This is a genomic window from Leifsonia sp. NPDC058194 (assembly GCF_042883605.1).
Classification (GTDB): Bacteria; Actinomycetota; Actinomycetes; order Actinomycetales; family Microbacteriaceae; genus Leifsonia.
On the sequence record NZ_JBHVVL010000001.1, the window covers coordinates 548,381 to 603,702 of the forward strand.

Here is a 55,322-nt window from a genome sequence, read left to right on the forward strand (position 1 = left end):
GCTGTTCGAGCCCGGGCTGCACATCCTGACCGGCGAGCAGTACAACCAGATGTTCACGATGCACGGCACGATCATGCTGCTGCTCTACGCGATGCCGTTCTTCACGGGCGCGGCCAACGTGATCATCCCCCTCCAGCTCGGCGCTCCGGATGTGGCGTTCCCGCGGCTGAACGCGTTCTCGTTCTGGTGCTTCCTGTTCGGCGGCCTGATCGCCGCGGGCGGCCTGCTCACGCCGCAGGGCGCCGCCGACTTCGGCTGGTTCGCGTATCAGCCGCTCGCCTCGCAGACCTTCTCCCCGGGGCTGGGCAACACGCTCTGGTTCGCCGGGGCGATCCTGCTCGGCTTCGCGACGATCTTCTCGTCGGTCAACTTCGTCACCACGATCATGACCATGCGGGCACCGGGCATGACCATGTTCCGGATGTCGATCTTCACCTGGAACACGCTGATCACGTCGATCCTGGCGCTCATGGCGTTCCCGGTCCTCGCCGCCGCTCTCGTCGCCGCGATGGCGGATCGCGTGTTCGGGGCGCACATCTTCGACGCGGCCAATGGAGGCGCACTGCTCTGGCAGCACCTGTTCTGGTTCTGGGGCCACCCCGAGGTCTACGTGATCGTGCTGCCGTTCTTCGGGATCGTGTCCGAGGTGTTCCCGGTCTTCAGCCGCAAGCCGATCTTCGGCTACAAGACCCTCGTGTACGCGACCGTCGCGATCGCCGCCCTGTCGATCACCGTCTGGGCGCACCACATGTACGTCACGGGCAGCGTCCTGCTGCCGTGGTTCTCGCTGATGACGATGCTCATCGCCGTGCCGACGGGCGTGAAGTTCTTCAACTGGGTCGGCACCATGTGGCGCGGCTCACTGACCTTCGAATCCCCGATGCTGTTCGCGATCGGGTTCCTGATCAACTTCACGTTCGGCGGTCTGACCGGCGTCATCCTCGCCTCCCCGCCGCTGGACTTCCACGTCTCGGACACGTACTTCGTCGTGGCGCACTTCCACTACGTACTGATCGGCGCCGTGATCTTCGCGACCTTCTCGGGTCTCTACTACTGGTGGCCCAAGTGGACCGGCCGGATGCTCAACGAGACGCTGGCGAAATGGAACTTCTGGCTGCTGTTCGTCGGGTTCCACCTGACGTTCCTCATCCAGCACTGGCTCGGCGTCATCGGCATGCCGCGCCGGTACGCGACGTACCTGCCCGAGGACGGCTTCACCTGGATGAACCAGCTCTCGACGGTCGGCTCCGCGGTGATGGCGGCCTCGATGATCCCGCTCCTGATCAACATCTACCTGACCTGGCGCCGCGCTCCCAAGGTGACCGTGGACGACCCGTGGGGCACCGGACGGTCGCTCGAGTGGGCGACGAGCTGCCCACCTCCGCGGCACAACTTCACCTCGATCCCGCGCATCCGGTCGGAGTCGCCGGCGTTCGACCTGCACCACGGCATGGTGAACGAGCCGGCTCCGCTGACCAGGGGACTCGAAGAGCCGGCCGATGGACGCGAAGAGCCGGAGGTCGTGCGATGAGCGGCGCGACGTCGATGACGGTCGAGGAGGCCGCCCTCATCCGGCAGCAGGTCCGCCGTGGCCTGCTCGACCTCGGCCTCCCGGGAACGGGCGAGATCGTGCGCGACGCCGAGCGCACCTGCGCGCGGGCCGAGCTCTGGGGATCCACGCCGAGGGCACGGCGGCACTCCGCCGCCGCCTCGCTGGCGATCACGGCGACCACCGCGCTCATCGTGGGCGTCTGCATGCTCCCCTGGCCGGTGTGAGCCGATGACCACCGCACCTCGACTCGACCCCCGTCCGCGCCTGCTCGCCGCCTGGTTCATCGTGGCGGGCGCGATCGGGCTCGCCGCCGCCTTCCTGCTGACGATCGACAAGCTCGACATGCTGCGCGACCCGAACGCGCAGCTGACCTGCAGCTTCAACGTGCTCATCGGCTGCGCGACGAACCTCGCCTCGTGGCAGGGCTCCCTGCTCGGATTCCCGAACCCGTTGCTCGGGCTGATCGGCTGGACGGCGACGATCGCGGCGGGGGTGGCCATCCTGGCGAGCCGCGGCCGCCTCGCCCGCTGGTTCTGGCTGGCCTTCAACGCCGGCGTGGTGCTCGCGATGGCGCTCGTGGTGTTCCTCATCACCGCCTCGCTGACCGTCCTGAACGTGCTGTGCCCGTGGTGCATGGTCACGTGGGCGGTCACCATCCCGACCTTCTGGGGAGCGACCCTCTACAACCTGAAGACCGGCACCATCCCGCTTCCCGAACGGACGCGGCGGGTCTGCGGGATCCTGTACGGCTGGGTGCCGGTGATCACGGTCGCGAGCTACGCGATCGTCGCCGTGCTGGCGCAGGTGCAACTCGACTGGATCCACCGGGCGTTCGTCTGACGACTTAGGCTGGCGGAGGGCCGTGTCGCGACGAGGCGCGCGGTCCGTGAGGAGCCACGATGACCGCCGCGTTCGTCTACGACGCCGTCCGCACGCCGTTCGGCCGCTACGGCAAGGCGCTGGCAGGAGTGCGACCGGACGACCTGGCCGCCGCCACGCTGCGCGCGCTGCTCGACCGGCATCCCGGGCTCGACCCGGCGCGCATCGACGACGTGCTGCTCGGCGACGCGAACCAGGCGGGCGAGGACAACCGGAACCTGGCGCGGATGGCGGTGCTCCTCGCGGGCCTGCCGGTCACGGTGCCCGGAGCGACGGTGAACCGATTATGCGGGTCGGGGGTCGAGGCCGTCGTCCAGGCGAGCCGGGCCGTCGAGACGGGGGACGCCTCCCTCGTGGTGGCAGGCGGAGTGGAGTCGATGACGCGGGCGCCCTGGGTGCTCCCGAAGACCGACCGGGCGTTCCCGGCGGCCGACCAGTCCTTGGTCTCGACGACGCTCGGCTGGCGACTCGTGAATCCGGCGATGCCCGCCGAATGGACGATCCCGCTCGGCGAGACGGCGGAGCTGCTCGCCGACCGGTTCGGCATCCCGCGTGAGGAGCAGGACGCGTTCGCGCTGGCTTCGCATCGCACGGCGGCCGCGGGCTGGGACGATGGCGCGTACGCCGCCGAGATCGTGCCGGTACCGGGGGTGGCGCTCGACCGCGACGAGGGCATCCGGTCCGACTCGACGCCGGAGGCTCTGGCGGCTCTCGCGCCGGCGTTCCGCCAGGAGGGCGGCACGGTGACGGCCGGCAACTCGTCCCCGCTCAACGACGGCGCGGGGATGCTGCTGCTCGGCGCCGAAGGCGCGCTCGACACCCCGCCGCTGGCGCGCATCGTGGCCCGGACCGTCGTGGGCAACGAACCGGACGCCTTCGGGATCGCCCCGGTCGCGGCGGCGGAGCGCGCACTCGCCCGCACAGGGCTCACCTGGGACGATGTCGACCTGGTGGAGCTCAACGAGGCCTTCGCCGCACAGTCGCTCGCCTGCCTGCGGCTCTGGCCGGGACTCGACCCGGCGAAGGTCAACGTGCACGGGGGCGCCATCGCGATCGGGCATCCCCTCGGCGCCTCCGGCGCGCGCATCGTCGGTCATCTCGCGCACGCCCTCGCCGCTCACGGCGGCGGCATCGGGGTCGCGGCGATCTGCATCGGCGTCGGCCAGGGCATGGCGGTCGTCCTGCAAGCCTGACTTAGGTAAGCCTTGCCTAACTACGCAGGCTCGGCTAGCGTCGGAAGCGTGCCCGCCCACTTCCTCCTCGTCGGCGACGAGACCGACCTCCCCGTGCTCCAGCCGCTCGTCACCCGCCTGCCGGTCGACGCCTACGGCCAGATCTTCCTCGAGGTCGGCGACGGGATGGACGCGATGATCTGGCCGGTCCCGCCCGGCATCCAGCTCACCTGGCTGCCGCGCGGAGACGGCCTCGCGGTGCGGGGCGACCTCGCGATGCGCGCGGTGTCCGCGTGGATCGACGAGTGGATGCCCGAGTCGATGGGCGAGGAGCAGGCGCCGTTCGTCATGTGGCTCGGCTGCCGCGGCAACGCGGGCGCAGACCGCGTGTTCAGCGACCTCGGCGCGCGCATCGAGGCGCGCCGCGCCCGCGGCTGACGGCGCGCCCACACGGCGAACTGTCCGCCTTCTCGCCGCGAAAGCGTGCAGAAATCGCCGCGTCGCCGGGCGCCGAGCGGGCCGCGCGGTGCGGGTCTACGGTCGCGAAGCGACGGCCGCGTGGCGGCGCGCGGTCGCCGGGGCCGCGAACGCGGCGAGGGCGACGAGGGCGAGCACCACGATGAGCGCGTGGCGCAGGCCGAAGTGGTCGCCGAGGAAGCCGAGGAGGGGAGGCCCGACGAGGAACGCCACGTAGCCGATCGTGGCGGCGAGGGCGACCCGCGCCTCCGGATGCTCGCCCGATTCGCCCGCTGCGGACAACGCGACGGGGAAGCCGAGGGAGGCTCCCAGGCCCCACAGGACGGCCGCGACGGCCGCGACGATCTGATCGTCGACGAAGATGACGAGCGCGAGCCCGATCGCGCCGACGATCGCGCTGGCGCACAGCACCGCCGCGCTGCCGAAGCGGTCGACGAAGCGGCCTCCGACGAACCGGCCCGCGGTCATCGCGGCGGCGAAGGCGGCGAAGACCGCCGAGCCGAGCGCCGCGTCGAAGCCGTGGCCGTCGACCATGACCAGCGGCAGCCAGTCGTTCGCCGACCCCTCCGCCATCGCGAGCGCCAGGATGAGGAAGCCGATGAGCAGGAGGCGCGGGTCCTTCCACACCTGCGGCCGGCGACGCGGGCCGTCGGCGGCGGAGGCCGCGACCCGCACGGCCCTCGGCAGCGGCGCGGGGATGAACCGGATCGCCACCACCAGCCCGGCGACGACGATCACGGCGACGACGACCAGGTGCACCACGACCGGGAACGCGATCGCGGTCAGCAGCATCCCGATCACGGCGCCGACCACCGTCCCGAGGCTGAAGCAGCCGTGCAGCGCCGGGAGGGTCGAGCGGCCGAGAGCGCGCTCGACCTCCGCACCCTCGATGTTCATCGCGATCTCGCCGCCGCCCATCCCGAGACCGAAGAGCCCCAGGCCGAGCGCGACCAGCGGCGCCGAGCCGAGCGCCGCCCCGATGCCGATGGTCGCCGATCCTGCGGCGATCAGGGACGTGCCGACCGCGATGACCGGCCGCGACCCGAAGCGCGACACGAGCGCACCGGAGCACAGGATGCCGATCATCGATCCGGCGGAGAGCCCGAACAGCACAAGCCCCATCTCGGCGGTGGAGGCGCCGAGCAGATCGCGCACGTCCGGCGTGCGCGTCACCCAGGAGGCGATGGTGATGCCGGGCAGGAAGAACAGCGCGAAGAGGGCGTTGCGGCGGGCGACGGAACTCATTGTACAAGCGTACACATCAGCTGGCCCTCTGGCCCACGCGTCGAGGCGGCTCGAAATCGCACGAATGGTGCCGAGGCGGCGCAACATGCGCCGCCTCGGCGAGCGTCAGTCGTCCTCGCGCACGCCCGCGGTCGCGCGCAGGCGCGCCACGATCGGGCCGAGGGCGAAGGCGACGAGCAGCAGCGCCACGATCCCGACGGCCAGCGGCACGCTGCCGCCGACCAGGGTCGGCAGGTTCTGCAGGATCAGCACGAGGAAGACCAGGAGCCCGAGCAGGCCGAGACCCGGCGCGATCGCCCGCCGCCACAGCGACGCGGCGGTCCGGTTCCGGGCGAAGAACACGAGCACGGCCACGCTGGTGATGCCCAGCAGCAGCACGATGCCGACGGACGAGAAGCCCGCGAGCCAGGTGTAGTACTGGTTGATCGGGTCGAGACCGGTGGCCGCCCCGACGACCAGCAGCACGCCGACCACGACGCCGGCGGCGATGGAGGCGCGGTGCGGCGACCCGAAGCGCGGGTGCGCGTGCCCCAGACGCTGCGGCAGGGCGGCACGGCCCGAGAGGGTGAACACGTAACGCGACACGATGTTGTGGAACGACAGGATGCACGCGAACAGGCTGGTGACGAACAGCACCTGGATGATGTGCTCGCCGACCGTCCCGAGGTACGTCTGCGTCACGTCGGAGAGCAGGGTGCCGCCGTGGTCCGTGGCCGTCTTCACGATCTTCGAGTCGCCGACGGCGCTGATCAGCGCCCAGCTGGAGAGCGCGTAGAACACGCCGATCAGCACGAGCGAGAGGTAGGTGGCGCGCGGGATGGTGCGGTCGGGGTCGCGCGCCTCGTCGCGGAAGACGGCGGTCGCCTCGAAGCCGATGAAGCTGAGGATGGCGAAGAGGATGCCGATGCCCGGGGCGCCCGAGAGGATCGCCGAGGGCGTCACGATGCCGGTGGAAAGCCCCTCCGGGCCGCCGCCGCTGAACACGATGACCGCATCCAGCACCAGCACGATCGCCACCTCGGCGATCAGCAGGACGGCGAGCACCCGGCCCGAGAGCTCGATGTTGCGGTAGCCGAGGAAGGCGACGACGGCGAACGCGACGAAGGCGTAGATCCACCAGGGGATGCTCGGCACCCCGTACGACCCGAGCAGGGAGTCGACGCCCGGCCCGATCAGGCCGAACACCGCGGCCTCCAGCGTCAGGTAGGACAGCAGGGCGGCGAAGCCGGTGCCGAGCCCGGCGCTGCGGCCGAGGCTCCGGTCGACGTACGAGTAGAACGCTCCGGCGGACTTCACGTGCGGGGTCATCGTCGTGAAGCCGACGGCGAACAGCAGGAGCACCACGGTCGCGATGATGAACGTCGCGGGGAAGCCGGCGCCGTTGCCGACGGCGATGCCGAGCGGCACCGGGCCGCCGATCACGCCGAGCGGCGACGCGGCCGCGACCACCATGAAGACGATGGAGGCGACGCCGAGGTTGCCTCGGAGCCGGGTGCGGGCGGGGGCTGCCGCCGGGGCGGATGTCGCGGTCTGGTCGTCGATGGCCATGGGGTCCTCGCGGTTCGGGTGGACGCTGTCGCGGCCGGGGGTTCGGGATGGGGGCTCGGGCTGGTGGTGCCGGGCTGGAGGGAATGTAGCGGCGCGAGGTGCCCGCTGTCTCGCTCGATTACCGAATGTTGCCTGCGGCGACCGCGCCCAGCGTCACCGCGGCCGCCGGATGCGTCGCGTCGACGCGTGGGCCGGCGCCCGAGAGCTTCTCGCGGAGCGTCCCCGGCCGGTAGGCCGTCTGGTAGCGACCACGGCGCTGCAGCTCGGGCACGAGGAGGTCGACCACGCCTTCGAAGGTCTCCGGCACCGCCGCCGCAGCGAGGTTGAACCCGTCGACGCCGGTCTCGTCCACCCACTCCTCGAGCGCGTCGGCGACGGTCTCCGCCGACCCGGCGATGACCGGCCCGTCGCCGCCGATGCGCGCGTACTCGGCGATCTCGCGCACGGTCCACTCGCGGTCGGGGTCGGCAGCGCTGAACGCACGCACGACCGACTGGATGGCGTTCGAGTCCTGGTCGCGCAGCACGGCGTCCGGATCGAGGCGTGAGAAGTCGATCCCCGTCCATCCCGACATCAGCGTCAGCGCGCCCTCGGCGGACGCGACCGACAGGTACTCCTCCAGCCGCCGCTGCGCCTCGGCATCCGTCTCGGCGACGATGACGGTCTGCTGGTTGACCACCGCGACGGCGCCCGGGTCGCGCCCGGCCTCGCCGACGGCCTCCCGGAGCGCCGCGACCTGCGCGCTCAGCACCTTCTTCGAGGGCGCGGCCACGAACACGTTCTCGGCGTGACGGGCCGCGAACGCGACTCCTCGCGGCGACGCGCCCGCCTGGAACAGGAACGGCGTGCGCTGCGGGCTCGGCTCGCTGAGGTGGATGCCGGGGACGCGGAAGAACTCGCCCTCGTGCTCGATGGGATGCACCCGGTCGGGATGCGCGTAGACGCCGGTCTCGGCGTCCGCGACCACCGCGTCGTCGTCCCAGCTGCGCTCCCACAGCTTGTAGGCGACCTCCAGGTACTCCTCCGCGATCTCGTAGCGGCGGTCGTGGGCCTCCTGCCCGCTCACGCCCAGGTTGAGGGCGCCGCTGTTCAAGTAGCTCGTCACGACGTTCCAGCCGATGCGGCCACGGGTCAGGTGGTCGAGTGTCGACATGCGCCGGGCGAACGGATACGGGTGCTCGAACGAGACGCTCGCCGTCACTCCGAAGCCCAGGTGCTCGGTCGCGGCCGCCATCGCCGGGATGAGCTGGAGGGGGTCGTTCACCGGCACCTGCACGCCGCCGCGGAGGGCCGCATCCCGGCTGCCGCCGTAGACGTCGTAGACGCCGAGCACATCGGCGAGGAAGACCGCGTCGATCAGGCCGCGCTCGAGGGTCTGGGCCAGATCGGTCCAGTAGTCCAGGTCGAGGTAGCGCCGCGATTCGTCGCGCGGGTGACGCCACAGGCCGGGCGAGAGGTGCCCGACGCTGTTCATGGTGAAGGCGTTGAGGCGGATCTGCTGCGCCATCCCGTCGCCGCCGCTCAGATCCAGGAGTGGCGGGCGGGCAGCGTGCCGTTGAGCACGTAGTCGCCGACGATGACCGACTTCCAGCGCACGGGGTCGTGCAGCGTGTGCACGCGTGCGTTGCGCCAGTACCGGTCGAGCGCCTTGGCGCCGAGGGTCGAGCGGGTGCCGCCGAGTTCGAGCAGACGTGTGGAGGCTTCGAGGGCGAGCTCGGTCGTCAGCACCTTGGCGCGGGCGACGGCGATGGAGGCCGCGGCCACGTTCTGCGCGTCGGCGGCGGGCTTCGCCGCATCCACGGCCTCCCCCGCCTTCTCGGTCAGGGCCTCCGCCGCGGCGAGGTCGATGTCGAGGCGCCCGACGCGCTCGAGGGTGAGCGGGTCCTTGCTGGCCGAGTCCACGCCACTGTCGATCCACGGGCGGGCGGAGCGCACGGCGTCGTGGGTCTCGCGGATGGCGCCGCGGGCGATGCCGAGGTCGATCGCCAGCGTCGTCAGCTGGGCGAACGGCCCGGCGATCGTCGGGTTCTCGTACTCAGTGTGCATCGGGAACACCCGGTCGGCCGGCACGCGCAGCCCCTCGAGCAGCACCGTGCCGCTGGAGGTCGCGCGCTGGCCGAACGCGGACCAGTCGTCGACGACGGTGAGCCCGTCGGCGTCGCGCTCGGCGAAGACGAGCTTCTCGAGGCCGCTCTCATCGACCGCGAGCACCGGGATCCAGTGCGCATAGGCGGAGCCGGTGGAGTAGAACTTGCGACCGGTGACCACGACCTCGTCGCCGTCGGTCACGAGGCGCGTCTGGATCTCGGCGACGTTCTTCCCGCCGGCCTCCGAGAACGCGTTGGCGAAGCGGGCGCCGGCCAGCACCAGGCCGAAGAAGAAGGACTTCTGCTCCGCGGTGCCCGAGAGACGGATGTCCTCGACCAGGCAGAAGTGGTTCTGCGGGATCTGCCCGAGCGACGGCTCCACCGCGGAGACCGTCGCGATCACGTCGGCGAGGGTCGCCTGCGAGACGTCGGCGCCGCCGTGGTCGCGCGGGATCGTGATGGCCCAGAGCCCGGTGGCGCTGAACGCGTCGACGACCTCGGCCGGGATGCGGCGCTCGGCGTCGATCTGTGCCGCGTACTCCCGGACGGACTCGGCGAAGTCGCGGGCGACGGCGCGGGCCTCCTCGTCGGAGGCGATCACGCGGGCGCGGGGAGGGGCGGTGGTCGTGACGACGGTGTCGGCGGTCATGGCTGACACGGTAGTGCGGCGACGGGCGGCGTCGCTCGGGTGCCGCAATGTGCGGTAACAACCGTTTGGGCGCTGCCTGTTGACAGTTAGAGTTCTAATGATTAGAGTTCTAACTATGACATCGAGGACCGAACGGCTGGCCGACCTCCTGCGCACGATCCTGTTCGCGCAGCGGGCCGCCGGGGAGGAGTGGATCCGCCAGAGCGGGCTCACCCGCTCGCAGTCGTTCACCCTCGCCTACCTCGACGAGAACCGGGACCGCGGAGTGATCGCCCGCGAACTGGCCGAGATGTCGGGCACCACGCCGGCCAGCGTCACCAGCCTCCTGCAGGGGCTGGAGGAGCGCGGCTACATCACCCGCGAGTCGTCGCCGACGGACTCTCGGGCGAAGCTCATCCGCATCACCCCGGAGGGCACCCAGGTCGTCACCGGATTCGACGACGTCATGACCGCCGCGCAGGAGCGCATCTTCGCGGTGCTCGACGACGCCGACCAGGACGCCCTCATCGCCCTCCTCCAGCCGCTCGCCGACTCCGTCGTGGAGGCGGGCGACGCCCCGCCGCCGAGCGCCACCGAGCTCAACCGCCGCCGCCGCTAGACCGGCCGCCGCCTTCGACGGCACCCTCCTCAGATCACCCCAGGCTTCCCAGCCGTTCACCGGAACGGAGACATCGTCATGTCCTCATCCAACCGCGCCACTCTTTCGTCCGCGCCCATCTGGCGGGCGCTCGTGCACCTCTGCGTGCCCATGATCGCCGCCTTCTCGGTCGGCGCCGTCTACAACATCATCAACGCCGGCTTCGTCGGCGCCCTCCACTCCACCCCGCTGCTCGCGGCCCTGACCTTCTCCCTCCCGGTCTTCGCGCTGGTGATGGCGGTCGGCGGCGTCTTCGGCGTCGGCGGCGGCACGTTCGTGTCGCGCCTCCTCGGCTCGCAGGAGGAGCCCGGCACCGACGTGGAGGCTGCGGCCACCCGGATCAAGCAGGTCTCGTCGTTCACCTTCTGGGGTGCGATCGCCGGCGGCGTCGTCATCGGCGTGCTCGGCGTGATCTTCGCGACCCCCATCGCGATGGCGGTCGGGGCATCGGGGGCATCGCTGGAGCCCACCGCGCTCTACATCGGTGCGATGTTCGCCTTCGCTCCTGTCTACGTCTCGGCCTTCGCGCTCGAACAGCTCGTCCGCGCCGAGGGGGCGGCCGTCGCCTCCATGACCGGCCTGATCGCCTCGACGATCGCCAACCTCGTGTTCGACGTGATCTTCATCCTCGGCCTCGGCTGGGGCGTCCTCGGCGCCGGCATCGCGCTCGGCCTCTCCAACATCGTGACCGTCGCCTACTACGTCTGGTGGCTCACCCGCCGCAGCGAGACCGTCTCGCTCGCCCCGCGCTTCTTCCGCGCCGATCGCGAGATGCTGAGCACGGTGTTCGGCGTCGGCGCGTCCGAGCTGCTGATGTCGTCGTTTCTCATCGTCACCACGCTCGTCATGAACTGGATCGCGATCGGCTACGGCGCGTCCCTGCTCGCCGCCATGGGTGTCGCCCTGCGCATCGCACAGCTGCCCGAGATGATCTGCATGGGCGTCTTCATGGGCGCCATCCCGCTGTTCGCCTACGCGTTCGGCGCCCGCAACGGCGCCCGGCTGCGCAAGGCCATCACCGGCAGCGCGGTCGCCATCGCGGGCATCGTGCTCGTCTTCTCCACGATCGTGTTCCTCTTCCGCGACCAGGTGTTCACCCTCTTCAGTGCCGACCCGTCGGTCATCGAGGACGGCACGCTCATCCTGACCGCGATGCTCGTCTCGACCCTGTTCAACGGCTTCACCGGCCTGATCATCGCCGTCTTCCAGGCCACGGAGCAGATGCGCAACGCGACGATCATGTCCGTCGCCCAGGGCATCCTCTTCATCCCCGTGGTGCTCATCGGCAACGCGGTGTTCGGGATCACCGGCGTGATCTGGGCGATGACGGTGACCGAGCTGCTCGTCCTCGCTCTCGGCGCCGCCCTGTTCGCCGCATCGCGCAAGGCCCTGGTCGCCACCCCCGAGCAGGCGGAGGCCGCGCTGGCCACTGCCGAGGAGGCGGTCGCCGCCTGAGGCGGTCACCCCTCGATCGCGACGAGCGATCCGAGGGGCAGGGCGTTCACGGCGGCGAGCGCGTCGGCGGACACGCGGATGCAGCCGTGCGAGACGGCGCCGCTGCTCTGCTCGAAGTAGTGGATGCCGATCAGGCCGCCGTCCGCTCCCCCGAACGGCTCGTCGGCCGCCGTGGCGTGCAACGTCGTGAGCTGGATGGGGTGGACGGCCTGGCCCTGGTCGGCATCCGTGTATCGCGCCTGCAGGTACCCGGTGACGCCGGTGGGGGTCGGGGTCTCGTCGGTGCCGACGCCCACCGGCCACGAGGCGGCGACGGATCCGGAGGCGTCGAGGATGCTCAGCGTCTGCTCCCCGACCGAGATCAGCACCGACTTCGCGAGGGTCGTCGAACCGGCCAGGCTCGCTGCGGGCATCCAAGCCACCGTCTGCGCCGGAGCCGAGGGTTCGCCCGCGGCGACCTGCGACGGCAGCACCTGCCGCGCGGGGGTGAGGACGAGGGCCCACGGTCCATCGAGCTCGAGGGGAACGACCACGGTGCGCTGGCCACGGAAATCGGTGGAGGGGATGCGGGCGACGGGCGTGACGCGGTCGGCGGCGAAGAGCGGGGTATCGAACATCACACGGTGCGCCGTCGACGCGGTGAGCTTTCCGGCCGGGGCGGGCTGGAGTCCGGGGATCGCGGCGTCGTACACCGCCGCGGGGAGATCGGCGATCTCGGATCGCGTCAGAGCCGGCACCGGGGGCGCGGTCGAGGCGGCCTCGGTCGGAACGGCCGTGCCGGTCGACGAGGGCTTGGGGGCCTGCACGGAGTCCGGTTGCGCGCACCCCGCCAGGCCGAGGACGGTCGCGACGCACGCGGCGACGATGAGGGCTCGGGGCTTCGGCATGGATGCTCTCCCTGTGATCCGGGCTGGTGGAACGGAGACGGCCGGCGGCACCAGGAGGTGCCGCCGGCCGGAGATGCCGAAGGTCAGCCGGCGACGCGCGGGCTGCTGGTCGCGACACCGGCCGGCGTCACGGCGGCCGGAGTGGTCTCGTCTTCGATGACGCCGCCCAGGTCGATGGTCGGGCCGGTCACCTCGATGCTGATCGACTGCGAGAGCCCCGAGTCCGCGCCGACGAGCGTGAACCCGATGGTCCCGGCGTCCACGGTCCCCGCGACGATCGTCCAGCTGAACGCGACGGAGCCGAAGCGGTCCGCGGGGTCGGTGTGCGTGAACGTGTGGCCGTTGTAGACGATCGTCGTGGTGACGTTCTCGCCAGGGGTGTAGCCGCCGGCCCACACGATGGCGCCCACGTTCTCGTCCGCGAGCTCGGCCGTCGTGATCGTGGACGCGTCCGTCCAGATGCCCGTGGGGGCGAGGAGAGTCAGCGGCACCTCGGCGGCGGTGTTGCCCGAGCCGTCGGTGGCGACGACCGCGAGGTAGCCGAGATCGATGTCCGCCGACTCGGGCAGCCACGCGCGGACGCCGGGCGTCCAGTCCGTCGTGATGGCGCCGGTGTCGTCGCTCGAGACGATCGCGCTGTCGAGCTCGGTCGTGCCGCCCGGCTCGACGTCCACGAGGGAGACGGTCACGTCTGCGCTCGGGTCGAAGCCGGAACCGGTGATCGCGAGGCCGGAGCCCCAGTCGTCGAACGTGAACGTCGTCGAGGCGATCGAGATCTCGGCGCCGGCCGCATTGGCGGGCACCGCCGTGAGGGACAGAGCACCGGCGACGGCGACAGCGCCGAGAATGGACGCGGCGCGCACCTTGGTGGTGGAAAGCATGGGACTCCCTGACTGGTGAGGTGGGATGGGCGAGGTCGCCCACAGGCGAATCTAGGAGAACCCCTGCTATGTGAATCGGCATCCCGCCTCGATTTACGTACCGTAAAGACTTCTTTCAGTAGAAGAGTTCCTGTCGTACGTACGCCAGCACACGGACTGTCTCTCCCCCGGACTGGGGAGGGCCGGATCTTGACACCGGCACCCCCGTTCTGATCACCGGCGGCTTGTTTATTTGCTCGCCGTAAACGTTGTGTTACCAGTCCGTTTCCGCACCCCCGACAGCCGGTGCGGTACCTCTAGCCTCCTTATCTGAGAGACCGTTCAGCCCGGCTCTCGTGCTCCTCCTCGCCGCCCTCGTCCACGACCTATGCGGACGTCCGCACCATGGCGAGCCAGCCCGCGTCCAAGACGTCCCTCGTCACCGACTTCACCGAGACCAGCTCGCTCGTGCGGGTCTCGGGAGGGGCGACGGCCGCGGTCTGCACCAACCTGACCGGGCGCACCGTTCCGCAGTCGCTGCCCTTCTGCGCGACCACGAAGGCGTCCGCCCAGGTGCCTCACTGGACCCCCGGCTCGTTCGCCCCGAACGTCCCCGAGTTCCCGGTGACCCGGTTCCTCTGGACCGGGGCGTCCACCACGGACCCGGCGGTCCCGAGCACCGGCGAGCTGCGGGTGACCGTGCCGGCGAAGTACCGTGACGTGTCGCGCCAGTCGCAGCTCACGCTGAAGACGGCTCCGGATGAAGCCGTGCAGAACGGCACCGACTTCCGCATCACGGTCGTCGACGGAGCGGGCAAGTCGTTCGCCGTCGCCGCCTCGGCGGTGAACCCGCTCGCGGTGAACCGGATGCCGGGCGGTACGAACACCACGCTCAACAAGGTCGTCCTGCAGCAGCTGACGATCCCGACCTCGACCATCACCGGCATCGATCTGACCGACGTGCGCGAGGTGCGCCTCACCGCGGCGGTCGGCGCCGACGGCACCGGCACGGGCGGCGTGTACCTGTCCGACCTGGCCTTCGACACCCCGTCCGTCGGCACCGCCGTCGTGCAGACCCGCACCACGGTGAACGTCGCACCGACGACGGTCGAGGAGGGCAACGGACCCGGCACCGCCGACGTCGCGGTCTACCTCAACCGCGCCGAGAAGTCCGCGGTCACCGCGTACGTCTCCGTCATCGGCACCGCGACCGGCCTGGTCGGGATCGGGATGGAGAAGGTGGCCTTCGCCCCCGGCGAGACCTGCAAGGCCGTCACCGTGCCCACCCTCGGCAACTCCGCCGCCTCGGCCTCGCCGAGCTCGGCATTCAAGGTCAGCGTGACGAACAGCACGAACGCCGTGATGGGTGCGAGCGCCTTCGCCAACCTCACCGTCCGCGAGGACGACGGGGTCACCGGAACCGTTCCCGCGCTCGCCCCGGTCGGGGTGCAGGGCGACGTGTGCGCCGAGCTGGCCGCCGCGACCACCGCGGTCCCGCTGGAGACCTTGGCCGGGGATGTCGCTCCCGGCGGCGTCTTCACCCTCCGCGCGACCGGCTACCGCGCCGGGGAGACGGTGTCGTTCCGGTACGGCACGACCGACCTCGGCACGAAGGTCGCCGACGCCGACGGCACCGCGTCGGTCGACGTCGCGATCGCGGAGGAGGCCGACCTCGGCCCCGCCGACGCGACGGCGACCGGCTCGGGCTCGGGCCGCGTCGCCACGGTGACGGTCTCGGTGCTCGCGCCGACGGAGACGACCCTCACCGCGTCGCCCGAGAAGCCGACGGCCGGTGAGAAGGTCACGTTCACCGCGACGGTCACCGGGCAGGACACCGCGGGGACTGTGACCTTCTTCGACGCCGGCGCACCGGTCGACGTGCTGACCCCCGCCCCGGCGCTCTCGGCGAAGGCCTCGACGTCGGCAGCGGTCGACGCCGATGCCCCGGTCGTCCTGGGCGAGGTCGAGATCGTCGACGGCGTCGCGACGCTGACGCTGGCCTCCGGGCTCTCGGCGGGTGACCACGCCGTCACGGCGTCGTTCGCCCGCACCGCGACGGCGAGTGCCTCCGTCTCGGACCCGATCACGGTGACCGTCGCTCCCGCGGCGTCCACCGGTGGCCCGGGGGCCGGCGGGGACGGCTCGTCGGGCTCCGGGAGCGGAACGGCCGCGACCGGTTCCGACGCGCTGGCCGCGACCGGATCGGCGATCGGGCTCTGGCTGCTGGCGGGTCTGACGGTCCTCCTCGCTGGCGGCGGCCTGGTGCTGGTCTCGCGCCGGCGCCGCACCGCCGAGTGACGCCGACCCCGGCGTGACGACAGGGCGCCGCATCCCTCGGGCGGGATGCGGCGCCCTCGCGCGTGATCGGAGCAGCGCGACCTTCGAGGTTCACGTTGTGGCGCCTTCCGGGAGTGGAATAGGCACCACGACGCGAACCTCGGTGGGGCCCGCCGAGCGGCGAGCGCCTCTCAGCGGGTGGCGAGGCGCAGGAGCTGCGCGGCAGGCGGCGTCGCCGGCTCGGCACCCGAACGCCAGACGGCGGTGAGGGGGCGGATGACACGCAGGTCGCGCACGCGCACCTGCACGAGCGCGACCCGCTCCAGCTGATCGCGGACGGCCAGGATGCTGAGCGCCGCCGGTCCCGCTCCCGCCGCCACGGCCGAGCGGATGGCGCTGGTCGTGGAGAGCTCCAGCGCCGGCTCGAGCGGGGTCAGCCCCTTCTCGGCGAGCGCGCGCTCGAGGGCCAGCCTGGTCCCGGACCCCGTCTCCCGCGCGACGAGGGGCGCTGCGGCCAGCTCTTCCGCCGTCACTCCGGAGCGGCGCCGTGACCACGGGTGCCCCGGCGCCACGACGACCACGAGCTCGTCGGACGCGATCGCGCGGTGCGCGAGCCCGGCCGGGAGGTCGGGAGTCTCGATGAAGCCGAGGTCGGCGTCGCCGCTGCGCACGGCCTCCACCACGGCCACGCTGTTCGCGGCCGTCAGCTCGATGCGGATGCCGGGCTCGGCGGCACGCAGCGCCGTGAGCCACGCGGGGGCGAGATGCTCGGCGACGGTCATGCTCGCCGCGACGCGCACACTCCCGGCGGAGGCGGGTCGCAGCGCCCGCGCCGCCGAGGCGAACCGCTCGACGGCGGCGAGCAGGTCGGTCGCCCATTCGACGACGAGCGCACCCTCGTCGGTGGTCCGCGTGCCGTGCGAGGTGCGCGCGAGGAGCGGGAGGCCGAGTTCGCGCTCGAGGGCGGCCATGCGGGCCGAGGCGGCCTGCTGCGAGACCCCTGCCGCGCGGGCCGCCGCGGAGAGACTCCCCGCCGACGCGACGCCGACGAGCAGCCGGAGGCTGTCGAGATCGGGTTCGCTCATACGGCTCCAGACACAAAGGACGGTTGTGGCGTCTCCACCGTAGACCCGCAGAGGCCACGAGCCGCCCGCGCGGCGCACATCCGTTCAAGACCCGGGTCGCCCGCGGGCGCGATCCTGAGACCATGCACGTGGACACCGCTTCCCCCGTCGGCTTCGCCGGCCTCGGGATCATGGGCCGGCCGATGGCGTCGAACCTGCTGGCCGCCGGCGTCGATCTGGTCGTCTGGAACCGCTCGCCCGGTCCCGCCGCCGAGCTCGCCGGGCTCGGCGCCACGGTCGCCCGGAATGTCGACGACCTGTTCGCGCGCTGCCGCACGATCATCCTGATGCTCGCGACGGAGGCGGCGATCGACGGGGTGCTCGACCGCGGCGGCTCCGGCTTCGGCATGCGCGTCGCAGGCCGCATCATCGTGCAGATGGGCACCGTCGCGCCCGACTACTCGCAGGCGCTGGCCGACGACATCGCCGCCGCAGGCGGGTCGTACGTCGAGGCCCCGGTCTCCGGCTCCCGCATCCCGGCGGAAGAGGGCACCCTCGTCGCGATGCTCGCCGGCCCGGACGACGCGGTGGCCGCGGTCGCACTACTCGTCGACGCGATGTGCGCCCAGCGCTTCGCGTGCGGCGCGGTGCCCGGGGCGATCACGATGAAGCTCGCGGTCAACACCTTCCTGATCACGATGGTGACCGGCCTCGCCGAGGCGTTCCACTTCGCCGAGTCGACCGGAGGGGATGTGCGCGTGCTGCGGGAGGTGCTCGACGCGGGCCCGATGGCCTCGGCGGTGTCACGCGGCAAGGCGGCCAAGCTCGTCGACGGCGATTTCTCGCCGCAGGCGGCGATCGCGGACGTGCTCAAGAACGCGACCCTGATCGAGGATGCCGCTCTCGCGGCCGGCTCGGCGCATCCGCTCATCGGAGCGTGCCGCGAGCTGTTCGCCGAGACCGCCGCCGAGCACGCCGATCAGGACATGGCCGCCGTGATCACCGCCCTGCGAGGACGGCGTCGCGCCAGCGGCCGGGAGACACCCCCTGGGTCTCCCGGAACACCCGCGTCAGGTGCGCCTGGTCGCTGAACCCTGCCGCGGCCGCGGTGTCGGCGAGCGCCCACCCGTCGGCGAGCATCCGGCGCGCTGCCCGGACGCGGCTGGCCGAGCGGTAGCGGCTCGGGCTCGTGCCGAGCGCGGTGGAGAACTGCCGGGCCAGTTCCCAGCGGCTGAGCCCCGAGAGCCCCTCCAGCTGCGCGGCGTTCCAGCCGGACTCCGGTTCGTCCCGGAGCGCTCGTGCGACCCGCATCACGGCGGGGAGGTCCACCCGCTTCGACCAGGACGGCGACGGCCCTCCCGCCGCCGTCACGAGCACGCGGGCCAGCGCTGCCACGATCTCCGCCTCCTGCAGATCGTCGCCCGCGGCCGACCAGCGCGCCACCGTGTCCGCGCCGGGGAGCGGGAGCCGATCGGGCCGGGCGATCGGATCCGTCACGAAGGGGAGCCCGCGCACTCCCCCCGCCTCCCGGATCGCCGCCGGGTCGACGTAGAAGATCCGGTAGGCGATGCCGTGCGCGTCGCCGGGCATCCCGTCGTGCAGCTCGCCCGGGTGCAGGATGTGCCACTGACCGGCGAGCCCCGCGTGGTGCTCGCCGCGATAGTAGAAGCGCTGCACGCCGGAGAGGGTCACGCCGATCCCGTAGGTCTCGTGGCGGTGCCGCGCGAATCCGACGCCGTCGAGCGTGACGTCCCACGTCTCCACGGCGTCGCCGGCCGACCGCTGACGGAAGCCGAAGCCCGCCGGCGCCGGCGCCCCGCTCGACGGCCCTTCGCTCATGGTGCAGCGAGCCTACGCGATGACCGGCCCGGGAGGGGCGTCAGCCGCCGATCACCCGCGCCCGGCCGGCGAGGTAGCCGAAGACGGCCAGCACCGCGAGGAGCCCGACGAGGACGGCCAGCGCGGGCGTCCACGAGCCCGTCGCGTCGTGCAGGGCGCCCGCCGCGATGGGGCCGGCCGCTGCCAGCACGTAGCCGACGCACTGCGCCATGCCCGACAGGGCCGCGGCCTGGTCGTGGTGGCGGGTGCGCAGCCCGAAGAACGAGAGCGCCAGCACGATGCTCGATCCGCCGGCGAGGCCGGCCATGCTCGCCCACACGCCGCCCAGCTGCGGGGCGAGCAGCACGCCGAGCGCGGCGAGCGCGAAGAGCGTCGGTCCCGCGACGGCCAAAAGTCGCTGATCGCGGAAGCGTGGGATGAGCGTCGATGCGAGCAGGCTGCCACCGATGCCGAAGGCGTTGAGCAGCAGTTGGTGCACTCCTGCCGCCGCGGCATCCACGCCGGCCGCGCCCTCGATCGACGGCAGCCAGGTGATGAAGACGTAGAAGCCGATCGACTGCAGCCCCATGAAGGCGGTCACCTGCCAGCCGATGGCCGTGCCCCAGGGCGACGGACCGGAGGGTGCGGGATGGTGCGGTTCGGGCAGCGCGACGTCGTCCTCCGCCGCCGCCGGAACGACAGTGCGACGGCGCAGCTGGGGCAGCATGACGGCGAGGGCGATGAGGGCGAGACCCGCCCACATCCCGAGCGGAAGGCGCCAGCCCCACGCGGTGAGGGCGGCGACCGGTACCGCGGCACCCGCCGCGAGCGCGGCGAAGGAGGCCTGCACGGCCGAGTACGCGCCGGTGACCTGCCCGATGCGGGTCGGGAAGTCGCGCTTCACGAGAGCGGGGAGCACGACGTTCAGGATCGCGATGGCGACACCGAGCAGTGCCGTCCCGATCCACAGCAGGGGCAGCCCGGGGAGCGATCGCACGACGAGCCCGACGGCGAGCCCGGCGAGTGCGACGCCGAGTGCGCGTTCGAGGCCGATGCGGCGGGCGAGCGCCGGGGCGAACGGCGACACGAACGCGAAGGCGAGCAGCGGGAGGCTGATCAGGATGGACGCCGTCAGCGACGACAGTCCCAGATCGTGCTGCAGCTCGGCGAGCACCGGACCGACGGTCGTGATTCCCGCGCGGAGGTTGCCTGCCACGAGCAGCAGGCCCGCGATGACGAGGGCGGGGCGGAGGGGGCGGGCGGCCGACGTGCGCACGGAGGGCTGAGCGGCGGTCGGACGGGTCTCGGTGCTCATCGGGCGGACTCCTCGTCCTGGTCGGGGGCGGGGAGGGAGCCGACCGGTTCCGTGGGCTCCATCTCCGTCGCTTCCGGCTCGAAGCCGGCCTGCTCGTGCGCAGCGTGCACCATCCGCTCGGCCGCGGCGGCGGCGGCCTCCGGATCGCGGGCCGCGATCGCCGCCACCAGTTCGACGTGGGTCGCGTCGATCCGGGCGATGTCGGCGGCGAGCGCCGCGAGGTCGACCTCCGGCGAGTCCAGGTGCAGGAGCGCCTGGTCGTTCCCGCCCGCGCCGCGGTAGAGCTCGGCGAGCAGGACATTGCCCGACGCCTCGAAGACCGCCCGATGGAACCGGCGGTCCGCTTCGGCGTAGGCCGGCGCGTCGCCGGTGGCGAGAGCGGCTGCCCGCGCGGCCAGGGCCTCGGCGAGCACCTCCCGCTGCCCCGGCGTCGCCCGGACCGCGGCCAGCCGAGCGCCCTCGCGCTCCAGCAGCAGCCGCACCTCGAGCACGTCCGCGATGCGGTCGTGCTCGAGACGGCGGGCCAGCGCGGGGGCCAGGTCGCTGGTCGCCACGACGAACGTGCCGTAGCCGGCGCGGGCGCCGAGCATGCCGGCGTGGACGAGCGAGCGGACGGCCTCCCGCACGCACCCGCGGCTGACGTCGAACTCCTGCGCGAGGTCGACCTCGGTGGGCAGCAGGGTGCCGACCGGGAACTCACCATCGGCGATGCGCTGGCGGAGCTGGATGGCGATGCGCTCGGAGAGCGGCACGTTCGGAGCGAGACGAGGCATGTCCGCCACGCTAGCAGCAAATGACCAAATGTCGGACAAAGTTTGCCGAAGCGGCAAACCGGGTCTCTACTCGCCCTGCGCCACCATCCATCCAAGGCGCCGCCGAACCGCGCGGACAGCCTCGGACGGCCAGCCCGGCCACCCCGGGGCGAGGAACTCCTCGGCGAGATCGAGGATGCCGCGGGCCGCGGCCTCGGGTTCGCGGGCGAGCACCTCGGCGAGCCGCGCCGACTCCCGGGGGAGGACGGCCTCGATTCGGCGCCGACCGTCGAAGCCATCCGGATGTGCCGCCCCCGGCGTTCGCACGATCAGCAGATCGATGAGCGTGAGGGCGGCCTCCGACCGGATGACGTCCCCTCCGCTCAGAGCCTCGCCGCGCCGCACTCGCCCCACTCCTACGAGAAGCTCGACCAGAAGTACGACGGCCGCCGTTTCCGCCCCGGCCACGACGCGCAGACGTGTGGCGAGACGAGCGGCATCGAGAGCAGGAGTCACGACTCCCGTGTCGTAGACGATCGCGGCACGGGTCACGGGGAAGCTCTCGAAGCCCGCAGGATCCGTCACAGCGAACTCGAGGACCCGCCCGTCGGCGAAGAGCGCCGTGAAGCCGTCATGCCATTCGCGAGCGACCGCGACGATCTCGGCGGAGTCTGGCAGCCAGGCCGGATCCTCGCGCAGCTCATCCACGGACCCCGGTGTCGCGAGCACCGCGATGTCGTGATCGGACCACGCGTCGATTCGCTCCCTTTCGGCGCCGGAGCCGAGCAGCACGACCCCGAGCACGCGGGCGTCGTCACGGGCCCATGCCACCAGGCGCCGCGTGTAGGCGTCGAACGCCTCGATCGGCCCCACGGCGCTTCCGGGCGCCGTCGTCCCGGTCACCGAACGCCCCGGAACACCTCGATCAGCTCGGCCGGCGCTCCCTCCGCTGCGAAGACCGGGATCCGGTCGATCGGTGTCGCCGCGTCGATGCGCGTGCCGCCCTCGTGCGTGTCACCCGTCCAGACGTCCGTCCAACGCCCGTCCGGCAGGTAGACCGGCCAGGTGCCGGCGCCCTCGGCGAGCACAGGGGCGACGAGGAGGTCGGAGCCGAGCATCCACTGCGGCTCGGTGCGCCATACCTCGGCATCGTGCGGATGATCGAAGTAGAGCGGGCGCATGAGAGGGGAGTCGGTACGGACCGACACGGCCGCCTGCTCCCGCAGGTAGGGCACGAGGCGCTCGCGGAGCCCGACGAGGCTGCGGACGATCGGGAGGACCCGTTCGTCGCCGGTGCGCTCCGCGATGTTCCACGGGGTCCGGTCGCGCGACGGCGAGCGGTGGTGGTTGAACTCGGAGTGGTACTGCATGATCGGCACGAACACGCTTGCGGCCATGGACCGCAGGTAGAGTTCGGCGGTCGGGATGTCGCCCGAGAACCCGGCAATGTCCCACCCCCAGTAGACGATTCCGCTCGCCGCTGCGGAGAGGCCCGCGTTCATCGACCAGCGGAAGGCGTCCCAGGTGGAGTTCTCGTCCCCGGCCCAGAACGCCCCGTGCGCCTGGGAACCCGTGAAACCGGCCCTGCTGAACGTGACGGGCGCCTTGCCGGCCGAGCGCAGCAGCTCGCCGTACGCGGCGGCGTATGCCACCGGGAAGGTGTTGTTCTTCTCGTCGCCGAGGCGCCCGTCGAGGTAGAGGAGCTCGGCGCCCCAGGCGTGCTCTCCGCCGTCGGTCTTGAAGCCGTCGACCCCGACCTCTTCGACCAGGTACCGTCGCTTCTCGGTCCACCAGCGTGCCGCCCGCTCATCGGTGAGATCGGGCATGAGGGAGAGCGGAAACCACCAACCGCGGTTGCGATAAGGCCGCGGACGCCCCGACGGGGAGGGCTCGCGAATGAGCACGTCCTCCCGGATCGCGGCCTCGGCGTCCGCTGCAGCCTGTCCGGCCGGGTGCGGGCGCATCTTGAGCAACGGGATCTGCCACAGGTGCAGGCGGATGTCGCGCGCGTGAAGCTCGTCGGTCATGACCTTCGGGTCGGGCCACGCGCCGTCGGCCGGGAATTCGAAGTCTGAGAGCCGGTGCGGAGCGCCGTCGTCCGTCACGGTGTACCGGGCGTCGCGGAAGGCGGTGAACGTGCTCTCGTCGCTCCACGCCTCGATCACGACCGACCCGACCGGGATTCCGTGCTCGCGGTGGAGGTCCATCTGACGCATGACCTCGGCCTGCGTGTTCCACTCGTTGCCACTCGCCCACAGCCGGAACACCCAGTCCGGCAGCTCTTCGGCGCGGCCGGCCCCGTCGAGGAATCCGCTCAGCACCTCGACCGGCGATCCGTCGAAGAACCGCACCGGGAGCACGCCGTCCGGTCCGGTCTCGGCTTCGATCGTCGCCACGCCCGTCTCGGCCTCGCCGAAGTCGAACCAGACGCGACGGGACGTGTCGACGTGGAATCCCCACCCCGTGCCGCCCACCACGTGCGCGAACGGCATCGGCAGGTAGGTCTTCCGCTCGGCGCCCTGGCTCTTGTACTGCTCGAAGACGACGGAGTCGAGGGAGGCGCCGGCATGGTCGAGGGCATCGAACCGCTCGCCGAGACCGGTGACGTGCTCCCCCGCGCCCAGCGGCATCGCGAACCGCGCCCGGTGGATGCGCTCTCCGTCGTCGAACACGGCGATGGACCCGGCGACGACCCGGGAGACCCCCGAGACCACCAGGGCGTCGTCGGCGGAGCGCCAGGCGGCGGCCCGGAACGCGAACCAGCGCGTGCGCTCGGTGCGCCCGTCCTCGTGGACGGCGGTGAACCGGTAGCGATAGGTGGACCCCGCCTCGAGCGTCGGCGTGGTCGTCTGCCAGCCGCCCGCCGCACGCGCCAGTCGCGCCTGCGCCGAGGCGAGGTGCCCGCCGTCGCTGACCCGGCCGCGGGAGGTCGTGGCCACGCGTTCGAGCGGGAGCTCGACGGTCTCGGCGGCGCCGGCATCCGGCGTCCGAATGAGTTCGACCGACACCGCGGTCATCGACGCGTCGGCGCGCACGCCCAGCGTCGCGACGCCCCCGGCCTCGGGGACGACCGGCCAGCGCTGCTCGGTATCGACGGAGTACGGATGGCCGGAGCCGGCGGGGCGGTGGCGGATCATCGGGCGGGTCCTTCCTGGACGAGTTCGGTGACGAGGAGTGCGGGACGGGCGTCGAGCGCCGCCCCCAGGCGCAGGAGCATCGCGTGGCTCCAGAGCAGCGGTGTCGCGACGGGCCCCCAGCGGTCGACCCACTCCTGCTTCATGCGCGGAGCGATCAGGTGACGGTCGACCTGCTCGGGCAGCGCGAGCTCGGCGGTCGCGGTGCTCGCCGCCCACTCGTACAGCTCGGCCGCGCGGTCCCGGTCGCCGGCGGCGAGCTGCGCGAGGCCGAGGAAGCAGCTGAGCAGGGGCCACTGGCCTCCGCCGAAGAAGGTGTCGCCGAGGTAGCGGTGCATCCCCCCGTCGACGGTGAGGTGCCTCTCCAGCAGATCGATGGTGGCCGCACCGAGTCCGGAGCCCGGCTCGACGAACCCGAGCGGCGCGAGGGCAGCGGCGAGGCTGCCGTCGACGGCGGTGCTGCCCAGCCACTTGAGGAGATGTCCGTCCTGGACGCCCTCGGCGACGACGAGCGACCGGATGCCGTCGGCGGCTGCACGGGTGTCGGCCTCGCGTGCCTGGTCGAGGAGGCCCGCGTCGGCGGCGGCGCCGAGGCCGGCCGCCACGCACGCGAGGGTCGAGACGTGCACGTGCTCGCTGTGCTCCTCCCACCAGTCGTAACACGGGCGCTGCCACGAGGCGACGAGGTAGTCGACGGTGAGCTCGACCGCGTCCCGCCACGGCGAGAGATCGGTCCCGTGTCGACGGCCGTGCTCGACCAGGGCCCACAGCCAGGTCCCGTAGCCGTCGAGCTGGAAGTCCCACCATTCGTCCGTGCCGTCGCGGCCGTCGAAGGTGAAGCGCGCCGGCAGCATCCGCGACCCCGTCGGAGGCCGGCCGGCGGCGGTCTCCGCCACGATCCACCGGATGTGGTCGGCCCGCGCGCGCAGCACGCCGGCGCACCAGTCGAAGAACCGCTCGGCCGACGCGGCCTCCCCGGCGGCGGACACGCCGTCGGCGATGAACGCGCCGTCGCGGAACCAGCAGTAGCCGGCGTAGGCGGAGAAGGACGGGCTGGCCGGGTAGGCGCCCTCGGGCGTCTGCAGGCCGGTGATCAGAGCGAGACTGTGCTCGGCGAGGGGGGATGCGGTATAGCGGGGCACGAGAGGCTCTTCCGTCGTCGGGGCGGTGTTCGGAGTGGGTCGGAGGCGGATCGGCCGCGCCCTCCGCGGGAAGGCGGGAGGCGCGGCCGGTCCGCCGCTGCGCTACTTCAGCAGTGCCGTGACCTGGTCGGCCGTGGTCGGGATGGCGTCCGCCGTCTTCTGACGACCCGCCGCGATCTCACCGAGGGCGTTGGTCACGTCGTCCTGGATCTTCTGCGAGTTCGCGCCCAGCTGCGGGGCGACGGCGACCTTCTCGAGCGAGTCGAAGACGGCCTGGCGGTTCGCCGGCGCACCGGCGGTGAGGTACGGCTTCAGGAGGGAGTCGTCGCTGATCGCGGGCAGCTCCCAGCCGGCCTTGAGGCGCACGTCCACCATCTCCTTGGAGCTGGAGAGGTAGTCGGCCCACTTCTGGGCGGCCGCCTTGACCTTCGCATCCTTGGAGACGACGACCGCGTTCGAGAAGGTCGCGCTGGCCTTCTGCGTGTCGCCCGGCTCCACCTGCACGTCCCAGCCGAACGGCAGGTCGCCGAGCGTGCTGAACATCCAGATGCCGGTGTGCCACATGGCGAGCTTGCCGTCCTTGAACAGGTTGGTGTCGAAGTCGGCGGTGCCCGCACCATCGGCCGCGGTCGGCATGACCGTGCCCGACTTGCCGGCGATCCAGTCGGCGGCCGCGGTGCCGGCCTGGTCGTCGAAGGCGGCCTTCTTGCCGTCGTCGCTCAGGAACTGACCGCCGGCCTGCTGCACGGCCTTGTAGTACTCGTTGTAGCTGATCGGCTGGTAGTCGCCCCAGACGCCCGCCGCCTTGTCGGTGAGCTTCTCGGCCGCGGCCTTCTCGTCGGCCCAGGTCCAGTCCTTCGTCGGGTAGGCGACGCCCGCCTTGTCGAAGAGCTCCTTGTTGTAGAAGAGGACGACGTTCGAGAACGAGGTCGGCAGGCCGTATTGCTTGCCGTCCGTCTTGTAGGTGTCGAGCACCGAGGTGCGGTACTTCGAGGCGTCGACCCCGTCGAGCGGGGCGAGCACGCCGTCCGCCGCGTAGGTCGCGTAGCTGCCCGCGTCGACGTCGAACACGTCGGACTGCGTGCCGGCCGACAGATCGGTCTGCAGCTTCGTGAAGTAGTTGGCGTAGTCGGTGGTGGTGACCTTGACGGTGATGTCCGGGTTCGCCTTCTCGAATGCGTCGACGATGGCCTGGAGGTTCTTCTCGTTGCCGCCGTTCGAGATGAAGTTCGAGTAGGTGACGGTGGTCTTGCCGCCGTCGGACCCGCTGGAGGACGAGCAGCCGGCCAGGCCGACCGCGGCGAGGGCCGCGACAGCGACCGTCGCGACGAGTGACTTCTTCATGTGAGTGCGATCTCCTTCGATGCAGGGGGTTCGGGTGAGGTGGTGGTGAAGGGAGGCCGGGGCTACTTGAGCCCCGTCCCGGCGACGCCCTGGACGATGTACTTCTGGGCGAAGACGTAGAGCGCGAACATGGGCAGGATGCTGATGACCGAACCGGCCATGAGCACGTCCCACTGGGTCGAGTACTGCCCCTGCAGACTGGCCAGGGCGACCGGCAGGGTCTGCATGAGCGGGTCGCGCAGGATGATGAGCGGCCACAGGAAGCTGTTCCAGGTGTTGAGGAAGCCGAACACCGCGAGCGTCGCCAGGGCCGGCCGCACGAGCGGCAGCACGATCTGGAAGAAGACCCGGAAGTGTCCGGCGCCGTCGAGCGTCGCCGCCTGGTCGAGCTCGTACGGCACCGTGCTCATCGCCTGGCGCAGCAAGAACACCCCGAACGCGGACGCGATGGTCGGCAGGATGGCGCCGGCATAGGTGTTGATCAGCCCCAGCGACTTCATCTCCACGAACAGCGGCACGATCAGCACCTGGAACGGGATCATCATCGTCGCGAGGTAGAGCAGGAAGATCGCACCCCGTCCGCGGAAGGGCATCCGGGCGAACACATACGCGGCCATCGAGCTCGTGATGAGCTGGAACACCGTGCTCACCACGGCGATCACGAGCGAGTTGACGATCACCTGGCCGAACGGCACCCGCTCGAACAGCTGCACATAGGGCGCCAGCGACGGGTTGTCGGGGATGAGCTTCGGCGTCGTGGTCAGGCTGGCGCCTGGGCTGATCGACGTCACGACCGTCCAGACGAACGGGAAGATCATGATCAGCGCGCCGACGATGAGCGCGAGGTACAGCAGGACCCTGCCGGTGGGCTTACGCATAGTTCACCCACTTCTTCTGACCGTAGAACTGGACCAGGGTGACCACGAGGATGACGAGGAAGAGCAGCCACGACAGCGCGGAGGCCATGCCCGCCTGGCCGTAGCGGAAGGTGAGGTCGTAGACCTGCTGCACGACGACCTGGCTCGAGTTGTTCGGACCGCCGCCGGTCATCACGTACACCTGGTCGAAGACCTGGAAGCCGTTGATCAGCGAGAGCACGATCACGAAGAAGGTGGAGGGCGAGAGCATCGGGAGGGTGATGCTGAACAGGCGGCGCCACCATCCCGCGCCATCGATCTCGGCAGCCTCGTAGAGGTCCTGGTTGATGGTCTGCAGACCGGCCAGCAGGATGACCATGACGAAGCCGAGGTCCTTCCAGGCCGAGGCCAGGATGATCGACGGCATCGACCACGCCGGGTCGGTCCACCAGCCCGGGCCGTCGATCCCGACCAGGCCGAGCACGTAGTTGACGACGCCGACGCTCGGGTTGAGCAGCCAGCGCCAGACCAGGGCGACGACCACCCAGCTCGTCACGACCGGGAGGAAGTAGACGCCGCGCAGGAGCGCCCGCCCCTTGAGCCTGGCGTTGAGCGCAAGGGCGAGGCTCAGGCCGCCCACGTAGACCAGCGGCAGGTAGCCGACGATGTAGTAGAGCGTGTGCAGGAACGCCTGCTGCGTGCCCGGGTCGCTGACCAGGTGGGCGTAGTTGTCGAACCCGACCCACTTCATGTCGCCGATCAGGTTCCACTGGTGCAGGCTGGTCCACGCCGCCGAGAGCATCGGCCCGATGACGAACGCGAGCAGGGGGATGAGGCTGGGGAGCAGGAAGACGGCGACCGTCAGGGCGTAGCCCCAGCGGCGCCGGCCGCGACGGGCACCGGGCCGGGAGCCGGCTTTGCCGCGGGCGGGCGGCCTCGGCGACGCGAGGGTGTCGGGCCGCAGGTTCGTCACGGCCATCAGCGCGCTCCCGCCGTGGACACGAAGCGTTCGCGGACGAGACGACCTTGCTCGCCGGCGACGCCTTCTGCGTCGAACGGCGTCGCGAGCACGAGGGCCGCGGCACCCTGGGCCCAGCGGTCGTCCTGCCAGGTCTCCACGGCGACGGCGACCCCGCGCTTGCCGGGGACGAGGGCGGCGCGCAGAGCGGGTTCGAACCCGGGAGCCCAGTGCGACCACGCCTCGACGCCCTCACCGAGGAGCACGACCAGTTCCGGGTCGAGCACGTTCACCACTCCGGCGAGTGCGCGCCCGAGCCGATGGCCCGCCTCGGCGTACAGCGTCTGGGCCCGGACATCGCCGCCGTCTGCCGCCGCGCGCAGCTCATCGATCCCGTCCGAGGGAGCGATGGCGCCGGCCGCGCGGCCGGCCGTCACCAGTGCGCCCTGGCCGATGAGGGCCTCCAGGCAGCCGCGGTTGCCGCACTGACAGAGCGGGCCGTCCTCCACGACGGGCACGTGGCCCATATCGCCCGCGCCGCCTGCTCGCCCGCGCAGGATGGAGCCGCCGGCCACCACTCCGGCTCCCACGCCGTTGCCGATGGTGACCACGAGGAAGTCGTCGCAGTCGCGCCCCTGGCCGAAGAGCTTCTCGGCCACGCTGAGCGCGTTGACGTTGTTCTCGACGACGACCGGCAAGTCCAGAGCGCGGCGGAGGGTGGCGCCGAGCGGCACCTGGTTCCACTGCAGCTGGGTCGAGTCGACCACGCCGACGCCCTGCTCGACGACGGTGCCGGGCAGTCCGACTCCGATCCCGAGCGGCCCGCCGGCCTCGGCGTCGCCAGAGGCGATGAAGGTGCGGACCAGCTCCACGAGGCCGGAGACCGCCAGTGGCGACACCGCGTCGAACGCCAGCGTGGACGAGCGGAGCACCGCACCGTCGATGCCGACCTCGACGAGGGCGACGTGATCGGGTGCGACCTTGACGCCGATCGCGGTCAGGGTACGCGAGACCAGCCCCAGCATCCGCGCCGGGCGGCCGCCGCCGGAGCTCGCGTGCTCGAGCTCCTCGATCAGGCCCTCGGCGAGCAGGTCGCGGGTGAGCTGGGTGATCAATGCCGGCGAGACGCCGATGCGGCGGGCGAGCTCGGCGCGGGACGCCGGTCCGAGCGCACCGAGGTGCGCGAGGATCGCGGTGCGGTTCACGTCGGTCCGCGAGAGGGATGAGAGCGCCATCGGCCTACCTTTGTTCAGGACTAAATAAACCATAGAAGATAGACCTGAAGATGCGCAACTCCCTTTTTCGCGTGGAGCGCCGAACACAGCAGAAGAGCCCGGAGAAACACTCCGAGCTCTTCTGCGACGGGCCGCGGGCGCCGGATCAGGCGTCGATCGGCGGCACCACCTTGCGGTCCTGCGCGGGGAAGACGACCTTCTGGATGATGATGATCGCGCTGGCCGCGACCGGGATGGCGACGAGTGCGCCCAGGATCCCGCCGATCGTTCCGCCGCCGACGGCCGCGATGACGACGATCGCGCCGGGCACGGCCACCGCCTTGTTCATGATGCGGGGGCTGATGATGTACGCCTCCACCTGCATGTAGACCAGGTAGTAGATGAAGGCGACGAGCGCGGTCAGCGGCGACGCGAGCAGGCAGATCAGCGAGTTGATGATCGCGCCGATCAGCGTGCCGACGAGCGGGATGAGGGAGCCGAGGAAGGCGATCAGCGCGAGGAGGGCCGGCTGCGGCGCCCCGATGATCGTCAGGAAGATCAGGCTCAGGATGCCGTTGATCAGGGCCAGGCTCGCTTGGCCGATCACATAGCGGCCGACGGCGCCGGAGACGTCGTCCACGAGCTCCGCGAAGCGCTCGCGACGGTACTCCGGGACGAAGCGCGCGGCGATCCGCTTGATCGAGCGCAGCGACGCCATGAAGTAGAGGGTCAGGATGAGCACGATGGTCACGCCCGTGAGCCCGCCAGCGATGCCCGCGCCGACGGCGATCAGGCCGCCTCCGATGGTCGCGAGGTTGCCCGGGTCCTTGAAGAAGTTGAGCACGCCGTCGAGGCCCTGCTGGATGCTGTCCCCGTACTGGCGGGTGACGTCCTTGTACCAGCCGCTCTTGATGATGTCGTCGATCGTCGTCGGCAGGGTCTGGACGAGGTGCGAGATCTGCTGCACCAGCACCGGCACGATCGCGAGGATGATGCCCGCGAAGACGAGGATCACCACGGCGACCACGATGCTGATGGCGGCGCCGCGCGGCAGCTTGCGTTCGATGAACGACACGATGGGGTCGAGCCCGAGCGCCAGGAAGAGCGCGAGCCCGATGTAGACGAGCACGGTCGAGAGCTGGCCGATGACGGCGCCGATCAGCAGGGCGACGAGCACCCCGAGCGCTCCGACCAGCCCGAACGTGAACGGATGGATGTGGTGCAGCCCGCCCCGGACGGGCGCACCGCCCGGCGCCGCGGAACCCGCCACCGCGTCCGGATCGCTTCTGCGCTTCATGTCCCCTGCCTTCGACGCGGGTGGTCGGTCCCCCGGAGCCGCCCGCACGGATTCCGGACCACGAACGTACCACTGCGGTCCGTCGCGGTCGCGGGGGTTGCACATGCCGTGACGTTCACGTTATGGCGGTCAACGGACGGTGATGTAGGCGGCGTAGCCCGCACAGGATCCCGTGCCGTCCTTCCCGCAGTCGTCCATCGGACTCCCGGTGACCGACACGACGGCCTCACCGCGAGGAAGATCCGCCGGGATCGGGATGGGGATGCTGAAGCTCCCGTCGCGGGCGACCTGCACCTCCACCTCGCTCGTCCGCGTCTCGCGCACGCCGACCGTGATGCGATAGGTGTGCCCGTCGGCGTACGCGAGGTCGCAGTCTGCTGGCGGACTCGAGACGGTCAGCGATCCGCCGGGCTGGACCTCGGCGGGTGCGACGACCAGCGGCGCCGGGAGGCACGGTGGAGGGCCGATCCGCACGGCCGAACCGCAGCCCGCGAGAGCGAGCGCGATCGTCGCGGCGATGACGGCCGCAGCACTGCGCCTCCCCCAGCGCGCCCGGCTTCCCTTGCTTCCCCTGCATCCCCCGCTTCCCCGGCCGTCCATGGACCGGATACTAACGGGGCGCGGACTCCCCGGCACTCGTCGCTGCGGCCGGACGCCGGAGCAGCCGCATCGCGATCACGACTGCGATGATCGTGAAGAGCGCGCCGATGCCGATGTCGACCCACTCGCGACGGGTCAGCACCGTGTGGGACGGCACCTTCGTGGTCGAGAGGCCGTGGTCGATGCCCGGCGCCCCGACCAGGGCGAACGCCACCACGGCGACGACCAGCGCGAACGGGACGACGCACCAGAGGGCCCGGACGGTTCTCGCGGACATCGTTCCTCCGTTCTCGACGAGGGCTCGACCCGGCGATCAGCCGGGCAGGATACGGGTGAAGTGGTGTGCGACGCCCTGCCAGACCGTGGTGATGGACACGTCGCGGCCGACGTCGGGTGCATGGATCAGCGTACCGTCGCCGAGGTAGATGCCGATGTGCTCCTCATCGTCGAAGACGACCAGGTCACCCGGCTTCGCCTTGGACTCGGGGATCACCGTGCCGGCGTCGTCCTGCAGGTGGACGAGATGCCCGAGGGATATGCCCGCAGCGGCATACGCCTCCATCACGAGACCGGAGCAGTCGATACCGCTGTGCGAGGCCCCGCCCAGCACGTACGGCGTGCCCAGGTATGAGAGCGCGGCGTTCACGATCGCGGCGCGCGCTCCTCCTGCGGCGAGCGCGTCCATGATGGCGGATGCGGCCTGGTCGCCTGCGGCGCCGCCCTCGGACTGCACCACCCCGGCCAGCGCCGACGCGACCGGCGTGTCACGTCTGATGGTGGAGGCGGCGAATCGCGCGAGCGCCAGGTGCTGGCTGTTCGTCTGGCTCCCGCCCGAGGCACTCGCGGCGGCCAGCGTGGCGTCGACGAGGGCGGTGGCGGAGGTCGCGGCGTCGGCGGGCGGCACGACGGCGACCACGCCGATCAGCGCGAGTGCGGCCGCTGAGGCGGTGAAGGCGGCTGCCCGTCCGGTGCGGTGGCGGTTCTCGACCGGGAGCGGGCTGCGCGATCGTTCGGTGCGCGGTCGTTCGTCGTGCCGTCGCCCCTGCCGGGAGCTCCCGGCGTCGATCCGATGGCGCGCTCGTCCGCTCGTGGCCATCCCGTTCCTTCCGCGTCATCCCCGTGAGTGCGTGCTCCCGGTGCAGACCGGACCCCGACCCGATCGAGCCTAGGCGGGCCACTCTGGGCGGCACCGGCGAACGGCGCGGCTGCGGGTTCGGGTTCTCTCAGGTCGCTGAGGATGCTCGCGGGAACGCCCACGACGGGTGCCCGATGAACAATGCGATGGTGGAGGACTCTGGAAATCGAACCAGACGAGTCGCCCCGATAGGCGAGTCCCCCCGATGTCGGGCCACGCTACCGCGCCGGAGCGCGCGCAGCCAGGCCCGACAGGCGGATCAGCGGGATTCGTTCAGGAAACGCGTGGTCTCCTGCGCGATCTCGGCCGACAGCGTGTGATGCAGGTAGTGCTCGCCCGCCATCGAGACGACCTCGCCGCGGTCGACGCTCGCCGCCTGCTCCTCGTGCAGCGGCATCCAGCCCGCCACATCGGTGTTGTCGTCCTGCACGAACAGCAGCACCGGCAGATCGCGCGGGAACGAGAGCCTCTGGGCGTCGTGGAAGTTCTGCGAGAAGTGCTCGGTCTCGTTCACGTAGGTGGGGCTGAGGCTGTTGCGCTGGGACAGGATGTTCATCTGCTTCTTCGCCTCGTCGCTGAACGGGAGTCCGGCGTACGGGTCGGAGACGCTCGTCAACACCCGCATCAGCCCCAGGGACTTCGCCGCCTGCATCGCGCCGATCGGCAGCCCGTCGTCCATGCCGGGCTGGGTCGGCACACTGGAGTCGATGCCGACGAAGGCCTGCACCTCGTCGCGGTAGAGGTTGACGTACTCGAGGCCGTAGATGCCGGCGATGGAGTGACCCATCAGCACGTAGCGGTGGATGTCGAGAGCGCCGAGCGCGTCGTGCACCTCGGCGGCGATATTGGCGGAGGTGCGTGGACGATCGGTCTGGTCGCTGAGGCCGTAACCGAACGGCTCGACGACGACGACGCGGTAGTCCGCGTCGAGCTTCTCGGTCAGCGGCGCGAAGTCGAGCGCGGGAGCGGCTGTGCCGAAGCCCGGCAGCAGCACGATGGTCTGCTCGCCGCTGCCGCTGACGACGACATTCATCTTCTTGCCGTCGACATCGACCTTCCGGCCGTACGAGGTGATCTCCCCCTCTTCTGCGGAGGTCGCGACCGCGTTGGTGATCGAGGTCGCCGCGAGTGCGAGGCCGATCGCGGCCACAAGGCCTGCAAGGGAGAACGCGGTCGCTTTGAGAGCTCTGCGCGACCGTCGTTTCGGCTGGGTCTGTCGCGGGCCGGTGGCCGCGGGCGGGGTGGTGGGAGGGGTGGTGGGTGGTCCGGATCCGTCGGAGCGGTTCGTCATGCCTCCACGCTAGGAGGGCCGGCCCGGCGGCGGATCGGGCGCGGGTACCAGCGCCGTGGCCGGGCATGGTCCCGCGGGACCATCTTCGGTCTCAGACCGCGCGCACCCGGTTGTTCCGTGCGTCATGGGTGAGCGCGACCAGGCCGAGCTCCTCGAGGAGCGGCGGGAGGTACATCCCGAACCGTCCGCGATAGCCCGAGCGGAGCCCGTACCAGCCGCCGACCGGGTTCGATTCCGATCGGCCCCACGCCTCGACGGTGCCCTCCGCGGCGGTCTTCTGCTCGTCCGCAGCGCCGAGCGGCACCCAGTCGCCCTGCTCGCGCAGCCAGGCGGCGAGGTCGTCTACGGCGCTCGCGCGATAGCGCAGTGTCGTCGATCCGACCTGGCAGACGAGCGCCGGCGGATCGGCGTCGTCCTCCCGCCACATGCGGTACTCGCTCGACCCCGGCGCGGTCGTCAGGATCCACGGGTCGTCCTTGGTTCCCTCGGGCATGGCAGCCTCCTCGCGCCCGCTGCACGGGGTCGCAGGTCACGGCATCGGGACCGGCGCGGGCGTCTTCCTCTCAGTATGCCTGCGGGCGGTCGACAGCACCCTCCCCCTTCTGCGCCCGCGGATCACATCGCGTGGCAGACGATCTCGTCGATGTGCGCGTAGGGATGGGTGGAGGCCGTGTCGATCGGCGCGTACGTGTACGTGACGCCCGCCTCGAGGGGCGCGGTGTCCGTGAGGAGGTCCTCGGACTCGCCTCCCGGGGTGTCCGAGAAGCCCACCACGATCTTCGCCGCCGGGCAGTCCTGCGGGGAGTCGAGGAAGAACGTCCAGCCCTCGCCCGAGTAGCGCACGGTGACCCCGTCGAGCACGTCGCCCGCACTGCCTGCGTCCGTGGAGGCCGAGTGCTGCGGCGCGAGAGCGCCGGAGAGGCCGCCGGCCGCGAACCCGGCGATCGCGGTGATCGCGACGACGAGCACCCCCAGCACGGCCACGCCGCCGAGGACGATCCCGACGACGGCACCGGCCGGGAGGCCGCGCCGCGGAGGAGTCGCGACGGGTGGACGCATCCCTTGCGCCGAGGCCGCCGACGGTGCGGGAACGCGGCCGCGGGAGCGCAGCAGCACCTCGCGCGCCTGGGTGAGTGCGGCGATCCCGGCGTGATCGTCGGGATCGTGCGTCTGGACGCACAACTGGTACATGCGCTGGATGTCGTCGACGGAGGCGGCCGGGTGCACGCCGAGGAGGAACGCGGCCTCTTCCGGCGAGCTCACCGCCACGGCGGTGCGGGAGAAGCGGGCGGGGTCGCGGATCGCATGGACAGATCGTGGCGATCAACCGTCTACGGTGTCAAATCGCGCCGATCGAGGCCCTTCACCCGCGCAACCCCCGCGATCTGCGTGTTGAACGGGAGGAACGGCGTGTGGATGCGGTACCTCTCGACCGTCACGCCGGCGAAGCCGGCCGCGCGCACGGCACCCTCGAGGTCGCGCTCGCACGAGCAGCCCTCGAAGGTCCACGCCCACGGCCGTCGCAACAGGCGCTGCGATGCACGCGTCACCGTGCCCGGCGCGGCCACGACATGCTCGACGAACCGGAACGTGCCGCCCGGACGCAGGATGCGGCGGACCTCCGCGAGCACCGCCTCCGGTTCGCGCACGGTGCAGAGCACGAGTGAGGAGATCACCGTGTCGGCGCTCCGATCGGGCAGGCCGGTGTCCTCCGCGGTGCGCTCGCGCAGGTCGAGCTCGATCCCCTGCTGGCATGCGGCCTCGGTCAGCCGGGAATGCATGGAGCGGTTGGGTTCGACGGCGACGAGGGTGCCGCCCGAGGGCAGAAAGCGCAGGTTGGCGCCGACGCCCGAGCCGATCTCCACGACCGTGTCGGGGAGCCCCGCGAACACGCGTTGCTTGTGCGGGCGGAGGCTGCGCTGCAGGACCGGGTCCATGGCCGCGAAGAAGGCGGCGTTGAACGGTCCACGGACGGAGTGCTGCTCGAAGGTGTGCTGCGGGATGGTCTCGGTCATCACTCCAGGGTCGTCGCCGGGGGCCGTGCGGACAGGCGTGGAACCACCCCAGTTCACCAGCGGTCGGGCTGGGCGGCGTGCCAGGCGGCGATCTGCGCGCGCGAACGGAACCCGAGTCGCTGCAGGATCCGCTCCACATGACCCTCCGCCGATCGCTCCTCGATGCCCAGGCGTTCGGCGATCTGCCGGTTGGTGAGACCGTCGCCGATCAGCGCGGCGACCTCGCGCTGCCGCGCGGTCAGCATCCCGCCGCCCGTGCGCGGGGCGCGCAGCCCGAGGAAGCGCCGGATCTCCGCCACCACGGCGGCGGGGTCCCCCACCGAGGGCAGATGGGAGCGGCCGGGCAGAAGCACGAGGCGCGCGTCCGGGATGCCCGCGGCGAGCGCCTCCGCCTGCGCGGCGGGAGCGGCCCGGTCGTGCTCGCGGTGCAGGACGAGCGTCGGGGCCCTCACACGTCCGAGCAGGCCCTGCACGTCGAGCTCGTAGCTCAGTCCGAGCAGTGCCCGGGCGGTCGCGGCCGTCGAGGAGTCGCGCTGGTAGCGCCCGATCCGCGCGCGCAGCGCGGCCCCGGCGTCGGGCGCGAACACATCGGTGAGCACATCGGAGCCGAGGCCCCAATGCGACTCGACGAGCCCGAGGAGGTGCTCGCGCACGCCCGGCGACGCGACCTGCTCTCCCGTCGCCCATCCGCCGTAGAGGACGAGCCGCCGCACGGATCCGGGATGCGCGGCCGCCCAGGCGACCGCCACGAGCGCCCCCAGGGACACGCCCACCAGGTCGACCGGCTCGGATCCGAGCGTCGCGACGACGGCGTCGAGCTGCTCGAGCTCGAACGCGAGCGACGGCGGCCGGGCCGTCGACGGATTCAGCGACGACGGAACCGTCGACAGCCCGCACCCCACGCGGTCGTAGCGGACCAGCCGCGTGCCCTGCGCGAGACCCTCGTAGAAGGCGCGCTCCTCCGGCAGCTCCCACGCCCGCTCGAGATGCCCGAGCCAGCCCGAGACGTACACGACGGCGCGACCGGTGCCGGGGCCGACGGTGGCGTACGCCACCTCCGCTCCCCCGGCGGTCGCGACGCGGGCGATGCGCTGCTGCATGCGTCCATTGTGAGCCCGTGCGTACGATGCAGGCATGGTGCGCTGGGACCCGGGGCTGTACGAGACGTTCGCCGACGAGCGGGCGCGGCCGTTCCTCGACCTGACGAGCCGGCTCGGCGGGCTGAGCCCGGCCCGCATCGTCGACCTCGGGTGCGGGACGGGGGAACTGACGGCGACCCTCGCCGCGCGCTGGCCCGACGCGGAGGTGCTCGGCGTCGACTCGTCCGCCGAGATGCTCGCCGCCGCCTCCACCGCTTCTGCGCCCGCCGAGCACCCGAACCTGCGGTTCCGGCAGCAGACGATTCAGGACTGGGAGCCCGAGGCCGGCATCGACCTCGTCGTGAGCAACGCCGCGCTCCAGTGGGTGCCCGGCCATCGGGACCTGATGCGATCGTGGCTGCCCCGCCTCCGGCCGGGAGCGACGATCGCCGTGCAGATCCCCGGGAACGAGGACTCCCCCTCCCAGGTCCTGCTGAGGCAGCTCGCTGCCGAGCCGCGCTGGTCCGTCGCCCTCGACGGCGTCGGAGACGCGATCGGGCGCGTCGGGACTATGCGCGAGTACCTCGACGTCTTCCTCGAGACCGGCCATCGGGTGGAGGGGTGGGAGACCACCTACCAACACGTTCTCACCGGCGACGACGCTGTGCTCCGGTGGCTGAGCGGTACCCGTCTGCGCCCGTACCTCGCCGCGCTCGGTCCAGCGGCCGACGCGTTCCTCGACGACCTGCGCCCTCGCCTCCGCGCCGCCTACCCGAGTCGCGACGGCGCGACGGTGTTCGGGTTCTGGAGGCTGTTCGTCGTCGGGACGATCGCCGCGGGCTGACCGCACCCGCACCATCCCTCTTCCACATCAAGGCCGGGCACCGGCAGATGTGACTTTCGTTGTATGCGCCGCGACCACCCAAATGGTGAGGAGCGCTCGACAATGAGCCCATGAGCAGTGTGGTGCAGCCACGCCGGCGCGCGCTCACGGACTGCGCGTCACAGGTGGGACTGGCTTTCCTCGAGGGCCGCCCCGTCGTGATCGGCGTCTTCGCCCTCCGATTCGTCGTCGGGAGCGTGCTGGTCGCCGGAGCGGAATGGGATGCACCGCGCATCTGGGCGGCGGGCACCTCCTGGCTGCTCGCCGTCTGGGCCGTCTATCTCATCAACGGGATCAGCGACATCGAGGGCGACCGGCTCAACGGGTCGTCGCGGCCGCTGGCATCGGGCCGGCTGGCGCTGCGGCCGGCGGTCTCCATCGCCGTCACCCTGCTCGCGATCTCACTCCTGACCGCGACTCTGTTCCAGGGCCCGTTCCTGCTCGCGGTCGTGGCGTTCATCTGCCTCGGCCTCGTCTACTCGGTCGGTCCGTGGGCGGCGAAGAAGGCAGGAGTGGCGGCTCTCACGGTCGCAGCGGCCGGGGTGTTCCTCACCTACCTCGCCGCCGCCCGCATCGTCGCGGATGCGATCCCGGCCTCCGCCTTCGCCTTCGCGCTGGTCGCGGCCTCCTGGATCGCACTCGTCGGGCACACCAAGGACTTCGGCGATGTCGCCGGCGACGCGGCCGAAGGGCGACGCACCCTTCCGGTCATCCTCGGGGAGCAGCGCGCTCGCGTGCTCGTCTCCATCGGCACCGCGATCGTGTCGGGCGGCGCGACGGCGCTCGCCCTCATCGTCGAGCAGCTCCGGACCCTCCTGGTCTTCGGGATCGCCGGCCCGGTCGTGATCGTCATGCTCCTCGTCGCCCGCGGAAGCGAGCGGGGAAGCGCGAAGCGCCCGTACCGGACATTCATGACGGGCCAGTACGCTCTGAACATCGTGGCGCTACTGGGAGCGCTCGGGGGCTGAGGATCAGTGGTGATTGGAAACGACGGGGTCGCGCTGCGCGATCGCATCCTCGAGGCGCTCTACACGCGACTCGAGGCGGCGGAGAGCACGCTCGTCGCCGACGCCGAGGTGAAGGAGCAGCTGGCGGCGCAGGTCGACTGGATCCTGGACCGCACGTTCGACCGGCTGGGACGGCCCGCCGACGCGGAACGTCTCGTCACCCCGGTTCGACACGGCTCCGGCGTCGGTGAGACGCGGGCCCGCCAGAACATCCACCCCGTCGACAGCCTCAGTGCGGCGACCGAGCTCTTCGACGTGGCGTTCTCGATCATCAGCGCCGACCACGACGCCGACATCGACGCGGGCGATCTCGCCCGCGCGCTGAACTCGTCGATCATGAGCGCAGTGGTCCCCGCCTCGGTCGGCTATGTGAACGTGCTGCTGGAGCGGCTGGCGGTCGCGCACAGCGAGGAGCGCCTCGGCATCTCCCGCGAACTGCACGACCGGGTCGCTCACAGCATCGCCGCCGGACTGCAGCGCCTGCGGCTCGGCGGCATCGACGATGCATCGGACCCCCGGCTGCAAGAGGGCCTGCAGCTCTTCGGCGCAGCCCTCGACGAGACCCGTGCGATCGCCCTCGACCTGCGCCACGCCGTCGGCGACAAACGCCTCGACGAAGCGCTGCGCGACTACGTGGGAGACCTCGACGACTCGGGGCCGCCCGTCGTGACCACGGTGGAGGGGACGCCGTACCGGCTGTCGACCGGCGTGCAGGAGGAGGCCTTCATCATCGTCCGGGAGGCCGTGCACAACGCTCGGCGCCACTCCCACGCCGAGGCGATCCGGGTCCATTCGCACTGGGACCGGCGCAGCCTCACCATCGCGGTCAGCGACAACGGCCGGGGGTTCGCCCACGAGGCGGTGCGCTCCGGTGCGCTCGGGCTCATCGTGGCGCAGGAGCGCGCCGAGCTGATCGGCGCCGATCTCGAGATCATCCCGGGCCTCGGCACGGGGACCACACTCAGCCTGACCATTCCGAGAGGACCGGGTTCCGTATGACCGATGAATCACGCACCGTCGTCCTGATCGACGACCACGGCATGTTCCGCCAGGGCATCCGGGCGCTCATCGAAGGACGCTTCCGCATCGTCGGCGAAGGGGGCTCCAGCGACGATGCGTGGCAGCTCGTCTCCCAGCACTCGCCCGATGTCCTCCTCCTCGACGTCGAGATCCCCGGATCGCCCGCCGAGCAGACGATCTCGCGGTTGCGGCGCCACCAGCCGCGGACCGCGATCGTCATCCTGACGATGCACAGCGACGCCGTTCTCGAGCGGCAGCTGCTGCGCGCGGGCGCCGCCGCGTTCGTCACCAAGACGGTCGACAGCGAGCAGCTGATCTCGGTCATCGAACGCGCGACCCCGCCCGCCGAGATGCCGGGCGAGCTCGGCGCCGACGTCGAGGTCAACGGCGCGATCCTCACGATCCGGGAGCAGGAGGTCCTGCGCATGATCGCGCAGGCGTACTCCAATCGCGACATCGCGACCTCGCTCTCCATCGCCGAGGGCACCGTCAAGCGGCACACGACGAACATGTACGAGAAGCTCGGCGCCACATCGCGCATCGACGCGGTGCGGAAGGCCGCCCGGCTGGGCCTGCTGAGCTGAGTCGCGCAGCGCCGAATCGAGACGAGAAAGAGGCGGCGGTGGCAGGAACCCCCGTGCCCGCCACCGCCAGCGCCGTCCCCCGATGGCGCACAGAATGAAAGTAATACCCGCGTTCGGCCGCACCAATACACCTTTGGTCACATTCGCCTGGAGCTCCGAATTAAAGAGCCGGTCATCTCAGGTTTCGGTTAGGGGGCGCTCGGTTGATAGTCTCATCCCACACCCGGCCAGGAGGAATGCATGGAGCTGACATCGGTGATCGACGGCACGCACAACGCGCGCGACCTCGGCGGCATCGCCCTCGATGACGGCGCCGTGGTGGCATCGGGAGTGGTGTTCCGCTCCGACGCGTTGGCGACACTGACCCCGGCGGGCGTGCAGAGCCTCCTCGATCTGCGGATCGGGACCGTCATCGACCTGCGCACCGACAACGAGCGGCACCGCGCGCCGGACATCCTGCCCTCCGGGGGCGAGGCACGGCTCGTCGAGCTGTCCATCCTGGGCGGCGCGATGGACGAGCTGGTGAAGCAGCTCCTCCCCTCGGACGACCACGCCGCACTCGACCAGGCTCAGATCGCCGCGTTGGTCGAGCAGATCCCGACCCTCGACGAGCTCTACATAGCCATCCTCCAGAGCAGTGCACCGCAGTTCGCTCAGGTCGCTCGCACCGTCGCCGAGTCGGCGGGCACCGAGCGCCCGGGGGTGCTGTTCCACTGCACCGCGGGCAAGGACCGCACCGGCATCGCCGCCGCGCTGCTGCTGACCGTCGCCGGCGCCGACCGGGATGCGATCGTGGCGGACTACGAGCTCACCCAGACCAACCTCGCCGGCGCCTTCGCGGATGCGCTGACCGGACTGATCACGCAGCTCGGCATCCCACTGGTCCCGCGCCTCGAGACCCTCGCGACGAAGTCCCCCGGATCGGCGATCACCGCGGCACTCGACTGGATCGACGCGAACCACGGCGACGTCGCCGGATACCTGCGCTCCGGCGGCCTGACCGACGCCGAGCTCGACGGCGTCCACCGTGCGCTCCGCGGTACAGCCTGAAATTCCAGGCTGTCGAGGTCTGCTCCCGCTCGTTCCTTGACGTCACCCCTCCCCAGACGCCCCTTCCACCCGATACCGTTCGCGCAGGCGCACCGACTCACCGGGCACCCACACCTGTCCTACCCACGAACGGAGTCGCACCATGTCCTTGACCACGACCGAACGCGCCGAGATCGACGCCGCCAACGCCAGCGGGCGCACGCCCGTCGTGTTCGTGCACGGCCTCTGGCTGCTCTCCAGCAGCTGGCAGCCCTGGCGGGACCTCTTCGAGGACCAGGGCTTCGCCACTCTCGCACCCGGCTGGCCCGATGACCCCGAGACGGTGGAGCAGGCCAAAGCCGATCCGAACGTGTTCGCCGGCAAGATGGTGCGGCAGGTCACCGACCACTACGCCGAGGCGATCGACGCGCTCGACCAGGCGCCGATCGTCATCGGCCACAGCTTCGGAGGACTCATCGCCCAGAAGCTGGCGGGCGAGTCGAAGAACGCGGTCACCGTGGCGATCGACCCGGCCCAGTTCCAGGGCGTGACCGCGCTGCCGCCGTCGGCCCTCAAGGCCGGCGCGCCCGCGCTCCTGACGTTCAACCGCACCAAGCACGGCGTCACGCTGACCTACGAGCAGTTCGCCTACGGCTGGACCAACGCGCTCTCGGACGAGGAGGGCAAGGCGCTCTACGAGAAGTACCACGTGCCCGCCTCGGCCGTGCCGATCTTCCAGGCGGCGACCGCCAACTTCAACCCGTTCGCCGAGACCAAGGTGGTCACCGACAACCACGACCGCGGCCCGCTCCTACTCATCGCCGGAGCCGACGACCACACCGTGCCGCAGGCGGTCGTCGAGAACGAGTTCAAGATCCAGCAGAAGAACCCGGGCGTCACCGAACTGGTCGTCGTCCCGGGCCGCGGTCACTCCCTCATCATCGACTCGGGATGGCGCGAGGTCGCCGACGAGGCGCTGGAGTTCGTGCAGCGGCACAGCGCGTAGCGGCGAGGGCGCGCGGCGGTTAGACCACCAGCGACCGGATCGCGGCCGCTGCGGCGCCGCGCGCCCAGTCCTCGAACGTGTGCGGCCGGACGACGATGCGCGCTCTGTCGGCGGAGGCGAACACGTGCTCCGCGTACGACTCGCGCAGCGCGGTCTCGAGCAGGTCGAAGTTCGCCACGCCCTCGCCGCCGATGATCACCAGCTCCGGGCCCACGAGGTTGACCAGGCTGGCGATCGCAGCCCCGATGACGTGGCCCGCCTCGGCGAAGGCGGAGACGGCCGCGGGATCCCCCGCACGCCCGAGGGCCACCGCCTCGTCGATCGAGACGGGACGGCCGTGCGCCGCCTGGACGGCCTCCACGATCGCGCTGGTCGCCGCGACCGCCTCCACGCAGCCCCGGCGTCCGCACGCGCAGGTGTGATCCGGCGAGGTGAGCGGCAGGTGGCCGATCTCGCCGGCGACGCCGTACGCGCCCTCGACGACCTCCCCGTTGAGATGGAGCCCGCTGCCGATGCCCCGGCCGATGGTGACGATCGCGAACGAGCCGGTCCCGAGGCCGACGCCGAACCAGTGCTCGCCGATGGTGAGCGCCCGCACGTCGTTCTCGACGACGACGGGCTGGTGCAGCCGCTCGGCGAGCTCGGTGCCGAGGGCGACCCCGCGCCAGCCCATCAGGGCGGAGTCGCGGACCACGCCGGTCTCGCTGTCGACGTCGCCCGACACGGCGATGCCGACGGCCGCCAGCCGTGCGCCCAGGTCGCCGATGGTCGCCCGGAGTCTGCCGCACAACTCCACGATCGCGTCGACGACGTGGGCCGGCTCGTGCGAGGTCAGCGGGACGCGCTCGGACGCGATCGTGCGCGTCGTCAGATCGGTGGCCACGCCGATGAGCTCGTCGGCGTTCACCTTCACGCCGATCGCGACGACGGCGTCGGGGACCACCGCGACCGGGCTGACAGGGCGTCCGGGCAGGCCGGTGAGCGTCGGGTCGCGGGAGTCGTTGACCAGCCCGGCGGCGACGAGCGGGGCGACCGCCTTCGTGACGGCGGCCTGCGACAACCCGGTCAGGCGGGCGACGTCGATCCGGCTGATCGGGCTGCGGGTGAGGATCGTGCTGAACACGCGCGTGGCCGCGTCGGACGACGACTGCAGAAGCGCCGTCCGGGCCAGCGTCTCGTCGTTCATATGCTGCTCCCCCTTTCGAGGATGCTACTCGGATACGCGTGGCGGGCGGGACCTGCCGGCCCCGCCCGCCACGCGCTCCGTCCTACTTCTTGGCGAGGATCTCTTTCGACTTCGCCTGGGCGGTCTTCAGGAAGGACGCATCGCCCTCACCGCTGAAGAACCCCTCGAACATCGGCTGCAGGGTGTCGGTGATCTCCTGCCCGTTCGCGATCGGCGGCGCCGGGTACAGCTCCTTCTTCTTCAGCGCGTCGATGAAGCTGGAGATGTCCACGCCGTCGGCCTTCTGCGCGTCGACCGTCGACTGGAGGGCCTGCGAGATGGAGGGGAGGAAGGTCGCGGTCTTGCCCGCGATCGTCTGGCACTCGACACTGCCCATGTACGAGACCCACTTCCACGTCTGGTCGACGTGCTTGGTGCCCACGAAGATGTTGTTCGCGTTCGAGTTGCTGATCATCCCGCGGGTGCCGTCCGGTCCTTCGACCGTCGGCGCGATGCCGACCTTCAGGCCCGGGACCTTGGTGATGGAGGTGGCGTTCCAGGTGCCGTCCTGCGCCATCGCGACCTGGCCGGCTCCCATCTGCTCCGACGCCGAGATCGTGAACTGCCCGAACTTCGGCATCAGCCCGCGGTCGCCGAGACCGCGGATGTAGTCGAGCGTCTTCGTCATGCGCGGGTCGTCGTAGGGCAGCACCTTCGGCCACGCGGTCGCGTCGCCGCCCAGCTTCCAGCCGAGCGTGGTGACGAACGGGTTCCAGGAAGTCTGGCCGTTGAAGTCGCTCGCGGCGAGGGTGCCGATGCCGTAGGTCTTGACACTGTTCTTGTCGAAGCCGGGCTCGTCGCCGCGCGTGCCGTTCGTGTCGACGGTGAGGTGGGCCACGATCTTGTCGAAGGTGCCGCCGTCGTCCGGGTTCCACGTCATGGTCTTGACGGCCTCGTCCGTGAGGCCTGCGGCCTTCACCATGTCCTCGTTGAAGTAGATCGCCGCGCCGGCCCAGTCGAGCGGGATGCCGTACTGCTTGCCGTCGGTGTACTTCCACGAGTCGACACCGATGTCGAACTTGCCGAGGTCGAAATCGGTCTTCTTGATGAGGTCGTCGAGCGGCATGATCTGCTTCTGGCCGGCGTACTGGCCGAGCAGCGGGACGCTGTTCTGGAACGCGTCCGGGGCCGTGCCCGCGACGAAGCCGGCGGTGAGCTTCGTGAAGTAGTCGTTCACGTTGTACTGCGAGATCTTCACCTGGATGTCGGGGTTGGCCTTCTCGAAGCCCGGGATGCAGAGCTTGTAGTTGGCTGCCTGGTGGTCGTCCCACGTCCACCAGTTGACCGTCGTCTTGCCGCCCGACGACCCGTCGGTCGAGCAGCCGGCGAGACCGAGGGCGGCGAGCCCGACGGCCGCCAGACCGGCGATGATGCGGAGCTTCTTCATGAGTTCCTCACTGTGATCGCCCGGACACCGTCGTCGGTGTCGGGAGTGGATGGATGTGGTGGGTTCGGGACGACGGCGGTGCCCGCGGCGGGCACCCGGACGTCGAAGACGGTGGAGTCGATGGAGTCGCCGGAGACGCCGGAGTCGCCGGAGTCGGCGCCGCCGACGCGGACGCGCAGGCTCAGCGACCGCGGGTGCGGGTTGTGCAGCACGGCCTGCACGAGCCGGCCGTGCGCCCACGTCAGGTCGACCGAGACGCCGCCGCGGGCGCGGAGGCCGTCGACCCGTCCGTCGGGCCATGCCGACGGGAGGGCGGGGAGCAGGTGGATGCCGTCGTGACTCTGCAGCAGCAGCTCGGCGATGCCGGCCGGGAATCCGAGGTTGCCGTCGATCTGGAACGGCGGGTGCGTGCTGAAGAGGTTCGGCAGCAGGCCGCCCCACTCCGACCCGTCGACCGGTCCGTGGCGGCGGGCGTCTCCGCTGTAGGGGGCGAGCGCCTCCCGGAGCAGCGAGTGCGCCGTCTCGCCGTCGCCGAGGCGGGCACGCAGCGCGATCTTCCACGCCCACGACCACCCCATCGCGCCGGGCCCGCGGGCGTCGAGGAAGCGCCGTGCGCCGTCGGCCAGCACCGGCGTCGTCGTGGGGGTGATGAGGTCGAGCGGGTACAGCCCGACCAGAGCCGAGAGGTGGCGGTGGGCGGGTTCGTGCTCGACGACCTCCTCCGTCCACTCGAGCAGACGCCCGTCCGTGCCGATCCGCGGCTCGGGGATGGTCGCGAGCGCCGCTTCGATCTCGCCGCGCAGCGCATCGTCGGGCCCGGCACCGGCGTCGGCATCGATGAGCTCGAGCGCCCGCAGTGCGCGCTGGAAGAGCGCAGCGATGAGCTCGAGGTCCATCGTCGCCGTCACTCCGAGCGCCCGTGGCGTTCCGGCCGCGTCCAGATGCATGTTCTCGGGCGACGTCGACGGCGCGGCGAACGCGACCCCGTCGCTGCCGACCTGGAGCCAGTCGAGGCAGAACTCGGTCGCACCGCGCAGCAGCGGCCAGATGCGGTCGCGCAGCAGAGCGGTGCCGCCGGTGAACTCGTACTGATCCCAGAGCGAGTGGCACAGCCAGACGCCGCCCATCATCCAGATCGCCCAGCTGGGGGCGCCGTGGCCCATGCCGACCGGCAGACTCCAGCCCCAGAGGTCGCTGTTGTGGTGGGCGACCCAGCCGCGTGCCCCGTACAGCTCGCGCGCGACGTCACGGCCGGTGCGGGCGATCCGCTCGACCAGGGCGATCTGCGGCTCCGCATCCGCGACGAGACCCAGCGGCCCTGCCGCCCAGTAGTTCATCTGGGTGTTGATGTTGATCGTGTAGTTGGAGGACCACGCGGGCCGCAGCTCGGCGTTCCAGATGCCCTGCAGGTTCGCCGCAGGCCCCCCGGCGCGCGACGACGACTGCAGCAGGTACCGTCCGTACTCGGCCGCGACCGTGGCGCGCAGACCGTCGTCGGTTCCGCGCAGGATGTCGGCCTCGACGTCCCAGCGCCCCTCGCGCCGGCCGCCGATCGCGAACCGCGCGGCCGCCGGGCGACGCGTCAGGGCGTCGCCGGCGGCTCGGTCCCGGCCTTCGACGAGTGCGTCGAGGGCGCGGGCCCGTGCGCGGGCCCGGATCGTCTCACGGGAGACGCTCCGCCCCTCGTCGTCCGCGCCGGCCCACCACGACTCAGCGCGGGTCGACGACGAGAGGGCGATCAGCAGCCGGCGGGCATGACGGACCGTCAGACCGGAGTCGTCCGCCTCCGTCACGCCGTCGCTCCGCACCGCGAGTGCCGCGGACGCGAAGCCGTCATAGCCTCCCTCGCCCTCCTCCGCATAGCGCAGGGGCGGGACGACGGAGGGTTCGTGCAGGGGCGCCCCGTCGATCGGGACGGCGATATCGAGGCCTGCGACATCGAGGCCGGCGACCCCGTCGACAGCGGCGCGGGCGAGCTCGCGCAGCGGAGTGGTCACGCGGAGGCGGACCTCCGGCAGCGGTTCGTCGGAGTCGACGGCGACGATCAGCGTCCGCGCGTCGACGCGCGAGACCCGCCGCACGCGCGCGCCGTCGACGGTCAGCAGCTCCTCGACCTCGGCGCGGTCGAGGTCGAGGACGCGCGCCGGCTCCCCCTCGGCCGGTGTGGCCCCGGGGATGCCGACGAACAGGTCCACGAACGGCAGGAACTCCTGCGAGTACCGCCCCTCGAACGTCATCAGGAGGGCCTCCGCACGATCGAGGTCCCCCGCGGCCAGCGCCTCGCGCACCTCGCGGAGGCGTTCCGGCCCGGCGCCGCCGGCGAGCACGTGCCGGAGCTCGTCCGCAGCGATCTGCGGGGTGCCCGACCAGACCGTCGCGTCGTTCACCTGGTAGCGGCCGTCGGCCCCGCCGAACACCATCGCGCCGAGCAGGCCGTCGCCGAGGGGCACGGCCTCCTCCCAGTGCGCCGCCGGGCGGGCCCAGGCCAGCTGCAGTGTTCCGTCGATCATTTGAGCCCCGAGAATCCGATCGAGTTCACGATGCGCTTGCCGAACACCATGAAGAGGATGAGCATCGGCAGCGCCGCCACCAGCGTGGCGGCCATCAGGCCCGCCCAGTCGGGCATGGTCTGCGGCGACGACTGCTTGAAGACCGCGAGCCCGAGTGTCAGCGGCTGCACACTGGAGTCGGTGGTGACCAGCAGCGGCCAGAAGTAGTCGTTCCACATGCCGATGAAACCGAGGATCGAGAGCGTGATGATCGGCCCGCTGGTCATCGGGATCGTGAGGCGCATCAGGATGCGCAGCTTGCCCGCGCCGTCGAGCAGCGCGGCCTCCTCGATCTCGGTGGAGAGGCCGAGCATGAACTGGCGCAGGAAGAAGATGTTGAACGCCGAGAAGAGCGCTCCCGGCAGGATCATGCCCGCGAAGGTGTTGAGCAGCCCCAGCTCTTTGATGAGCACGAAGTTCGGCAGCAGGGTGAGGATGCCGGGCACCATCAGTGCCGCGAGGAAGAGCGAGAAGACGAGCTCCCGGCCGCGCCACTGCAAGCGGGCGAACGCGTACGCCGCGATCAGGGAGAAGAACACGATCAGCACCGTCGAGACGGTCGCGTAGATGACCGAGTTCAGGAGGTAGTGGAAGATCTGCACCGTGGCACCGGACCCGCCCTGTGCGACGGCCTCCGCCGGGTCCTCGAGCCCGAGCACGCGCAGGAACGGGCCGAACGTGAAGCCGACCGGGAAGGGCGAGGACGGGTTCGCGATCATCGCGTAGTTGTTCGACAGCGCCGAGCGCAGCATCCAATAGAAGGGGAAGATCGTGACGATCACGATCAGGGCCAGGTAGATCCACGCGATGGTGCGCCCGACGGTCGGACGACGACGCTTGCGGCGGGGCGGGACCGCCGGGGTCTGGCGCGCGGTGGCGGGGGCCGGAGCCGGGGCGTGGGCGGTGGTGGCGGTCATCAGGCGTTGTCCGATTCGCTGGCGCGCAGCAGACGCATCTGCACGAAGGTGATCACGATGAGGATGGCGAAGAGCGCCAGCGACATCGCGGACGCGTACCCGAAGTCGAACTGCCCGAACGCCTTCTGGTAGATGTACATCTGGAGCACGTTGGAGGCGTGGGCCGGGCCACCCTTGGTCGCGACGGAGACGATGTCGAAGACCTGGAACGCCCCGATGACGTTCAGCACGACGACCAGCGCCAGGATCGGGCGCAGCAGCGGCAGCGTGAGGCGGAAGAACATCTTCGGTTCGCTGGCCCCGTCGATGCGGCCGGCCTCGTAGATCGAGGGCGGGATCGTCTGCATGCCCGCGAAGATGATGATCGACGTGTAGCCCATGTTCTTCCACACATGGATGAGCGCGAGCGACGGGATCGCCCACTCGCGCGAGGTGAGGAACTTGATGCCCTCGCCGCCGAGCGCGTGGGCGACCTGGTTGACGATGCCGAGCTGCGCGTCGAGCATCCACGACCAGACGGTCGCCGCGACGACCCCCGAGATGAGGAACGGCAGGATGATGAGCCCGCGCAGGACGGTCGACTTCGTCACCCGGTGGAGCACCGCCGCCGTCAGGACCGAGACGGCGAGTGTCAGCACCACGGCGATGAGGACGAAGTAGAGGGTGATGAGGAGCGACTGCCAGAACGTGTCGTCCTGGAACAGGTCGATGAAGTTCTGGACGCCGATCCAGGTCGGGGCGCTGAGCAGGCGGAAGTCCGTGAAGCTGAGGTAGATGCCGCGGAGGGTCGGGTAGAGCGCGAAGACCAGGAAGCCGATCATCGCCGGGGCGATAAGCAGCCAGGCCAGGCGCGCATCGCCGCGGTGCGAGGGTGCGGCGGAGTTGAGCGGGCGGCGGGCTCGCCGTCGTGCCTGACGGGCTGTCGACGCGGGCTCGACCGCGGTGGGGACGCTGGAGATCGACATTGGTCTTCCTTCTCGGGGGTTGCAGAACACACAGTAGGCATGGTTAATTGACACTGTCAAGTAACTAACCCCGCTAGGAGCCCACCCATGCTCGACGGCTACGGCGCCGTTCTCCTGCTGCGCGCTGCAGGCACTTCCCTCGCCATCGACGCCGCAGGACGCGTACCCCGCGTGCTGCACTGGGGCGCCGATCTCGGCCCCCTCGACGAGGCCGCGGCCGAGAGCCTCCGCGTCACCGCCGGGCCCGCCGTGCTCAACAACGCTCCGGACGTCGCCCGCGCGTTCAGCCTGTGGGCCACCGAGTTCGAGGGCTGGGCCGGGACTCCTGCTCAGGAGGGGCACGCATCAGGATCCGCGACCACGCCGCGCCCGCTCGCCGTCGCCGTGCGCCACCGCATCGACGGCGCGGACGGCGACGAGGGCGGCGTGATCGAGCTCGAGCTCGTCGACGCGATCAGCGGCCTCCGTTCGACGATGTCGCTCGCCCTCGACCCGTTCGGCGTGCTCGCCGTCGACGTCTCCGTCGTCAGGGAGGCATCGACCGACACGGCAGACGGACCGGACGCGCCGGACGCACCCGACGCGCCGTACGCCCTCAGCGCCCTCCGCGTGCTCCTCCCCCTGCCCGAGCGGGCGACGGAGATCCTCGACTTCACCGGCAAGTGGTGCCGCGAACGCGCGCCGCAGAAGGGTGCGGTCGTCTTCGGCAGCCACGTCCGGCGCTCGCGACGCGGCAAGCCGGGCCACGACTCCCCCTTCCTCGTCGTCGCGGGCACCGCCGACCTGGCCTTCGGAACGGGCGAGGCCTGGGCCGCGCACCTCGCGTGGAGCGGCGACGCCGAGTATCTGGTCGAGAGGCTCCCCGAGGGCGCCGGGGCGCTCTCCAGCGTCCTCGGCGCCGGAGAGGCGCTCCGCCCCGGCGAGATCCTGCTCGGGGCCGGCGACCGCTACGACGCGCCGACCGCCCTGTTCATCTGGTCGGGCGAGGGCCTCGACGGCATCGCGGACCGCCTCCACCGCCGTCTGCGCGCCCGCCCGTCGCATCCCGCGACTCCGCGACCCCTCACTCTCAACTCGTGGGAGGCCGTCTACTTCGACCACGACCTCGAACGCCTCTCCGCCCTGGTGGAGCGCGCGGCCCGGGTCGGCGTCGAGCGCGTCGTGCTGGACGACGGCTGGTTCCACGGCCGGCGCCAGGCGAACGCGGGGCTCGGAGACTGGTACGTCGACCGGTCGGTGTGGCCGGAGGGGCTGTCGCCGCTCGTCGAACTGGTCCGCTCGCACGGCATGCAGTTCGGGATCTGGTTCGAGCCCGAGATGATCAACCTCGACTCCGATCTCGCGCGCCTCCACCCCGACTGGGTCCTGGGCCCGCACCAGGGGCTCGGATCCACCGCACGCGCCCAGTACGTGCTCGATCTGACCCGCCCCGATGCGTACGACCTCGTGCTCGACCGCATCAGCGCGATCGTCGAGGAGTACGGGGTGGACTACATCAAGTGGGACCACAACCGCGACCTGTCCGAGGCCGTGAGCGGCCGGACCGGCCACGACCGACCGGCGGTCCGCGAGCAGACCCTCGCGCTGTACCGGATGCTCGACGCCCTTCGGGAGCGGCACCCCGGCCTCGAGATCGAGACCTGCTCGGGCGGGGGCGGCCGTGTCGACCTCGGCATCCTCGAGCGCACCGACCGCATCTGGGCCTCCGACTGCAACGACCCGGTCGAGCGCCTGCAGATCGAGCGCTGGACCCGGATGCTGGTCCCGCCGGAGCTCATCGGCTCGCACCTCGGCGCCGAGCGCTCGCACACCACCTCCCGGCGCACGGACCTCTCGTTCCGGCTGATCGTCGCGCTCACCGCCCACGCCGGCATCGAGTGGGATCTGCAGGAGGCCGACGACGACGAGCTCGAGCGCATCGCACGCTGGGGTGCGGTCTACCGGGCGCTGCGCGGGCTGCTGCACAGCGGTCGCGTCGTCAACGCCGACCTCGCCGACGACACGACCGTGCTCTCGGGCATCGTCGCGGCCGACGGCAGCAGGGCGCTCTACACCTGGGCGCGGCTCGCGACGTCGGCGAGCGGCCAGTCCGGTCGCGTCCGCTTCCCGGGGCTCGACGCCCGAGCGCGGTACGCCGTGCGCGTCCGCGACGACTTCGGTCTCGCGAGCCGACACCAGAGCTCCGATCCCGGCTGGATCGCGGCCGCGCTCACCCCGGACGGCGTCACCCTCCCCGGTTCGGTGCTGGCCACCGCCGGAGTGCCCATGCCCACCCTCGACCCCCAGCAGGCGATGCTGTTCGACCTCGTCCGGCTGCCCTGACCCGACGCCGAAGGAGCACCATGTCCCGTCTCGCCCGATTCGTCTTCGTCGGCGACTCCATCACCGACTGCGAGCGCGATCGGAGCGACCACGCGTCGCTCGGCGAGGGCTACGTCCGCCTGCTGGCGGACGCCCTCGCCGGGTACGCCGGGCACCCCGGAACGGTGCGGAACGCCGGAGTCTCGGGCGACCGCGCCGTCGACCTGGAGGCGCGCTGGGCCGCCGACGTCCTGGCCGCCGAGCCGGACGTGCTGACGATCTACGTCGGCGTCAACGACATGTGGCGCCGCTTCGACAGCGACGACCCCACCTCGGCCGAGGACTTCGAGGCGACGCTGCGGAGGCTCGTGGCGGACCTCCCCTCGCCCCGGCCGCGCCTCCTCTTCATCGAGCCGTTCTTCCTGCCGACCACGACCGGCCGGCTCGGCTGGCTCGACGACCTGGACGGCAAGCGCGCCGCGGTCGCCCGGGTGGCCGCCGACTCGGGCGCGACCCTCATCGCCCTGCACGAGCGGATGAGCGCCGCGGCGCGCGAGCTCGGCATCCCCGCTGTCGCACCCGACGGCGTCCACCCCACCCCCGCCGGCCACCGGATGATCGCGGACGCGTGGTTGGAGGCGTACGGGCAGGCGACGGTATGACGGCGCCGTTCGAGGCGCTCCTCGGCCACGAGCTCCTGCCCACCCCGGACGACTACCGCGCGTTCTGGCAGGACGCCCTCGACGAGGCCCGTCGGTCCTCCCTCGCGACCCGTGCCGAGCCCGTGGACGCCGGACTGGCGACGACCGACGTGTTCGACCTGTCGTTCCGCGGTGCGGGAGGTCGCCCCGTCACCGCGTGGCTGCGCCTCCCCCGCCATCGCCCGCACCCGCTGCCCGCGGTCGTGCACGCGAACGGGTACGGCGCCGGCCGGCTGTCCCCGATCGACGACCTCACCTGGTCGGCGGCCGGGTACGCGCACCTCGTCGTGAACACCCACGGCCAGGGCGGCGGGAGCACCGGCCACCTGCTCGACGGCATCGACGACGCCGAGCGCTCCTACTATCGCGGCGTCTTCGTCGACACCGCCCGCGCCGTGGAGGCCGCGCGCTCGCTCAGCGAAGTCGACGCCACCCGGGTCGCGATGATTGGCAACAGCCAGGGCGGCGGCATCGCGCTCGGCGTCGGAGCGCTCGTGCCCGACCTCGTCGCAGTGCTCGCACAGGCGCCGTTCCTGACGGCGGCGCCGTTCGCGCTGCAGCACGCGGCGCAAGGCCCCTGGACGGAGGTGCGCCGGTACCTCGAGGAGCATCCCGATCGTACCTCCGCTGTGGCCCGCACCCTGTCCTACGTCGACGGCGTCACGTCCGCCCGCCACGCGACCGCGCCGGGCTGGCTCTCCGCCGGCCTCGCCGACGACATCTGCCCACCCGAGACGGCGCGCGCGGCGACCGGAGCCTACGCGGCGCCTGTCGCGTTCCGCGAATGGCCGGGGGCCGGCCACGAAGCGGGAGGCACAGCCGACCGGGAGGCGGCGCTGACCGTGCTGGCGCGCCGGTTCGGATGAACGGTGGCCTGGTGAGCGACATGATCGCCTGGTGCTGCCACAGGGGCGGCGAATGGTTGCGCCGCGTCCAGCCGATGATCGCGGACAAGCGGGTTCTGGTCGGTTAAATGCGCGAGCCTGGCTCGTCGAACCGTCCGGATGACTGCCAGGCCTACTTCAAGCCGCTAATGCGCCTTGCACTACGAGACTACGACATTACGTCAGCGCATTCCACCTCGACCCCGGATCGCCTGATGAGACCCGGCGGCGCAGCATTTCCGGGACTCCTCAGCGCTCCTGAGGCCACTCCGCCAGCCGCGCTGCGGCCGTCGAGGTGACGCGCAGGAACTCCAGGACGAGCGCGGTCGGGTCGGACGACTCCCGCACCGCTTCGTACGGCAGCACGAACTCCCCCAGTGCACGGTCGTAATACGCGCCTGCCGGCACCGCCGTCTCGGCGTAGCCGTCCGGTTCCGGGTAGGCGTACGAGTAGAAGGCGCCCTCGCGGCCGCCGCCGGGCCAGAACCCCGAGCTGCTGATCTCGTCGCAGTAGCCCTCGATCATGACCCGGTCGGGGCAGTTCGGCACGCCGCCGGGGTGCACGGGCGCCGGCCGGCCCGAGAAGCGGGTGGTCGCGATGTCGAGCGCGCCCCAGAAGAGGTGCACGGGGCTCGCCTTGCCGCGGTATTCCGCCCGCAGCCTCCGCAGCACGCCGTCGGCCTGGATGAGCTGCCGCCAGAACGCGTGCGCCTGCTCCGGCTCGTACGAACGGTGCTGCTCGTCATCCGGGAACGGGATCGCGGGGTCCACCTCGTTCGGGGTGGTGTGGATCTCGAGCGCGACGCCGAGGCGGTCGAGCGCCTCGAAGGTGAGCCGGTAGAACTCGGCCACGGTCATGGGCCGCAGCGCGATCTCCTCCCGGCCGCCGTCACTGGTCCGCAGGACGAGCCGGTGGTCGACGAAGTCGAACTCGATGTCGAGGATGCTGCCGTCGAGCGGGATCGGGCCCGTCGCCAGACCGCGCGCGCTGAGCGAGAGCGTCACGTGCCACCAATGGTTGACGAACGGCGAGCCCACCATCCGCAGCTTCCCGATGATCTGCAACCACATGTGCAGCGTCTCCCGGGTGGAGGCCCAGGCCTCCACCTCCAGAGACGGCCACGACTCTCCACGATTCCGCATCACGACCTCCGTGCACCAGTGTGACGGATGCGCGGTCGTGGCGGTTGCTGAATTCGGCGAGAAGTCAGGCCGCCAGGTGGAACGTGTTTGCGAAGCGGTCGAGCAGGTCGCCCGGGCCGTGCAGCACTTCGACCACGCCCGTCTCGATCGCCCGGGCCGGGGGCAGCTCGCCCGAGATGAGCCGGCGGATGTCCGGCCCGGCGGCGAAGGCGAGGTCGGCGGGGCCGTCGCCGCGCGCGACGTCCAGAGCGGCTCCATCGACGCGGATGAGGAGCTCGGCCGGGCCGAGGTGCGCACCGTAGACGGTCGCGGGCAACGCAGCGGCGACCGCCGGCCGGAACGCCGTGCGCAAGGCCATGGTCATCGAGTCGGGGGTGACGATCTGCTCCTCGCGCGGTTCGCCCATCGCCTTGAAGCCCCAGGTGCCGAGCGCGAGCACGACCGGCTCGAGCTCGCGGCCGTAGGGCGTCAGTTCGTAGACGATGATGCGTGAGCGCGGCGCCCGCCGGATGATCCCGGCCTCCTGCAGCTCCTTGAGCCGCGCCGCCAGGATGTTGCTCGGGATGCGCGGGAGGCCCGCCGCGAGCTCGCCGTACCGGCGCGGCCCGACGAGCAGGTCGCGGATGATGAGCAGCGCCCAGCGCTCGCCCACGAGCTCGAGGGCTCGCGTGACGCCGCAGTACTGCCCGTAGTCGCGTGCGGCCATGGACCTCAGGCCTGCTGGTTCGCGAAGGCCTCGGGACCCTGCTGGGCGGCGGTCGGGTCCATCCAGCCGAACTCGATCAGGTTGCCGTCGGGATCGGTGAGCTGGCGCTGGTACATGAAGCCGTAGTCGGCTGCGGGGCGCGGCTCGGACCCGCCGGCTGCGACGCCGTCGGCGATCGCCGTGTCGACCTCGTCGCGGGAGTCGAGGAAGATCGCGGTCGAGACGGACGGGTTCGCCGCGGGGTCGCCGATCGGCAGGTCGGTGAAGGTCTGGAA

General features: G+C 71.3%; 52 protein-coding genes (2 of these 52 running past the window's edge). 18 read left to right on the plus strand and 34 right to left on the minus strand.

The window, feature by feature from the left end:
• The 5 genes in view from ctaD to ACFVU2_RS02600 are tightly spaced (at most 59 nt apart) and all read left to right on the plus strand, a layout consistent with a single transcriptional unit that may run on beyond the window.
• Positions 1–1,531, plus strand: the 3' portion of a protein-coding gene (gene ctaD / locus ACFVU2_RS02580) for a cytochrome c oxidase subunit I (protein ID WP_387870578.1). 182 nt of this gene lie to the left of the window's left edge; the window shows 1,531 of its 1,713 coding nt (coding positions 183–1,713); the start codon falls outside the window, past its left edge; its stop codon occupies positions 1,529–1,531.
• The gene (locus ACFVU2_RS02585; RefSeq protein WP_387870581.1) at positions 1,528–1,776 is read left to right on the plus strand and encodes a hypothetical protein; all 249 of its coding nucleotides are present in this window, start codon (positions 1,528–1,530) and stop codon (positions 1,774–1,776) included. The genes ctaD and ACFVU2_RS02585 overlap by 4 nt, the downstream gene beginning before the upstream one ends.
• 4 nt (positions 1,777–1,780) lie before the next feature.
• Complete coding sequence (locus ACFVU2_RS02590; RefSeq protein ID WP_387870583.1) at positions 1,781–2,392, plus strand: vitamin K epoxide reductase family protein; 612 nt, start codon at positions 1,781–1,783, stop codon at positions 2,390–2,392.
• 59 nt (positions 2,393–2,451) lie between these two features.
• The gene (locus tag ACFVU2_RS02595; RefSeq protein WP_387870586.1) at positions 2,452–3,624 is read left to right on the plus strand and encodes a thiolase family protein; all 1,173 of its coding nucleotides are present in this window, start codon (positions 2,452–2,454) and stop codon (positions 3,622–3,624) included.
• Between the two features lie 48 nt (positions 3,625–3,672).
• Positions 3,673–4,041, plus strand: coding sequence for an SIP domain-containing protein (locus ACFVU2_RS02600; RefSeq protein WP_387870588.1), 369 nt, complete (start codon positions 3,673–3,675; stop codon positions 4,039–4,041).
• 96 nt (positions 4,042–4,137) lie between these two features.
• Here ACFVU2_RS02600 and ACFVU2_RS02605 read toward each other — a convergent pair whose 3' ends face one another.
• From ACFVU2_RS02605 to ACFVU2_RS02620, 4 genes are all read right to left on the minus strand, one after another.
• A complete protein-coding gene (locus tag ACFVU2_RS02605) occupies positions 4,138–5,325 on the minus strand; it encodes an MFS transporter (RefSeq protein ID WP_387870591.1) in 1,188 nt (395 codons plus the stop codon).
• Positions 5,326–5,430: 105 nt separating this feature from the next.
• Entirely contained in the window at positions 5,431–6,873 is a 1,443-nt protein-coding gene (locus ACFVU2_RS02610; RefSeq protein WP_387870594.1) for an APC family permease, read from the minus strand.
• Between the two features lie 118 nt (positions 6,874–6,991).
• On the minus strand, positions 6,992–8,380 hold the full coding sequence (locus tag ACFVU2_RS02615) for an LLM class flavin-dependent oxidoreductase (protein WP_387870597.1): 1,389 nt from the start codon (positions 8,378–8,380) through the stop codon (positions 6,992–6,994).
• A 14-nt stretch (positions 8,381–8,394) separates the two neighbouring features.
• The gene (locus tag ACFVU2_RS02620) at positions 8,395–9,609 is read right to left on the minus strand and encodes an SfnB family sulfur acquisition oxidoreductase (protein WP_387870600.1); all 1,215 of its coding nucleotides are present in this window, start codon (positions 9,607–9,609) and stop codon (positions 8,395–8,397) included.
• 115 nt (positions 9,610–9,724) lie between these two features.
• On the opposite strand from ACFVU2_RS02620, the gene ACFVU2_RS02625 reads away from it, so the two are divergent.
• Positions 9,725–10,207 (plus strand): MarR family winged helix-turn-helix transcriptional regulator, encoded by a 483-nt coding sequence (locus ACFVU2_RS02625; protein ID WP_387870603.1) that lies wholly within the window; start codon positions 9,725–9,727, stop codon positions 10,205–10,207.
• A 78-nt stretch (positions 10,208–10,285) separates the two neighbouring features.
• Complete coding sequence (locus tag ACFVU2_RS02630; RefSeq protein WP_387870606.1) at positions 10,286–11,701, plus strand: MATE family efflux transporter; 1,416 nt, start codon at positions 10,286–10,288, stop codon at positions 11,699–11,701.
• A gap of 5 nt (positions 11,702–11,706) precedes the next feature.
• Here the strand turns inward: ACFVU2_RS02630 and ACFVU2_RS02635 are convergent, their stop codons facing one another.
• Both ACFVU2_RS02635 and ACFVU2_RS02640 read right to left on the minus strand, forming a co-directional pair.
• On the minus strand, positions 11,707–12,588 hold the full coding sequence (locus tag ACFVU2_RS02635) for a L,D-transpeptidase family protein (protein WP_387870607.1): 882 nt from the start codon (positions 12,586–12,588) through the stop codon (positions 11,707–11,709).
• 83 nt (positions 12,589–12,671) lie between these two features.
• Positions 12,672–13,469 (minus strand): hypothetical protein, encoded by a 798-nt coding sequence (locus tag ACFVU2_RS02640; RefSeq protein ID WP_387870610.1) that lies wholly within the window; start codon positions 13,467–13,469, stop codon positions 12,672–12,674.
• A 384-nt stretch (positions 13,470–13,853) separates the two neighbouring features.
• Here ACFVU2_RS02640 and ACFVU2_RS02645 point away from each other — a divergent pair, with 384 nt between their 5' ends.
• Positions 13,854–15,746 (plus strand): Ig-like domain-containing protein, encoded by a 1,893-nt coding sequence (locus tag ACFVU2_RS02645; protein WP_387870613.1) that lies wholly within the window; start codon positions 13,854–13,856, stop codon positions 15,744–15,746.
• A gap of 170 nt (positions 15,747–15,916) precedes the next feature.
• Here ACFVU2_RS02645 and ACFVU2_RS02650 read toward each other — a convergent pair whose 3' ends face one another.
• Positions 15,917–16,810 (minus strand): LysR substrate-binding domain-containing protein, encoded by an 894-nt coding sequence (locus ACFVU2_RS02650; protein WP_387870616.1) that lies wholly within the window; start codon positions 16,808–16,810, stop codon positions 15,917–15,919.
• A gap of 122 nt (positions 16,811–16,932) precedes the next feature.
• On the opposite strand from ACFVU2_RS02650, the gene ACFVU2_RS02655 reads away from it, so the two are divergent.
• A complete protein-coding gene (locus tag ACFVU2_RS02655; RefSeq protein ID WP_387870618.1) occupies positions 16,933–17,880 on the plus strand; it encodes an NAD(P)-dependent oxidoreductase in 948 nt (315 codons plus the stop codon).
• Here the strand turns inward: ACFVU2_RS02655 and ACFVU2_RS02660 are convergent.
• From ACFVU2_RS02660 to ACFVU2_RS02750, 19 genes are all read right to left on the minus strand, one after another.
• Positions 17,789–18,628 carry an AraC family transcriptional regulator gene (locus ACFVU2_RS02660; protein ID WP_387870621.1) on the minus strand — a complete coding sequence of 280 codons (840 nt, stop codon included), beginning with the start codon at positions 18,626–18,628 and terminating at the stop codon, positions 17,789–17,791. The genes ACFVU2_RS02655 and ACFVU2_RS02660 overlap by 92 nt on opposite strands.
• Before the next feature lie 40 nt (positions 18,629–18,668).
• Positions 18,669–19,922: an MFS transporter gene (locus tag ACFVU2_RS02665; protein ID WP_387870624.1), complete on the minus strand. Its 1,254-nt coding sequence runs from the start codon at positions 19,920–19,922 to the stop codon at positions 18,669–18,671.
• On the minus strand, positions 19,919–20,695 hold the full coding sequence (locus ACFVU2_RS02670) for a FadR/GntR family transcriptional regulator (protein WP_387870627.1): 777 nt from the start codon (positions 20,693–20,695) through the stop codon (positions 19,919–19,921). The genes ACFVU2_RS02665 and ACFVU2_RS02670 overlap by 4 nt, the downstream gene beginning before the upstream one ends.
• A gap of 66 nt (positions 20,696–20,761) precedes the next feature.
• A complete protein-coding gene (locus ACFVU2_RS02675) occupies positions 20,762–21,577 on the minus strand; it encodes a hypothetical protein (protein ID WP_387870629.1) in 816 nt (271 codons plus the stop codon).
• Entirely contained in the window at positions 21,574–23,811 is a 2,238-nt protein-coding gene (locus ACFVU2_RS02680) for a TIM-barrel domain-containing protein (RefSeq protein ID WP_387870632.1), read from the minus strand. Before ACFVU2_RS02680 ends, ACFVU2_RS02675 begins: the two co-directional genes overlap by 4 nt.
• Positions 23,808–24,950: a glycoside hydrolase family 15 protein gene (locus ACFVU2_RS02685; RefSeq protein ID WP_387870635.1), complete on the minus strand. Its 1,143-nt coding sequence runs from the start codon at positions 24,948–24,950 to the stop codon at positions 23,808–23,810. Before ACFVU2_RS02685 ends, ACFVU2_RS02680 begins: the two co-directional genes overlap by 4 nt.
• A gap of 102 nt (positions 24,951–25,052) precedes the next feature.
• Positions 25,053–26,294, minus strand: coding sequence for an ABC transporter substrate-binding protein (locus ACFVU2_RS02690; protein WP_387870638.1), 1,242 nt, complete (start codon positions 26,292–26,294; stop codon positions 25,053–25,055).
• Positions 26,295–26,356: 62 nt separating this feature from the next.
• The gene (locus ACFVU2_RS02695; RefSeq protein ID WP_387870640.1) at positions 26,357–27,172 is read right to left on the minus strand and encodes a carbohydrate ABC transporter permease; all 816 of its coding nucleotides are present in this window, start codon (positions 27,170–27,172) and stop codon (positions 26,357–26,359) included.
• A complete protein-coding gene (locus ACFVU2_RS02700; protein ID WP_387870643.1) occupies positions 27,165–28,130 on the minus strand; it encodes a carbohydrate ABC transporter permease in 966 nt (321 codons plus the stop codon). The genes ACFVU2_RS02695 and ACFVU2_RS02700 overlap by 8 nt, the downstream gene beginning before the upstream one ends.
• A complete protein-coding gene (locus ACFVU2_RS02705) occupies positions 28,130–29,344 on the minus strand; it encodes an ROK family protein (RefSeq protein ID WP_387870646.1) in 1,215 nt (404 codons plus the stop codon). The genes ACFVU2_RS02700 and ACFVU2_RS02705 overlap by 1 nt, the downstream gene beginning before the upstream one ends.
• A 145-nt stretch (positions 29,345–29,489) precedes the next feature.
• Complete coding sequence (locus ACFVU2_RS02710) at positions 29,490–30,620, minus strand: AI-2E family transporter (protein WP_387870649.1); 1,131 nt, start codon at positions 30,618–30,620, stop codon at positions 29,490–29,492.
• 129 nt (positions 30,621–30,749) lie between these two features.
• Positions 30,750–31,220, minus strand: coding sequence for a hypothetical protein (locus tag ACFVU2_RS02715; protein ID WP_387870652.1), 471 nt, complete (start codon positions 31,218–31,220; stop codon positions 30,750–30,752).
• A 10-nt stretch (positions 31,221–31,230) separates the two neighbouring features.
• Positions 31,231–31,497 (minus strand): hypothetical protein, encoded by a 267-nt coding sequence (locus ACFVU2_RS02720; RefSeq protein ID WP_387870655.1) that lies wholly within the window; start codon positions 31,495–31,497, stop codon positions 31,231–31,233.
• A 36-nt stretch (positions 31,498–31,533) separates the two neighbouring features.
• Complete coding sequence (locus tag ACFVU2_RS02725) at positions 31,534–32,316, minus strand: C40 family peptidase (RefSeq protein ID WP_387870657.1); 783 nt, start codon at positions 32,314–32,316, stop codon at positions 31,534–31,536.
• 298 nt (positions 32,317–32,614) lie between these two features.
• Entirely contained in the window at positions 32,615–33,646 is a 1,032-nt protein-coding gene (locus ACFVU2_RS02730; protein WP_387870660.1) for an alpha/beta hydrolase, read from the minus strand.
• A gap of 91 nt (positions 33,647–33,737) precedes the next feature.
• Positions 33,738–34,139, minus strand: a complete 402-nt coding sequence (locus tag ACFVU2_RS02735) for a DUF6855 family protein (protein WP_387870662.1) — start codon at positions 34,137–34,139, stop codon at positions 33,738–33,740.
• Positions 34,140–34,261: 122 nt separating this feature from the next.
• Entirely contained in the window at positions 34,262–34,909 is a 648-nt protein-coding gene (locus ACFVU2_RS02740; protein ID WP_387870664.1) for a hypothetical protein, read from the minus strand.
• A gap of 68 nt (positions 34,910–34,977) precedes the next feature.
• Entirely contained in the window at positions 34,978–35,661 is a 684-nt protein-coding gene (locus ACFVU2_RS02745) for a class I SAM-dependent methyltransferase (RefSeq protein WP_387870666.1), read from the minus strand.
• A gap of 53 nt (positions 35,662–35,714) precedes the next feature.
• A complete protein-coding gene (locus tag ACFVU2_RS02750) occupies positions 35,715–36,761 on the minus strand; it encodes an alpha/beta fold hydrolase (protein ID WP_387870669.1) in 1,047 nt (348 codons plus the stop codon).
• A gap of 34 nt (positions 36,762–36,795) precedes the next feature.
• Between ACFVU2_RS02750 and ACFVU2_RS02755 the strand changes: the two genes are divergently transcribed.
• The 6 genes from ACFVU2_RS02755 (at position 36,796) to ACFVU2_RS02780 (ending at position 42,269) form a co-directional block, all read left to right on the plus strand.
• On the plus strand, positions 36,796–37,584 hold the full coding sequence (locus ACFVU2_RS02755; RefSeq protein WP_387870672.1) for a methyltransferase domain-containing protein: 789 nt from the start codon (positions 36,796–36,798) through the stop codon (positions 37,582–37,584).
• Positions 37,585–37,694: 110 nt separating this feature from the next.
• On the plus strand, positions 37,695–38,591 hold the full coding sequence (locus ACFVU2_RS02760; RefSeq protein WP_387870674.1) for a UbiA family prenyltransferase: 897 nt from the start codon (positions 37,695–37,697) through the stop codon (positions 38,589–38,591).
• A gap of 9 nt (positions 38,592–38,600) precedes the next feature.
• Complete coding sequence (locus tag ACFVU2_RS02765; protein WP_387870676.1) at positions 38,601–39,629, plus strand: sensor histidine kinase; 1,029 nt, start codon at positions 38,601–38,603, stop codon at positions 39,627–39,629.
• Positions 39,626–40,234 carry a response regulator gene (locus tag ACFVU2_RS02770; RefSeq protein WP_387870679.1) on the plus strand — a complete coding sequence of 203 codons (609 nt, stop codon included), beginning with the start codon at positions 39,626–39,628 and terminating at the stop codon, positions 40,232–40,234. The genes ACFVU2_RS02765 and ACFVU2_RS02770 overlap by 4 nt, the downstream gene beginning before the upstream one ends.
• A 240-nt stretch (positions 40,235–40,474) precedes the next feature.
• Positions 40,475–41,284, plus strand: coding sequence for a tyrosine-protein phosphatase (locus ACFVU2_RS02775; protein ID WP_387870682.1), 810 nt, complete (start codon positions 40,475–40,477; stop codon positions 41,282–41,284).
• A 142-nt stretch (positions 41,285–41,426) separates the two neighbouring features.
• The gene (locus tag ACFVU2_RS02780) at positions 41,427–42,269 is read left to right on the plus strand and encodes an alpha/beta hydrolase (protein ID WP_387870684.1); all 843 of its coding nucleotides are present in this window, start codon (positions 41,427–41,429) and stop codon (positions 42,267–42,269) included.
• Between the two features lie 19 nt (positions 42,270–42,288).
• Here ACFVU2_RS02780 and ACFVU2_RS02785 read toward each other — a convergent pair whose 3' ends face one another.
• The 5 genes from ACFVU2_RS02785 to ACFVU2_RS02805 all read right to left on the minus strand — a co-directional run bounded on the left by ACFVU2_RS02785 (position 42,289) and on the right by ACFVU2_RS02805 (position 49,312).
• Entirely contained in the window at positions 42,289–43,455 is a 1,167-nt protein-coding gene (locus tag ACFVU2_RS02785) for an ROK family protein (protein ID WP_387870686.1), read from the minus strand.
• An 82-nt stretch (positions 43,456–43,537) separates the two neighbouring features.
• Complete coding sequence (locus ACFVU2_RS02790; RefSeq protein ID WP_387870688.1) at positions 43,538–44,881, minus strand: ABC transporter substrate-binding protein; 1,344 nt, start codon at positions 44,879–44,881, stop codon at positions 43,538–43,540.
• On the minus strand, positions 44,878–47,391 hold the full coding sequence (locus tag ACFVU2_RS02795; protein ID WP_387870691.1) for a glycoside hydrolase N-terminal domain-containing protein: 2,514 nt from the start codon (positions 47,389–47,391) through the stop codon (positions 44,878–44,880). The genes ACFVU2_RS02790 and ACFVU2_RS02795 overlap by 4 nt, the downstream gene beginning before the upstream one ends.
• A complete protein-coding gene (locus ACFVU2_RS02800; RefSeq protein ID WP_387870694.1) occupies positions 47,388–48,347 on the minus strand; it encodes a carbohydrate ABC transporter permease in 960 nt (319 codons plus the stop codon). The genes ACFVU2_RS02795 and ACFVU2_RS02800 overlap by 4 nt, the downstream gene beginning before the upstream one ends.
• The gene (locus ACFVU2_RS02805; RefSeq protein WP_387870697.1) at positions 48,347–49,312 is read right to left on the minus strand and encodes a carbohydrate ABC transporter permease; all 966 of its coding nucleotides are present in this window, start codon (positions 49,310–49,312) and stop codon (positions 48,347–48,349) included. Before ACFVU2_RS02805 ends, ACFVU2_RS02800 begins: the two co-directional genes overlap by 1 nt.
• A gap of 87 nt (positions 49,313–49,399) precedes the next feature.
• Here ACFVU2_RS02805 and ACFVU2_RS02810 point away from each other — a divergent pair, with 87 nt between their 5' ends.
• Genes ACFVU2_RS02810 through ACFVU2_RS02820 form a run of 3 tightly spaced genes read left to right on the plus strand, consistent with a single transcriptional unit; the run spans position 49,400 to position 53,180 of the window.
• Positions 49,400–51,634, plus strand: coding sequence for an alpha-galactosidase (locus tag ACFVU2_RS02810; RefSeq protein WP_387870700.1), 2,235 nt, complete (start codon positions 49,400–49,402; stop codon positions 51,632–51,634).
• 20 nt (positions 51,635–51,654) lie between these two features.
• Positions 51,655–52,275 (plus strand): SGNH/GDSL hydrolase family protein, encoded by a 621-nt coding sequence (locus tag ACFVU2_RS02815; RefSeq protein ID WP_387870702.1) that lies wholly within the window; start codon positions 51,655–51,657, stop codon positions 52,273–52,275.
• A complete protein-coding gene (locus ACFVU2_RS02820; protein ID WP_387870705.1) occupies positions 52,272–53,180 on the plus strand; it encodes an acetylxylan esterase in 909 nt (302 codons plus the stop codon). Before ACFVU2_RS02815 ends, ACFVU2_RS02820 begins: the two co-directional genes overlap by 4 nt.
• Positions 53,181–53,447: 267 nt before the next feature.
• Here ACFVU2_RS02820 and ACFVU2_RS02825 read toward each other — a convergent pair whose 3' ends face one another.
• From ACFVU2_RS02825 to ACFVU2_RS02835, 3 genes are all read right to left on the minus strand, one after another.
• A complete protein-coding gene (locus ACFVU2_RS02825; protein ID WP_387870707.1) occupies positions 53,448–54,341 on the minus strand; it encodes a DUF5996 family protein in 894 nt (297 codons plus the stop codon).
• A gap of 64 nt (positions 54,342–54,405) precedes the next feature.
• The gene (locus ACFVU2_RS02830; RefSeq protein WP_387870710.1) at positions 54,406–55,047 is read right to left on the minus strand and encodes a winged helix-turn-helix transcriptional regulator; all 642 of its coding nucleotides are present in this window, start codon (positions 55,045–55,047) and stop codon (positions 54,406–54,408) included.
• Between the two features lie 5 nt (positions 55,048–55,052).
• A protein-coding gene (locus ACFVU2_RS02835; protein WP_387870713.1) for a VOC family protein crosses the window boundary here: on the minus strand, positions 55,053–55,322 show its 3' portion. 165 nt of this gene lie beyond the right edge of the window; 270 of the gene's 435 nt are visible here — the last part of the coding sequence; its start codon lies off the right edge, out of view; the stop codon is at positions 55,053–55,055.

Excerpts from the sequence above, each read along its gene's own strand:
- ACFVU2_RS02585 (WP_387870581.1), top strand. The coding sequence starts at position 1,528 with ATGAGCGGCGCGACGTCGATGACGGTCGAGGAGGCCGCCCTCATCCGG.
- ACFVU2_RS02590 (WP_387870583.1), top strand. The coding sequence starts at position 1,781 with ATGACCACCGCACCTCGACTCGACCCCCGTCCGCGCCTGCTCGCCGCC.
- ACFVU2_RS02595 (WP_387870586.1), top strand. The coding sequence starts at position 2,452 with ATGACCGCCGCGTTCGTCTACGACGCCGTCCGCACGCCGTTCGGCCGC.
- ACFVU2_RS02605 (WP_387870591.1), bottom strand. The coding sequence starts at position 5,325 with ATGAGTTCCGTCGCCCGCCGCAACGCCCTCTTCGCGCTGTTCTTCCTG.
- ACFVU2_RS02610 (WP_387870594.1), bottom strand. The coding sequence starts at position 6,873 with ATGGCCATCGACGACCAGACCGCGACATCCGCCCCGGCGGCAGCCCCC.
- ACFVU2_RS02615 (WP_387870597.1), bottom strand. The coding sequence starts at position 8,380 with ATGGCGCAGCAGATCCGCCTCAACGCCTTCACCATGAACAGCGTCGGG.
- ACFVU2_RS02620 (WP_387870600.1), bottom strand. The coding sequence starts at position 9,609 with ATGACCGCCGACACCGTCGTCACGACCACCGCCCCTCCCCGCGCCCGC.
- ACFVU2_RS02625 (WP_387870603.1), top strand. The coding sequence starts at position 9,725 with ATGACATCGAGGACCGAACGGCTGGCCGACCTCCTGCGCACGATCCTG.
- ACFVU2_RS02630 (WP_387870606.1), top strand. The coding sequence starts at position 10,286 with ATGTCCTCATCCAACCGCGCCACTCTTTCGTCCGCGCCCATCTGGCGG.
- ACFVU2_RS02635 (WP_387870607.1), bottom strand. The coding sequence starts at position 12,588 with ATGCCGAAGCCCCGAGCCCTCATCGTCGCCGCGTGCGTCGCGACCGTC.
- ACFVU2_RS02640 (WP_387870610.1), bottom strand. The coding sequence starts at position 13,469 with ATGCTTTCCACCACCAAGGTGCGCGCCGCGTCCATTCTCGGCGCTGTC.
- ACFVU2_RS02645 (WP_387870613.1), top strand. The coding sequence starts at position 13,854 with ATGGCGAGCCAGCCCGCGTCCAAGACGTCCCTCGTCACCGACTTCACC.
- ACFVU2_RS02650 (WP_387870616.1), bottom strand. The coding sequence starts at position 16,810 with ATGAGCGAACCCGATCTCGACAGCCTCCGGCTGCTCGTCGGCGTCGCG.
- ACFVU2_RS02655 (WP_387870618.1), top strand. The coding sequence starts at position 16,933 with ATGCACGTGGACACCGCTTCCCCCGTCGGCTTCGCCGGCCTCGGGATC.
- ACFVU2_RS02660 (WP_387870621.1), bottom strand. The coding sequence starts at position 18,628 with ATGAGCGAAGGGCCGTCGAGCGGGGCGCCGGCGCCGGCGGGCTTCGGC.
- ACFVU2_RS02665 (WP_387870624.1), bottom strand. The coding sequence starts at position 19,922 with ATGAGCACCGAGACCCGTCCGACCGCCGCTCAGCCCTCCGTGCGCACG.
- ACFVU2_RS02670 (WP_387870627.1), bottom strand. The coding sequence starts at position 20,695 with ATGCCTCGTCTCGCTCCGAACGTGCCGCTCTCCGAGCGCATCGCCATC.
- ACFVU2_RS02680 (WP_387870632.1), bottom strand. The coding sequence starts at position 23,811 with ATGATCCGCCACCGCCCCGCCGGCTCCGGCCATCCGTACTCCGTCGAT.
- ACFVU2_RS02690 (WP_387870638.1), bottom strand. The coding sequence starts at position 26,294 with ATGAAGAAGTCACTCGTCGCGACGGTCGCTGTCGCGGCCCTCGCCGCG.
- ACFVU2_RS02695 (WP_387870640.1), bottom strand. The coding sequence starts at position 27,172 with ATGCGTAAGCCCACCGGCAGGGTCCTGCTGTACCTCGCGCTCATCGTC.
- ACFVU2_RS02700 (WP_387870643.1), bottom strand. The coding sequence starts at position 28,130 with ATGGCCGTGACGAACCTGCGGCCCGACACCCTCGCGTCGCCGAGGCCG.
- ACFVU2_RS02705 (WP_387870646.1), bottom strand. The coding sequence starts at position 29,344 with ATGGCGCTCTCATCCCTCTCGCGGACCGACGTGAACCGCACCGCGATC.
- ACFVU2_RS02710 (WP_387870649.1), bottom strand. The coding sequence starts at position 30,620 with ATGAAGCGCAGAAGCGATCCGGACGCGGTGGCGGGTTCCGCGGCGCCG.
- ACFVU2_RS02715 (WP_387870652.1), bottom strand. The coding sequence starts at position 31,220 with ATGGACGGCCGGGGAAGCGGGGGATGCAGGGGAAGCAAGGGAAGCCGG.
- ACFVU2_RS02720 (WP_387870655.1), bottom strand. The coding sequence starts at position 31,497 with ATGTCCGCGAGAACCGTCCGGGCCCTCTGGTGCGTCGTCCCGTTCGCG.
- ACFVU2_RS02725 (WP_387870657.1), bottom strand. The coding sequence starts at position 32,316 with ATGGCCACGAGCGGACGAGCGCGCCATCGGATCGACGCCGGGAGCTCC.
- ACFVU2_RS02730 (WP_387870660.1), bottom strand. The coding sequence starts at position 33,646 with ATGACGAACCGCTCCGACGGATCCGGACCACCCACCACCCCTCCCACC.
- ACFVU2_RS02735 (WP_387870662.1), bottom strand. The coding sequence starts at position 34,139 with ATGCCCGAGGGAACCAAGGACGACCCGTGGATCCTGACGACCGCGCCG.
- ACFVU2_RS02745 (WP_387870666.1), bottom strand. The coding sequence starts at position 35,661 with ATGACCGAGACCATCCCGCAGCACACCTTCGAGCAGCACTCCGTCCGT.
- ACFVU2_RS02750 (WP_387870669.1), bottom strand. The coding sequence starts at position 36,761 with ATGCAGCAGCGCATCGCCCGCGTCGCGACCGCCGGGGGAGCGGAGGTG.
- ACFVU2_RS02755 (WP_387870672.1), top strand. The coding sequence starts at position 36,796 with ATGGTGCGCTGGGACCCGGGGCTGTACGAGACGTTCGCCGACGAGCGG.
- ACFVU2_RS02760 (WP_387870674.1), top strand. The coding sequence starts at position 37,695 with ATGAGCAGTGTGGTGCAGCCACGCCGGCGCGCGCTCACGGACTGCGCG.
- ACFVU2_RS02770 (WP_387870679.1), top strand. The coding sequence starts at position 39,626 with ATGACCGATGAATCACGCACCGTCGTCCTGATCGACGACCACGGCATG.
- ACFVU2_RS02775 (WP_387870682.1), top strand. The coding sequence starts at position 40,475 with ATGGAGCTGACATCGGTGATCGACGGCACGCACAACGCGCGCGACCTC.
- ACFVU2_RS02780 (WP_387870684.1), top strand. The coding sequence starts at position 41,427 with ATGTCCTTGACCACGACCGAACGCGCCGAGATCGACGCCGCCAACGCC.
- ACFVU2_RS02785 (WP_387870686.1), bottom strand. The coding sequence starts at position 43,455 with ATGAACGACGAGACGCTGGCCCGGACGGCGCTTCTGCAGTCGTCGTCC.
- ACFVU2_RS02790 (WP_387870688.1), bottom strand. The coding sequence starts at position 44,881 with ATGAAGAAGCTCCGCATCATCGCCGGTCTGGCGGCCGTCGGGCTCGCC.
- ACFVU2_RS02795 (WP_387870691.1), bottom strand. The coding sequence starts at position 47,391 with ATGATCGACGGAACACTGCAGCTGGCCTGGGCCCGCCCGGCGGCGCAC.
- ACFVU2_RS02800 (WP_387870694.1), bottom strand. The coding sequence starts at position 48,347 with ATGACCGCCACCACCGCCCACGCCCCGGCTCCGGCCCCCGCCACCGCG.
- ACFVU2_RS02805 (WP_387870697.1), bottom strand. The coding sequence starts at position 49,312 with ATGTCGATCTCCAGCGTCCCCACCGCGGTCGAGCCCGCGTCGACAGCC.
- ACFVU2_RS02810 (WP_387870700.1), top strand. The coding sequence starts at position 49,400 with ATGCTCGACGGCTACGGCGCCGTTCTCCTGCTGCGCGCTGCAGGCACT.
- ACFVU2_RS02815 (WP_387870702.1), top strand. The coding sequence starts at position 51,655 with ATGTCCCGTCTCGCCCGATTCGTCTTCGTCGGCGACTCCATCACCGAC.
- ACFVU2_RS02820 (WP_387870705.1), top strand. The coding sequence starts at position 52,272 with ATGACGGCGCCGTTCGAGGCGCTCCTCGGCCACGAGCTCCTGCCCACC.
- ACFVU2_RS02825 (WP_387870707.1), bottom strand. The coding sequence starts at position 54,341 with ATGCGGAATCGTGGAGAGTCGTGGCCGTCTCTGGAGGTGGAGGCCTGG.
- ACFVU2_RS02830 (WP_387870710.1), bottom strand. The coding sequence starts at position 55,047 with ATGGCCGCACGCGACTACGGGCAGTACTGCGGCGTCACGCGAGCCCTC.